The 57,671-nt window shown below is 35.2% G+C and carries 49 protein-coding genes and 2 pseudogenes (1 of these 51 running past the window's edge); 50 read left to right on the top strand and 1 reads right to left on the bottom strand.

Annotation, left to right across the window (positions count from 1 at the left end; translation table 11 throughout):
- The 22 genes from BCI01S_RS20985 to BCI01S_RS20880 all read left to right on the top strand — a co-directional run.
- On the top strand, positions 1 to 1,074 hold the 3' portion of the coding sequence (locus tag BCI01S_RS20985) for a flagellin N-terminal helical domain-containing protein (RefSeq protein ID WP_061800951.1). The gene continues 51 nt to the left of window position 1, outside the view; the window shows 1,074 of its 1,125 coding nt (coding positions 52-1,125); its start codon lies beyond the left edge, outside the window; its stop codon occupies positions 1,072 to 1,074.
- Between the two features lie 152 nt (positions 1,075 to 1,226).
- Positions 1,227 to 1,817 (top strand): DUF8042 domain-containing protein, encoded by a 591-nt coding sequence (locus BCI01S_RS20980; RefSeq protein WP_061800950.1) that lies wholly within the window; start codon positions 1,227 to 1,229, stop codon positions 1,815 to 1,817.
- Positions 1,818 to 1,832: 15 nt separating this feature from the next.
- Complete coding sequence (locus BCI01S_RS20975; RefSeq protein WP_061800949.1) at positions 1,833 to 2,843, top strand: SDR family NAD(P)-dependent oxidoreductase; 1,011 nt, start codon at positions 1,833 to 1,835, stop codon at positions 2,841 to 2,843.
- Positions 2,844 to 2,870: 27 nt separating this feature from the next.
- Entirely contained in the window at positions 2,871 to 5,699 is a 2,829-nt protein-coding gene (locus BCI01S_RS20970; RefSeq protein ID WP_061800948.1) for a motility associated factor glycosyltransferase family protein, read from the top strand.
- 271 nt (positions 5,700 to 5,970) lie between these two features.
- The gene (locus tag BCI01S_RS20965) at positions 5,971 to 7,248 is read left to right on the top strand and encodes a glycosyltransferase (protein WP_061800947.1); all 1,278 of its coding nucleotides are present in this window, start codon (positions 5,971 to 5,973) and stop codon (positions 7,246 to 7,248) included.
- Positions 7,249 to 7,318: 70 nt separating this feature from the next.
- Positions 7,319 to 8,623: a glycosyltransferase family 2 protein gene (locus BCI01S_RS20960; RefSeq protein ID WP_061800946.1), complete on the top strand. Its 1,305-nt coding sequence runs from the start codon at positions 7,319 to 7,321 to the stop codon at positions 8,621 to 8,623.
- A gap of 95 nt (positions 8,624 to 8,718) precedes the next feature.
- Complete coding sequence (locus tag BCI01S_RS20955; RefSeq protein ID WP_061800945.1) at positions 8,719 to 9,834, top strand: glycosyltransferase; 1,116 nt, start codon at positions 8,719 to 8,721, stop codon at positions 9,832 to 9,834.
- 7 nt (positions 9,835 to 9,841) lie between these two features.
- The gene (locus BCI01S_RS20950) at positions 9,842 to 10,519 is read left to right on the top strand and encodes a CDP-alcohol phosphatidyltransferase family protein (protein WP_061800944.1); all 678 of its coding nucleotides are present in this window, start codon (positions 9,842 to 9,844) and stop codon (positions 10,517 to 10,519) included.
- Between the two features lie 102 nt (positions 10,520 to 10,621).
- A complete protein-coding gene (locus BCI01S_RS20945) occupies positions 10,622 to 11,290 on the top strand; it encodes an HAD family hydrolase (protein ID WP_061800943.1) in 669 nt (222 codons plus the stop codon).
- A gap of 15 nt (positions 11,291 to 11,305) precedes the next feature.
- On the top strand, positions 11,306 to 12,031 hold the full coding sequence (locus BCI01S_RS20940; protein WP_061800942.1) for a cytidylyltransferase domain-containing protein: 726 nt from the start codon (positions 11,306 to 11,308) through the stop codon (positions 12,029 to 12,031).
- Between the two features lies 1 nt (position 12,032).
- Positions 12,033 to 12,929 carry an aldo/keto reductase gene (locus BCI01S_RS20935; RefSeq protein WP_061800941.1) on the top strand — a complete coding sequence of 299 codons (897 nt, stop codon included), beginning with the start codon at positions 12,033 to 12,035 and terminating at the stop codon, positions 12,927 to 12,929.
- Between the two features lie 2 nt (positions 12,930 to 12,931).
- Positions 12,932 to 13,726, top strand: a complete 795-nt coding sequence (locus tag BCI01S_RS20930; RefSeq protein ID WP_235844547.1) for an SDR family NAD(P)-dependent oxidoreductase — start codon at positions 12,932 to 12,934, stop codon at positions 13,724 to 13,726.
- Positions 13,720 to 14,301 carry a GNAT family N-acetyltransferase gene (locus BCI01S_RS20925; RefSeq protein ID WP_167555742.1) on the top strand — a complete coding sequence of 194 codons (582 nt, stop codon included), beginning with the start codon at positions 13,720 to 13,722 and terminating at the stop codon, positions 14,299 to 14,301. Before BCI01S_RS20930 ends, BCI01S_RS20925 begins: the two co-directional genes overlap by 7 nt.
- A gap of 2 nt (positions 14,302 to 14,303) precedes the next feature.
- Positions 14,304 to 16,208: an NAD-dependent epimerase/dehydratase family protein gene (locus BCI01S_RS24970; protein ID WP_082810111.1), complete on the top strand. Its 1,905-nt coding sequence runs from the start codon at positions 14,304 to 14,306 to the stop codon at positions 16,206 to 16,208.
- A 33-nt stretch (positions 16,209 to 16,241) separates the two neighbouring features.
- The gene (locus BCI01S_RS26305; RefSeq protein WP_061800939.1) at positions 16,242 to 17,177 is read left to right on the top strand and encodes a CatB-related O-acetyltransferase; all 936 of its coding nucleotides are present in this window, start codon (positions 16,242 to 16,244) and stop codon (positions 17,175 to 17,177) included.
- Between the two features lie 17 nt (positions 17,178 to 17,194).
- Positions 17,195 to 18,247, top strand: coding sequence for a pseudaminic acid synthase (pseI, locus tag BCI01S_RS20910; RefSeq protein WP_061800938.1), 1,053 nt, complete (start codon positions 17,195 to 17,197; stop codon positions 18,245 to 18,247).
- A 128-nt stretch (positions 18,248 to 18,375) separates the two neighbouring features.
- Positions 18,376 to 19,317 carry an SDR family NAD(P)-dependent oxidoreductase gene (locus BCI01S_RS20905; protein WP_047943887.1) on the top strand — a complete coding sequence of 314 codons (942 nt, stop codon included), beginning with the start codon at positions 18,376 to 18,378 and terminating at the stop codon, positions 19,315 to 19,317.
- A gap of 30 nt (positions 19,318 to 19,347) precedes the next feature.
- On the top strand, positions 19,348 to 20,535 hold the full coding sequence (gene pseC / locus BCI01S_RS20900; RefSeq protein WP_061800937.1) for a UDP-4-amino-4,6-dideoxy-N-acetyl-beta-L-altrosamine transaminase: 1,188 nt from the start codon (positions 19,348 to 19,350) through the stop codon (positions 20,533 to 20,535).
- A 122-nt stretch (positions 20,536 to 20,657) separates the two neighbouring features.
- A complete protein-coding gene (locus tag BCI01S_RS20895; protein ID WP_161798407.1) occupies positions 20,658 to 21,011 on the top strand; it encodes a flagellar protein FlaG in 354 nt (117 codons plus the stop codon).
- Positions 21,012 to 21,029: 18 nt separating this feature from the next.
- Positions 21,030 to 22,856 (top strand): flagellar filament capping protein FliD, encoded by a 1,827-nt coding sequence (fliD, locus tag BCI01S_RS20890; RefSeq protein WP_061800936.1) that lies wholly within the window; start codon positions 21,030 to 21,032, stop codon positions 22,854 to 22,856.
- A gap of 22 nt (positions 22,857 to 22,878) precedes the next feature.
- A complete protein-coding gene (fliS, locus tag BCI01S_RS20885; protein ID WP_047943890.1) occupies positions 22,879 to 23,280 on the top strand; it encodes a flagellar export chaperone FliS in 402 nt (133 codons plus the stop codon).
- Positions 23,280 to 23,633 (top strand): hypothetical protein, encoded by a 354-nt coding sequence (locus BCI01S_RS20880; RefSeq protein WP_061800935.1) that lies wholly within the window; start codon positions 23,280 to 23,282, stop codon positions 23,631 to 23,633. Before fliS ends, BCI01S_RS20880 begins: the two co-directional genes overlap by 1 nt.
- 48 nt (positions 23,634 to 23,681) lie before the next feature.
- On the opposite strand, the gene BCI01S_RS20875 is transcribed toward BCI01S_RS20880, so the two are convergent.
- On the bottom strand, positions 23,682 to 24,851 hold the full coding sequence (locus BCI01S_RS20875; protein ID WP_156485474.1) for a glucose-1-phosphate adenylyltransferase: 1,170 nt from the start codon (positions 24,849 to 24,851) through the stop codon (positions 23,682 to 23,684).
- Positions 24,852 to 25,715: 864 nt separating this feature from the next.
- On the opposite strand from BCI01S_RS20875, the gene hpf reads away from it, so the two are divergent.
- The 28 genes and pseudogenes from hpf to tnpA all read left to right on the top strand — a co-directional run bounded on the left by hpf (position 25,716) and on the right by tnpA (position 57,552).
- Entirely contained in the window at positions 25,716 to 26,264 is a 549-nt protein-coding gene (gene hpf / locus BCI01S_RS20870; RefSeq protein ID WP_047943892.1) for a ribosome hibernation-promoting factor, HPF/YfiA family, read from the top strand.
- 227 nt (positions 26,265 to 26,491) lie between these two features.
- A complete protein-coding gene (locus BCI01S_RS20865; RefSeq protein WP_061800934.1) occupies positions 26,492 to 26,941 on the top strand; it encodes an Lrp/AsnC family transcriptional regulator in 450 nt (149 codons plus the stop codon).
- A 159-nt stretch (positions 26,942 to 27,100) separates the two neighbouring features.
- Positions 27,101 to 27,412: a hypothetical protein gene (locus BCI01S_RS20860; protein WP_061800933.1), complete on the top strand. Its 312-nt coding sequence runs from the start codon at positions 27,101 to 27,103 to the stop codon at positions 27,410 to 27,412.
- A 669-nt stretch (positions 27,413 to 28,081) separates the two neighbouring features.
- A pseudogene (locus BCI01S_RS20855) lies at positions 28,082 to 28,450 on the top strand (oligopeptide/dipeptide ABC transporter ATP-binding protein); the annotation flags it as partial.
- A gap of 1 nt (position 28,451) precedes the next feature.
- Positions 28,452 to 30,062 carry a gamma-glutamyltransferase family protein gene (locus BCI01S_RS20850; protein ID WP_061800932.1) on the top strand — a complete coding sequence of 537 codons (1,611 nt, stop codon included), beginning with the start codon at positions 28,452 to 28,454 and terminating at the stop codon, positions 30,060 to 30,062.
- A gap of 24 nt (positions 30,063 to 30,086) precedes the next feature.
- Complete coding sequence (locus BCI01S_RS20845; RefSeq protein ID WP_061800931.1) at positions 30,087 to 30,650, top strand: chromate transporter; 564 nt, start codon at positions 30,087 to 30,089, stop codon at positions 30,648 to 30,650.
- Positions 30,647 to 31,177: a chromate transporter gene (locus tag BCI01S_RS20840; protein WP_047943897.1), complete on the top strand. Its 531-nt coding sequence runs from the start codon at positions 30,647 to 30,649 to the stop codon at positions 31,175 to 31,177. The genes BCI01S_RS20845 and BCI01S_RS20840 overlap by 4 nt, the downstream gene beginning before the upstream one ends.
- A 20-nt stretch (positions 31,178 to 31,197) precedes the next feature.
- Positions 31,198 to 32,034 carry a DUF1028 domain-containing protein gene (locus BCI01S_RS20835; protein ID WP_047943898.1) on the top strand — a complete coding sequence of 279 codons (837 nt, stop codon included), beginning with the start codon at positions 31,198 to 31,200 and terminating at the stop codon, positions 32,032 to 32,034.
- A 289-nt stretch (positions 32,035 to 32,323) separates the two neighbouring features.
- A complete protein-coding gene (locus tag BCI01S_RS20830; protein WP_235844546.1) occupies positions 32,324 to 33,010 on the top strand; it encodes a GntR family transcriptional regulator in 687 nt (228 codons plus the stop codon).
- A 77-nt stretch (positions 33,011 to 33,087) separates the two neighbouring features.
- Complete coding sequence (locus tag BCI01S_RS20825; protein ID WP_144546087.1) at positions 33,088 to 35,166, top strand: alpha-glucuronidase family glycosyl hydrolase; 2,079 nt, start codon at positions 33,088 to 33,090, stop codon at positions 35,164 to 35,166.
- Between the two features lie 563 nt (positions 35,167 to 35,729).
- On the top strand, positions 35,730 to 36,899 hold the full coding sequence (locus BCI01S_RS20820; protein ID WP_061800930.1) for an extracellular solute-binding protein: 1,170 nt from the start codon (positions 35,730 to 35,732) through the stop codon (positions 36,897 to 36,899).
- Between the two features lie 58 nt (positions 36,900 to 36,957).
- Positions 36,958 to 38,088 (top strand): ABC transporter ATP-binding protein, encoded by a 1,131-nt coding sequence (locus tag BCI01S_RS20815; protein WP_061800929.1) that lies wholly within the window; start codon positions 36,958 to 36,960, stop codon positions 38,086 to 38,088.
- Between the two features lie 4 nt (positions 38,089 to 38,092).
- Complete coding sequence (locus BCI01S_RS20810) at positions 38,093 to 38,956, top strand: ABC transporter permease (RefSeq protein ID WP_061800928.1); 864 nt, start codon at positions 38,093 to 38,095, stop codon at positions 38,954 to 38,956.
- A 17-nt stretch (positions 38,957 to 38,973) separates the two neighbouring features.
- Complete coding sequence (locus BCI01S_RS20805; protein ID WP_047943901.1) at positions 38,974 to 39,867, top strand: ABC transporter permease; 894 nt, start codon at positions 38,974 to 38,976, stop codon at positions 39,865 to 39,867.
- 186 nt (positions 39,868 to 40,053) lie between these two features.
- The gene (locus tag BCI01S_RS20800; RefSeq protein ID WP_061800927.1) at positions 40,054 to 41,208 is read left to right on the top strand and encodes a Gfo/Idh/MocA family protein; all 1,155 of its coding nucleotides are present in this window, start codon (positions 40,054 to 40,056) and stop codon (positions 41,206 to 41,208) included.
- Positions 41,209 to 41,227: 19 nt separating this feature from the next.
- Positions 41,228 to 41,395 (top strand): annotated as a pseudogene (locus BCI01S_RS20795) (Gfo/Idh/MocA family protein); the annotation flags it as partial.
- A 774-nt stretch (positions 41,396 to 42,169) separates the two neighbouring features.
- Entirely contained in the window at positions 42,170 to 43,102 is a 933-nt protein-coding gene (locus BCI01S_RS20790) for a Gfo/Idh/MocA family protein (protein ID WP_082138410.1), read from the top strand.
- Between the two features lie 410 nt (positions 43,103 to 43,512).
- A complete protein-coding gene (secA, locus tag BCI01S_RS20785) occupies positions 43,513 to 46,032 on the top strand; it encodes a preprotein translocase subunit SecA (protein WP_047943904.1) in 2,520 nt (839 codons plus the stop codon).
- Positions 46,033 to 46,361: 329 nt separating this feature from the next.
- Positions 46,362 to 47,466, top strand: a protein-coding gene (gene prfB / locus BCI01S_RS20780) for a peptide chain release factor 2 (RefSeq protein WP_123258225.1) whose coding sequence is annotated in 2 segments (ribosomal slippage) — positions 46,362 to 46,433 and positions 46,435 to 47,466 — 1,104 coding nt in all. Because the reading frame shifts where the segments join, the coding sequence is not laid out codon by codon here.
- Positions 47,467 to 47,709: 243 nt separating this feature from the next.
- Complete coding sequence (locus BCI01S_RS20775) at positions 47,710 to 48,693, top strand: glycosyltransferase family 2 protein (protein ID WP_047943905.1); 984 nt, start codon at positions 47,710 to 47,712, stop codon at positions 48,691 to 48,693.
- Positions 48,690 to 49,118 (top strand): GtrA family protein, encoded by a 429-nt coding sequence (locus BCI01S_RS20770; protein WP_061800926.1) that lies wholly within the window; start codon positions 48,690 to 48,692, stop codon positions 49,116 to 49,118. The genes BCI01S_RS20775 and BCI01S_RS20770 overlap by 4 nt, the downstream gene beginning before the upstream one ends.
- Positions 49,115 to 50,800 (top strand): DUF6044 family protein, encoded by a 1,686-nt coding sequence (locus BCI01S_RS20765; protein ID WP_061800925.1) that lies wholly within the window; start codon positions 49,115 to 49,117, stop codon positions 50,798 to 50,800. Before BCI01S_RS20770 ends, BCI01S_RS20765 begins: the two co-directional genes overlap by 4 nt.
- Before the next feature lie 142 nt (positions 50,801 to 50,942).
- Complete coding sequence (gene bacA / locus BCI01S_RS20760) at positions 50,943 to 51,743, top strand: undecaprenyl-diphosphate phosphatase (protein ID WP_061800924.1); 801 nt, start codon at positions 50,943 to 50,945, stop codon at positions 51,741 to 51,743.
- A 408-nt stretch (positions 51,744 to 52,151) separates the two neighbouring features.
- The gene (locus BCI01S_RS20755) at positions 52,152 to 52,970 is read left to right on the top strand and encodes a YitT family protein (RefSeq protein ID WP_047943909.1); all 819 of its coding nucleotides are present in this window, start codon (positions 52,152 to 52,154) and stop codon (positions 52,968 to 52,970) included.
- A gap of 675 nt (positions 52,971 to 53,645) precedes the next feature.
- Positions 53,646 to 54,332 carry a cell division ATP-binding protein FtsE gene (ftsE, locus tag BCI01S_RS20750; RefSeq protein ID WP_047943910.1) on the top strand — a complete coding sequence of 229 codons (687 nt, stop codon included), beginning with the start codon at positions 53,646 to 53,648 and terminating at the stop codon, positions 54,330 to 54,332.
- Entirely contained in the window at positions 54,322 to 55,215 is an 894-nt protein-coding gene (gene ftsX, locus BCI01S_RS20745) for a permease-like cell division protein FtsX (protein WP_047943911.1), read from the top strand. Before ftsE ends, ftsX begins: the two co-directional genes overlap by 11 nt.
- Before the next feature lie 207 nt (positions 55,216 to 55,422).
- A complete protein-coding gene (locus BCI01S_RS20740; RefSeq protein WP_047943912.1) occupies positions 55,423 to 56,823 on the top strand; it encodes a murein hydrolase activator EnvC family protein in 1,401 nt (466 codons plus the stop codon).
- A 243-nt stretch (positions 56,824 to 57,066) separates the two neighbouring features.
- Complete coding sequence (gene tnpA / locus BCI01S_RS20735; protein WP_061800923.1) at positions 57,067 to 57,552, top strand: IS200/IS605 family transposase; 486 nt, start codon at positions 57,067 to 57,069, stop codon at positions 57,550 to 57,552.
- The last annotated feature ends 119 nt before the right edge of the window (positions 57,553 to 57,671 follow it).

Genomic DNA, 57,671 nt, shown 5'->3' with positions numbered 1-57,671 from the left:
GCAAACCAAACAAATGCTTCTAAATCTATGGAGAAATTATCTTCTGGTTTACGTATTAACCGTGCAGGAGACGACGCAGCAGGTCTAGCAATTTCTGAGAAAATGCGTGGACAAATCAGCGGTTTAAATCAAGCACAACGTAATTCTCAAGATGGTATTTCTTTAATCCAAACAGCTGAAGGTGCTTTAAACGAAACGCATTCTATTCTACAACGTATGCGTGAACTTGCTACACAAGCAGCGAATGATACAAATACAGATCAAGACCGTCAAGAGCTACAAAAAGAATTAAACCAATTAACTTCTGAAATTAACCGTATTGGTAACAATACTGAGTTTAACCAAAAGAAATTATTGAATGGTTCACAAAGCTTAAGCAGTGGTAATAGAGTTGCAACTGCTGGTAATACAGAAAGCGGAAATGGTTTACACTTACAAGTTGGTGCAAACTCACAACAAAACTTTACTGTTGATATTTTTGATATGCGTGCAGAAGCACTTGGAATTGCTGGTACGGCAGGATCTACAGCACAAATTGGCCAATCTACTCAAGCTGGCCAAAAAAATGCATGGGTAACTGGCGGTACAGCTGGAACTGAAGACTACAATTCAGCTAGTGGTGCAACGGTTACAGGAGCAAATAAAGTATTGACAGAAAATGGAACTACTATTGGGGCTGAACTTGTTGCCAAATCAGCAGATTCTAAATTTGCTTCAGGTGCTGCAAATAAACTTACAGATGCTGGTAATGCTACTGGTGCTGAAGTATATGCTTTAGATATCAGCGATCATAAAAAAGCTACTTCTGCAATTTCAACTATTGATGCAGCTATTAACCAAGTTTCTGCTGAACGTTCTAAACTTGGAGCATTCCAAAACCGTTTAGAGCATACAATCAGTAACTTAGGTAACTCTTCTGAGAACTTACAATCTGCTGAATCTCGTGTACGTGACGTAGACATGGCAAAAGAAATGATGGAAATGACTAAGTCTAACATCCTTTCTCAAGCATCTCAATCTATGCTTGCTCAAGCTAACCAACGTCCACAAGCAGTATTACAATTATTAGGTTAATAATCTTAAATGACTACCGGATTTCGGTAGTCATTTTTTGCTTTTATAACGCCTCGATACCTTTCCTTCCATTATTTATCTTCTGTTTTGTTATTCAACTCTTAGAAATAATACCGATATAGTAAGTAGAATACATTGTTGGGGGTTACTAAATGGAATTACATCTATCCAGTGAAATGCTTATTTATGAAAATAGCGTGAAAAATATAGATATACTTATACAAAAAATTAATGAAGACTTAGAAAAAAACAAATTATACTTTAGTCACTTAATTATTAATGGAAAAGAAGTTTATAGTGATTTTGAAGAACAAATTATGGAGCAAATCAATACAATTGAAAAAATAGAATTAGTGACAAAAACAATTGATGAATTTATTAACGATTTAACGGTATCATTAAACGAATATAGTAATCGTGCTATCCCAAGTATTAAACAGCTTACAGAGCAATTTTATCAATCCCCAACAGAAGAATCATGGGGCATGCTTCAAGATTTATTGGAAGGATTAAATTGGATGTATAGTACGATAAAAAGTATGGGCAATACGGAGTTAAATGAGTATAAGGAAAAACTATTGAATGTCGCTAATCATTTCGAAGTTGAATTACCCAACCTGCTGGACGCAATAGAAAGTCATGATTACATCCTAATTGGAGATATTATTTCTTATGAAATTCTTCCACAATTTGAATCAATTGGATCAATCACTGAAGAGACATTTCAGGTTATAAATAAATAGAAAAGAGTTAATTAAATGGATAATAAGCTATACTATCGTAAAAAGATTTTGATTATTGGCGGAACAGGAACAATAGGTAAGCAGCTTTTAATAGAACTTTTAAAGTGTGAACCGGAAGTTGTTCGGATATTTAGCAGGGATGAATATAAACAATTTGAACTGCAGCAAGAGATGGGGAATGTATCTAATATTAGATACTTAATTGGTGATGTGAGAGATCAGCAGAGGCTGTTAATGGCAATGGAAGATATTGATTTTGTGTTTCATTTAGCAGCAATGAAACATGTACCTGCGTGCGAGTATAATCCTTTTGAAGCGGTGAAAACAAATGTCATCGGAACACAAAATGTCATTCAAGCTGCATTAGATGCTGGTGTAAAAAGAGTCTTGTTTACAAGTACAGATAAAGCGATTGCCCCTACTAATGCTTATGGAGCAACGAAATTGACGGCTGAAAGGCTTGTTTCTGCAGCCAACTATCAAAAGGGTCCTAAAAATACCATTTTTAGTTCTGTTCGATTCGGCAATGTAATGGGATCAAGGGGATCAGTTATCCCATTATTTAAAAAGCAAATTATAGAAAAAGGTTACGTGACTGTGACCAATAAGGAAATGCTTCGTTATATGATGACGCCTAAGCAGGCAATATCGTTAATGTTAAAGGCTAATGCAATAGCTTACGGCGGAGAGGTTTTTGTCTTGAAAATGCCGGTTATACGCTTGCAGGATTTAGTGGAAATCATTGTCGATGAAATGGAACAGCAGTACAGCTCCCATCGAGTTGATATTAAGGAAATCGGCTTACGCCCTGGTGAAAAGATGTATGAAGAATTAATGACCGAAGATGAAGGTCGAGTTGCATTAGAAACAGAGGATATGTATATAATCAGGCCACCATATGGTGCGACAGGCGAGAATTATCCAAATTTAATTACTCCGACGTTTCAAAAAGTACATCCTCATGAGGAGGCAGTAATATCAAAGGATATATTAAAAACATGGATTTTAGAAGAAAATCTACTTTGATAAATACATTGATTGGAGGGACTCAGGATGGGAGAGAACCAAAAACTTCTTATGAACATGTTTCCTTATTTACGTAGTTCCTTAAATACTTTAAATAATGAGACAGATGAAGAGAAATTAGAGATATTGCATACAAAAGTTGAAAATACACCAACGTTATCTGTCATGATTGAAAATAGAAACTATTATCTTCACAGTAAATATGATCCAAGAAAAGAAGCTGAAGTTCTAATAGAACGCTATAAGGATGAATTTGAAAAATATGACCATGTTCTCTTTTATGGTGTAGGACTTGGATATCATGTAGAGACATTATTAAAGAGATATCCTAATATGAATTATTCTTTATTTGAACCAGTACCTAGTGTGTTTTATCAATTTCTTGAATCCAATCGATTGGATAATTTAGATTTGAGTCGGTTGAAAAATGTATTTATTGATACGGTGGATACTGACCCAAAAGATTTCTTAATTAATTTAACTGGGAATATTCAAGAGAGGATTATGCTAATCGCTTTGCCAAGTTATGAGAGAATCTTTGAACGAAAGTTTCAACAGTTTACAGAAGATTTTAAAGAGGCAGTTGCTGCAAAGTATGAGAGTCATTATATAGATAATAAATATAGTGCACGTTGGACATTAAACAGTTTAATTAATTTGCCAACAACATTGAGTACACCTAATATTCTAAACGGTTTTGATCATATATTTAAGGATAAGCCTTTAATAATTGTATCAGCGGGTCCCTCTTTACAAGAAGAGTATGAGAATTTAAAAAAAATTAAGAGAGATAAAACAGCCTATATTTTTGCAGTCGGTTCCGCAAATAAGGCATTAATTGCTAATGGAATTATTCCGGATGCTGTTTGTACTTATGATCCTCAGGATATAAATTATACTGTTTTTACAAAAATGCTGGAGGAAGATGTAATTGATGTCCCCATGATTTATGGGACGAGCGTGGGATTTGAAACACTTAAGCACTATCCGGGACCTAAACTTCATATGATTACTTCTCAGGATACCATTACACCATATTATATTGGAGATTCTGCTCAATATGTTAAACGAATTAATGATGCACCAACTATCGCTGCAGTTACTTTGCAGCTTGCATGCGAATTAAAATCTAATCCAATCATTTTGGTCGGACAAAACCTGGCTCTAAAAGGAGAGCAACGCTATTCAAGTGAAATAGAAAATGAAAAGGAAAAGATTGAAGAGGATAAAGAAAATATTGTAATGGTAGAAGATGTACATGGCAATTTAATTAAGTCTACTAAAGGGTTTATTAATATGAAGACTTATTTAGAACATTATGTATCTTCCTATAAAAATATCGAAGTTATAAATACTACAAATGGCGGAGCTGCTATCATTGGAACTAAATATCAGCCATTAAGTCTTTTAATGGAAGAAAGATTAAAAATCGAAGTTGTCTCAAAGGATTGGCATAATAAACAATCAAGTTACATTGAAAACACTCTAAGTAACAAGATAGGTTTAGTAGAACAATCGATAGAGCAATATTTAAAATTGCATAAGCGAGTTCTAAAATACTTTATAGAGATAGAAGAGTTAGCTAAGAAAAAACAAGCAAAAAAACTCGACAAATCTATTAATCAGTTGAACAATGAAATGCAAAAACTAACTAATAATGACTTTTACAAAGTATATATTCTTCCAATAAATAGAAGCCAATATCAAGCATTGATTATAAGAGCCACAGAAATTAGAAAGACTGAGGAAATATATCAGAAGGCAAAATTAGTGCTCAATGCATTTCTTCCATATGTTAATCGATGCAAACAAACAATGGATCAAGTGATTGGAAGTGTATATAATGTGCATTTACTTCTTGAAACAACTGCAAAACAGCAGCACTACAAATTCTATGCAAGTGATTGTGGAGCTTTTAATTTTCAAGGAGAATGGAAAAAAGAAAACTATGCTCCTAGCAAAATGGTTAATTATCCTGTCAAAAAGATGGTTTCTAGCGGGAATTCTAAATTAGAGTTTAAATTTACAGGAACATCATTTAAGATTTTTGGCTCTACTAGTAAACTAAGTTCGAAAAATATGGAAATAACGATAGATGGTACTGTTAAAAGATTTACTACCCATATAAATAAAAAAGAGGAGCATTTTGCAAAAAGAATAAATCAAATGCTCTTTCAAGAATCAAATTTGGAGAATAAAGAACATCATGTTGTAATTAAAGGAGAAGGTAATTTTTATTTTACAGGAGTGGAGATAGAGAGAACAGGAAGATTATTTCACGTAAACGAAGTTACAGATATAAATACAATAAAAATCGGTGAGCGAATTCGCTGTCATTATGCTGCTAAATATAATCAGGTTGGACAGTTTAGTGGATTAGGCGAAGAAATAGGGCCATTCCTTCCGCCAGAAGCTTCTGCATATCCGGATGGGGATTTTTATTTTATTATGGTGGATCAAGAAGATGGTCAAAGAAAATTAATTGCTGATCGTAATGTGCAAAATGAAATTTCTTGGATTAATATTAAAAGTTGTTTAAATAATTTTAGATTAGAGGAAAACAGACTAAATAAGAAAATAAGTTTACCAACTGGAGGGAAAAATAAAAAAGATATTGATAGTGATTGGGCGAATTATATAGAAAGCCCTTTAATGGATGAAGTTGATTGGAATTTAATAGATGGAAGAACTTCTTGGTGCAACGATATTGTAGAAAATACAAATGATAAGATAGTAATAAGAGGAAAGTACTGTCGTCTAGATAAATGGTATGGTAAAGATGGGAATTACTGGAGTTATACAAAAGGTAGTAAAAGTTACAAAGTAAATGGCTTCAGGCCATTGTTAAAATTATAATTTCAGTTAGAGTAAATTCCTGTTATAAGAAGAATTGTGCGACTTTTTAAGAAAACAAAATAATAAGATTGTAATACTTTATAGATTTTGAATAATAAGAGAAGAGATCTATGTTTATAGTAGAGAAATAAGAGATAGACTCTCTTTAATGAATTGGAATGTTACCTAGCGATATAATAAATATTTAAAAAGACAGAAGAAATGCTAAAATATCTTGTTCGTTTTTTTGATATATGAATTATGTATTATTATCAATACTTAGGAGTAAAATATGTCAAGTTATACTTATTCTTTAAATGAAGAGCTAAACAAGAAAAAATGGGATTTTAAGAAAAAGGAGTACATCAAATGCTTCGAGAAAGCAGAAAGACAAACAATAATAAATAATCCTCGTATATCTATTGTAATAATATCATGGAGAAGACACCCAGATACTATTAAAAACATACAGATACTTCAAAAACAGCGATGTCATAACTTTGAATTAATATTTGTAAATAATGGTGGGAGTGATGAAGAGTTTATTGAAGTACTTCCTTTTGTCGATACTTATATTAAATTAAATAAAAATACTGGTGCCTATTTAGCAAGAAATGTTGGTGCAGTTTTTGCTAATGGGCCAATTTTGCTCTTTCTAGAGGATGATGGAATACCAGATATACAATTAGTTGAGTCTCATTTATTAACTTTTGAAGTTTATGATGTAATATGTGTGAGAGGAGTTTATTTGCCTAAGATAAATAATAATATTCTAAATACAAAACAGAACCATTATTATCATGGCAACAAATTTTTCCCTTCGTATATTGATTTGGAGGGAAATGCCTCAATCAATGCTGAGGCTTTTTATAGAGTTGGAGGCTGGGATGATAATATTACATTTGGTCATGGGGGACCAGATCTCTCTATTAGATTATTGGAGTATGAACCAGATATGAAAAAACAAATTTATTCTCCAATTTCTATAATATTGCATGATTATGCTAATAATGAAGAACATCTACACAAGAAATTAGAAAAACAACGAATATCAAAAGATAGATTAAAAGGGAAACATAAAAATTGGGAGAGTTTGTTATTTAATTGGCGTAATTTATATCAGTTGGAACAGAAAGTGTTACCAAAAATAACCAAACGAACAGGAGTTTGGGAAGAAGTTGAAATACTAAAAAAGAAAATATTTAATAGAAATGAAGAATTTTTAATGGATGATTTTAACGATTATTTTTTCTATTTAGAGGATACTGATATATCAGTTCTATTGAAGGGTATTTCTCATGGAAATATTTGCATTTTTGGTGCTGGAGAACTTGGAAAGTTAACTTATTCTTTTTTAAAGGGTCTTGGAATAAAAATAAAAAATTTTTATGACAATAACCCTAAACATTGGGATTCGTTTATAGAAAATGTTGTTATAAACGATCCTAGTCAAATTTCTTTTAATGAAGATTTTATTATTATTGCTTCGAGTTGGTATAGGGAAATTTCCTTTCAATTAGAAAGTAAAGGATACAAAAGAGGAGAAAACTTCTTGATTGTTAATAAGTAGCTGCAGACTATACTAAAAGCTATAAAATAAAAGCAAGTTAACTCCTTGACTATATTCAAAGGAGAATAGAATGAAAAAACCAAAAGTAAGTGTGATTATACCTAGTTTTAATAGGGAAAAATATATATGTGACAATATTGATAGTCTGCTAAATCAATCACTAGCAGATATCGAAATAATAATAGTTGATGATTGTTCTACAGATAATACAGTTAACTTAATTGGAAAATATAAAGATAAACGAATAAAGTTAATTAAGAATAAAGTTAATTTAGGAGTAGCAGCAAGTAGGAATATTGGCTTTAGACATGCAATTGGTGAATATATAGCAATATCAGACTCGGATGATATAAATCATAAAGATAGATTATTTAAACAGTCTGCCTTTCTAGATGAAAACTTAGATATTGATGTCGTAGTATGTAAGGTTCAAGAGATTAAAGATAATCGATATGGAGCTATACATTCATACGATTGTACTGATGAAGCAATTAGAGCTAATTGGTTATTTCAACCAGGAATACCTAGTTTTATGATGTTTCGTAAAGATAAGATTACGAAGGAAAAATTACTTTATCATGATGAAAGCTTTAAGGCAGCTGTTGATTATCAATGGTATACACAATTAAATAATAATATTAAAATTCATTGTATTCCGGAGGTACTTTATTATTATAGAAGACATAAGGAACAAATATCAACTGCTGGTTATAAAATACAACAACAATTTGCAGATAAAATAAGATTAGAGCAGTTGAAAAGATTAGATATCAATCCATTACCTGAAGAATTGATAATTCATACCAAACTAAGTAATGCCCAAATAAAAGAAATTTCACCTAAGGAATATATAAAATTTCTTGAATGGGGACATTTCTTACTAGATTCTAATAGAATGAAAAAAATTTATTCACAAACATATTTAGAATCAATTATAGCAAAAAAATTATTTCATATAACTGAGGCAGTAGGATACTATCAAAAAGCATTATTTGATTTATGGGATGAATCTGTATTTTCAAACTATATTAGATTACCTGAACAGGAGCTTAAACAAAACAAAGTAGAGCAGAAGGTACAAAGTATAAAGAATAATAGTGTTATTGTTGGATCTAAGAGAATGGCATATTATTTTAAGGAAACATTAAATAATTATGGTATAAGAGTGATCAGTTATATAGATAGCAATAGTTCGATTGTAGGAAAAGAAATTGAAGGTTGTCCCATAATAGGGATAGAAAACCTTAAAAATAAACAACAAATAACATACTTTATATCTGTTCTTTCAGAAGAAAGGTATGTAATTAAAGAAAACCTAATAAATAGATATGGAATTAATCCTCAACAAATTGTAATAATAGATGAACTAATCTAACTTAAGAGTTTTAATGAAACTACAAAATAATTATGAAGTTCTGTAAGTTATTATTTAAATCTGTTGACTAAATGATTATTATTGAAGGTGTTAATTTGATAAATATAGTGTGTGCTTGTGATGATAGATATGTGAAACATCTTGCAGTTTTAATTATATCCATTATTAATAATACTAAAACTAGAAACATAAATTTTTATATTATAAATGGTGGTATTCATCAGGAGAACATTGACAAATTAGAAGAGATATTCATTACAAATAAAGCTAAGTTTAGGTTTCTTATGACAAATGAAGAAGAGATTAAGAAATTGAAGGTAGATAAACATCTTTCAACAGCGACATATTATAGAATTTTAATACCTAACTTACTTAGTAATGATATAGATAAAGTTGTCTATCTGGATAGTGATATCGTAGTTAATGGAGATATCAGTGAATTGTGGAATATGGATATAAGTGAGTTTTCTATTGGGGCAAAAAAAGAAGCAGCTAATTATCAACGAAATGAATATTTGAATATGCCGAAGAAAGCACCATATTTTAATGCAGGTGTATTACTAATGAATTTAAATAAATGGAGGCAATGTAATCATTCCTCAAACGTTTTTACTTATCTAAATAAATTTGGGGATAATTTACTTTATCACGATCAAGATGGGATTAATGCATTATTGTATAATGATTCCCTTGAAATCCCATCAGAATGGAATATATTAAGTCAGGATGTTTATGGCAATAGTTCATTTAGAGGGCCAAAACTTGTCCATTTTACTGAAGCCTCTAAACCTTGGCAGCTCTTAAATAATCATCCATTTAAAAAAGAGTATGAAAAGTACTTAGCCATGACACCTTGGAAAGATGATACTCCGCCTGAAAATGCTATTATTCACAAGTTATTAATGGATAAGAGGATTATAATATTTGGTAGTGGTGGTAGTGGCTTAAGATTACTGGAAAGAGTAATGGAATTGAATGGTACTGTGTCTTATTTCTTAGATAACAATAAAGAGCTGTCTGGGAAGGAAGTTAATGGTAAGAAAATCCATACTCCTAATGTGTTAGCAGATGAAACTATAGATGAAATTTTTATCATTATTGCTAGTATGTATTATGTGGATATTGAAAAGCAATTAACAGAGTTGGGACTTAAAAGATTAAAGCATTTCGTTTCATTAGGATATGAAAATGAATTATTAAAAGAATGGTAGATAAGGTATGAATATAACAAAAGAGTATCAGGTATTTAAAAACAAATACATTGTTCAGCAAAGAAGAGAACACGAATATGCAATTAATCGCTATTATGCCCATGTAATTGATCCGTTCTTTACAAAAATAGTCTATGATTTGAAGCTAACACCAAATATGGTTACTATTATTGCTGGTTTTTTAGGAATAGTCGCATCGGTATTTTTTATTTTCGACTATTGGATTACAGGGGCAATCCTTCTTCAGCTTCATCATTTTATGGATGGAGCAGATGGGAATTTAGCGAGACTAACTAATAATTGCTCTGCTTTAGGAGCAAAATTAGATAAATTTTTTGATCAATTAGTTAGAATAGTTCTGTTTTTAACAGTAGCAATAATTATAGATGTACCATTATGGGCAAAAATATTATTTATTGTAACAATCTATTGGGATTTATTTATTGTTCATTATTATATACTTCCTTTTATGAGAAGAAATAAAATGAAGCGTGCCAAATGGAAGGAATGGTTTTTAAGTAAAGGAATTATACCAGGATTTGATCATTTTACAATCTTCTTTTTAATTTCTTTAGGAGCTATCGTTCAAAGATTAGATGTAGTTATTTATATTGTTATAATCTTTAAAAATATAGATTGGTTATATCGGGTATGGGAATGTTTAAAAACTCAGTATCTAAAATAATCAAAAAGGCTTGAATTCTCAAGTCTTTTTTTGTTTAATAAACGTTCAACTTTTCCGATAATAATAATGATGATAACAGAACGATAAAAAGGAAGTTTTAAAATGTTTAATTATAAAGCCTATATATTTGATTTGGATGACACCTTGTATTGTGAGCATGATTATGTGAAATCAGGATTTTACAGTGTTGCTTCCTTTCTTGCAAAAGCGAATCCTTTTCTCGATGAAGAAGAATTGGCCGAGCATTTTATAATGGAATGGAAACAAAACGGACGAGGAAAGGTATTTAATCATGTCTGTGACAGGTATGGTATTCAGGTAGATGTAAAGCAATTAGTAGATGTATATCGTAAGCATGAGCCTTCTATTCATTTATACGAGGATGCTGTTTTATGCCTAAAGAGATTAACGGAAAAGAAGATTCCCATTGGTATTATCACAGATGGGAATTCGACCATGCAATGGAATAAGTTAAGAGCGTTAGGCTTAGATAAGCAAATTCCCTCTATTATTGTTACAGATGATTTAGGTGGTTCTGAGTTTTGGAAGCCCCATCCCCTCGCTTTTCAGAGGATGAGCGAATTTTTAAAGGTGGATATGGAAGATTGTGTTTATATAGGGGATAATCCCAATAAGGATTTCATAACGGCGAAAAAATTAGGTCTCCATACAATCCGTATCATAAGAGAAATTGGAGATCATATGCAGACAAACCTTGATCAAGGATATGAAGCAGATAAAAAGATTTATTCCTTAATGGAAATAAGATAAGAAACAGGTGAAAGCATGAAAGTTATCGCTATACTACAAGCACGAATGGGTTCGACAAGGCTGCCTGGGAAGGTGTTGTTACCATTTGGACGTACGAATGTGTTAGATTATGCTGTTTCAAGATGTCAGGCAGCAAAAGGAATTGACCAAGTGATTGTGGCGACTTCTGAGAAAGAAGCTGATAATCAAATTGTAGAATGGTGTAATCAAAATGGTATAGAGGTATTTCAAGGCTCGGAAGAAGATGTATTATCTAGATATTTTGAATGTGCAAAACAATATAAAGCAGATTATGTGATCAGGGCACTTGGCGATTGTCCCTTCTTTCATTATGAACTAGCTGATGCAGTTATTGAAGAGACAACGAGAGTGCAAGGAGATATTGCAATATATAATGAGCTTATTCCATTGGGGTTAGGAGTTGAAATTATTTCTTCTTCAGCGTTGACTTATATCTATAACCATGGCAAGAAAGATTATCATCGAGAGCATGTAACTTACTATGCTTATGAAAATAGAGAATTGTTTAAACAAGTGGACATAGATATTCCCAAGTATGTTTTAGACAAAGAAGTAAGATTAACATTAGATACACAAGAGGATTATCAACTCTTATCTGTTATTGCGACGCATTTTGCAGATAATAAATTCATCTCTACAGAGGATATTCTAAATTATCTTGAGGGAAATAAAGAATTAACTATGATAAATCAACATATTGAACAAAAAAAGGTGAAATAAGATGAATCGCACGCAAAAGAAATTAGCCTTAGGAACGGTTCAATTAGGACAGGCATATGGTATAGCAAACAGAATTGGTCAACCTAATAAGCAAAAAGCAGCAGAAATCTTAAAATATGCTGTAAAGCACGGAATTTTGTCATTTGATACTGCACCTGGATATGGGCAAAGTGAAGAAATAATAGGCTCCTTTTTAAAAGAAGAAATGGGTGAATCGTTAAATATTATTACTAAAATTCCTTCTATGAGCGAAAATAATATAGATGGAATAGAAAAATCTATAAGAGCATCACAGAAAAAATTAGGGATAGAAAAGCTATATGGTGTGTTATTTCATGATGCAAATATTTTGGAAAAATTAACGAAAAAAGATCGTGAATGGATTGAAAACCTGAAAGAAAAGTATCACATTAATAAAATGGGAATTTCTATTTATTCACCTGAGCAGGTGAAAAGAGTAATAGAGTTAGGGATTTTTGACATCATTCAAGTGCCAATGAATGTTTTTGACCTTCGTTTAATAAATGAGGGGCTTCTACAAGAATTAAGTAATAATAAAATTGAAATCCATGTTAGAAGCGTTTATTTGCAGGGGCTATTATTTTTAGAAGAGCAGGAGCTGCCCAATTCTATAAAAGCTGCCTCTCCGTATTTACTAAAATTAAAAGAAATTGCGGCAAGGGAGAAATTGAAGATAAGTGAGCTCGCTTTTCTTTTTATAAGAGACAATTCTTATGTGGATAAAATGATTGTTGGATGTGAATCTTTGGAACAGTTGAGAGAAAACATACGTATTAGTGAATTGCCTACGCTCTCCTCTTCAATTATGGATGAAATTAATATATCCTTTAGAGATATTCCTGAAAATATAATAAATCCGTCAAAATGGAGGGATTAGTATTGAAATCGTTGAAGGAGTTATTCTCTTTAAAACATAAAACCGCTCTTATAACTGGTGCCAGCGGACATTTAGGCACCGCAATATCTGAAAGTCTTGCAGAGTCAGGTGCCAATGTAATATTAGCAGGCAGAAACCAAGAAAATAATAAACTGCTAGCGGAAAAATTAATGAATCAATATGGAGTTATTTGCCTACCTATCTATTTAGACGTTTCAAATAGAGACTCGATTACTAATTGTGTTGAAGTAGCTCTGAAAGAGTTTGAAAAGGTTGATATTCTGATTAATAATGCTTCATATGGATCAACAGGGAAGATTGAATCCATGACTGACAAGATGTGGGAAATGGGTATTGATGGAACAATTAATCAGACCTTTCGCTTGATAAATAGTATTTTGCCCTATATGGTTGCCCAAGGCTCTGGAAATATTATTAATATTTCCTCTATGTATGGAGTAGTATCGCCAAATCCAGAAATATACGGGGACAGTGGCCAAAATAATCCGCCCAATTATGGTGCTGGTAAAGCAGCTATTATCCAATTTACAAAATATATAGCAAGTCATTATGGAAAGGATGGAATTAGAGCTAATTCCATTTCGCCAGGCCCGTTTCCAAAACCTGAAGTACTGAAAAATGGAGAATTTGTAGAACAGCTAGCTAGGAAGAATCCATTGAACAGAGTAGGGAGACCGGAAGAATTAAAAGGGGCGGTTGCTTATCTCGCATCAGATGCTTCTTCTTTTGTAACAGGTCATAATCTATGTGTGGATGGTGGTTGGACAGCATGGTAAGTAAATCCTATCGTTATAAGTGCCTAAAGGCGAATATGCTAAAGGAGGATAACTATCATATAGAGCCGCTTAGACAAGAAGATATGGTGAAGATAAAGGAATATCGAAATAAACAAATGGATGTATTAAGACAAAAGCAGCCATTAACAGATGAAGGACAAGTTTTGTATTACCAAAAAGTAGTGATCCCGCTTTTTAGGGAAGAAGAACCTAAACAATTGCTTTTTAGTTATTTTTATAATAAAGAATTAATCGGATATGGAGGATTGACAAATATTGATTGGGAGGCTAAACGAGCAGAAGTATCCTTTTTAGTTGACCCTAACCGAGTAAAAATTAATCAACTGTACGAAAAAGATTTTCAGTATTTCTTAAACTTTTTAAAAAGAATAGCAAAACAGCAGCTGAAATTTAATCGTTTATTCACAGAAACGTATGATATACGACCATTTCATGTGGGGATTTTAGAAGCGAATGGGTTTGAATTTGAGGGAAGAATGAAGGAGCATGTTGTAATAAAAAATGAATTTGTCGATTCATTACTACATGGATGTTTATTAAGTAAGGAGTGTTAATCATGCTTAACGGCAAGCGTGTTTTTGTTAGCGGTGGTGCAGGAGTTATTGGAAGGGAATTAGTTTCTAAGCTTCACCAATTAGGTGCAGAAATTCTTGTAGGAGATTTAAAATCCAAACCAGCGGAATGGTCAACAGATATTAAATACTGGCAAGGAGATTTAAATTACATAACAAAAGAAGAACTGAATGCTTTTGATCCGGAATATTTTTTTCATTTAGCGGCAACGTTTGAAAGATCGGTGGAAACATATGAATTTTGGAGTGAGAATGACCAGCATAATGTAAAATTAGGCCATCATTTAATGGATTGTTTAAAAGATAATTCTAATCTAAAAAGAGTAGTTTTTGCTTCTAGTTACCTAATTTATAATCCTGATTTATATCAATTTAATCAGCCGGCTTCCGTGCCGACATTGTTAAAAGAAAGTGACCCTATCTATCCACGGAATCTGACAGGTGTGGCTAAATTAATGCATGAAATTGAACTGCGCTTTTTAGAAGGGTTTAACCAGGTTTCTTTTAGTTCGGTTAATGCTCGGATTTATCGCGTTTATGGAAAGAATTCTCGTGACATCATTTCAAGATGGATTAGAGCTCTATTAAATAAGGAGCCAATAAAAGTCTATCGAAAAGAAGGCATGTTTGACTATATTTATGCAGGAGAAGTGGCAGAAGGACTTTTAAGGCTTGCTGTTAGCGATGCAAGTGGTGTTGTGAATCTTGGTAATGGAAATGCACGAAAAGTGTCAGATGTAGTAGCAATTTTAAAACAGCATTTTCCTGATATGGATTATGCAGAAGAAGAAAGTGATATCCTTTATGAAGCCTCTCAAGCTGATGTAACAAAGTTAAAACAATATACTGGCTGGAGACCTGAAAAACAAGTAGAGGATATGATTCCAGAATTAATTGCTTTCGAAAAGAAACAAGTGGAGAAACAGAAGGAAGATACCGAAGCATTTGGAAATATTTTAATTACCAGTGCCTCTAAAAAAGTACCTTTAATAGAAGCAGTTAGAAAAGCTGTTCAAAAGTTAGGTTGGGATAGCAAAATAATAAGTGCAGATGGTAACGAGAATAGCATGGCAGCATACTTTACTGATGATTTTTGGCATATGCCCTTACTTTCTGATTTAACTGTTGATGAGCTGTTACGTTATTGTAAGGAAAATACAATTAAATATATTATTCCGACACGTGATGGCGAATTATTATGGTTTGCTCGTAATAAAGACCAATTAGCAGCAGCGGGTGTACACGTTATGGTATCAGATGAAAAGGGAATCGCTGCTTCTTTAGATAAATTAACTTTTGCTAAGGAGTTAGAGTCATTCAACCTACCTGTCATTCCCACTGCTTTGTCAATTGATCAAGTTAAAGCAAGTTCTTATGTGGTAAAAGAAAGATTTGGCGCAGGTTCGCAAAATATCGGAATAAATTTAAATGAAGAAAATGCCAAATTGCATGCAAAAAAATTAATGGAGCCAATCTATCAGCCCTATATAGATGGAAAAGAAATAAGCATAGATTTATATGTTGGCAAAAATGGAAAGTCCAAAGGAGTCGTATGTAGAACACGGGACTTAGTAGTAAATGGGGAATCTCAAATTACTACAACCTTTCAAGATCAACGCTTAGAAGAGTTAGCAAAAGTATTAGTAGAAAAATTAAATTTATATGGACATGTTGTTTTGCAGGTTATAAAAGACGAGAAAGATAATTATCACATAATAGAGTGTAATGCTAGATTTGGCGGAGCAAGTACATTAAGTATAAATGCAGGGTTAGACAGTTTCCGTTGGTTTTTATTAGAGTCAGAGGGAATGAATATTAATGATTATTCCTTTGTTCCCGCAAAATCTGGAGTAAAAATGGTTCGTTTTGTTAGTGATACATTTATTTAATAACCTCAATAGGACACGGAGTTGAAGAAATAAATGAACTATGATCAACTAATTTTGTTAAATGATTATATCGAGAAGAATGTACAAGATAGAAAAATAGTAATATTTGGTACAGGTTCTAGTGCGATTAAGTTATCAGCTAATTTAAAATTAATTAGTAGAGAGGTCTCTTATTATCTTGATAATAATTCAACAAGATGGGATATTACCTTTTTAAATAAACCTGTTCATTCACCCAAATATATATTAGAAGATACCTTTGATAATCTTTTTATTTTTATTGCAAGTGCTAGTTATAAGGTGATTTCTAAGCAATTAATAAGTATGGGACTAATTGAGGACAAACATTATAGTAGATATCCTATAAGTAAACAAAATCCAGAAATTAAGGATTATGAACAAGTTATTAACGGAATACAAATAGGCAAGTTTAGTTATGGATATTTAAAATACTGTAGTTTCGATATGGGAGTATTAAAAAAAATAGGTGCATTTTGTTCTATACATTCTTCAGCTATAATTGGTGTTAGAAATCATCCGATAGATTTGATCACAACCCATCCTATTCTATATGTAGAAGAATCAATAATAGGAAGAGAAGTAAGAGGACCTATAATGAATGGAAATGTTAATCCAATTGATATTCTATCAATAGAGAAAAATCAGCCGATTATCATTGGAAATGATGTATGGATTGGGGCTAATGCAGTGATATTGCCGGGCGTGAACATTGGCAATGGGGCAGTAATAGGGGCAGGAGCAGTTGTTACGAAAGATGTTCCAGACTATGCAGTAGTTGTAGGAGTACCTGCTAAGGTATTAAAATACAGATTTACTCATCAACAAATTGAGATTCTCAATAAAGTTAGATGGTGGGATTGGCCAAATGATAAAATTGAAGCAAATATGGATCTTCTTATGAATCCAACTGAATTCTTCGAAAAACACAGTAAAGAAATTAAAAAATAAATTAAAAGAGGGTACAAATGAAAGAGATACGTATTGGAAACCGATTAATTGGAGAAAGCCATCCTCCCTTTATTATCGCGGAGATGTCCGGAAATCATAATCAATCATTAGAAAGAGCATTACAAATTGTTGAAAAAGCTGCGGAAGCAGGTGTCGATGCGATAAAGTTACAAACCTATACAGCCGATACAATGACATTGGATATTGATGAAGGGGAGTTTTTTATTGAGAATGACAATAATTTATGGAAGGGAAGCTCACTCTATAAATTATATAAAGAAGCATATACTCCTTGGGAATGGCATGAACAAATTTTTAAGAGATGTGAGGAGTTAGGTATAATAGCTTTCAGTTCTCCTTTTGATGAAAGTGCGGTTGACTTTTTAGAAACATTAAATGTTCCTGCATATAAAATTGCGTCTTTTGAAAATGTCGACATTCCTCTTATCAAGAAAGTCGCTTCGACAGGCAAACCAGTTATTATTTCTACTGGAATGGCGAGTATCGCTGAAATTGATGAGGCCGTGCGTGCCGCGAGAGAAGCAGGGTGTGAGGATTTAATATTATTGAAGTGTACAAGTACTTATCCTTCTTCCCCGGAAAATACGAATATTAGAACAATTCCACATATAAAAGAGCTTTTTAAATGTGAGGTTGGTTTGTCAGATCATACGTTAGGTGTAGGTGTATCTGTTGCTAGCGTAGCATTAGGAGCAACCGTAATAGAAAAGCATTTTACTACATTACGGTCTGATGGTGGAGTAGACTCTACTTTTTCCATGGAACCGCAAGAAATGAAAGTACTAGTGGAAGATAGTAAGCGAGCATGGCAAAGTTTAGGGAAAGTTACTTATGGAACAACAAAAGATGAATCCGCCTCTTTAGAACATCGACGTTCTCTTTACATTGTTAAGGATGTAGAAGAAGGAGAGCTAGTTACTACTGAAAATGTTCGATCTATCCGTCCAGGTAAAGGATTGTCGCCTAAATATTTTGAACGGACATTAGGGATGAAATTTCAGAAGTCCTTTAAAAAAGGGACACCATTATCTTGGGATTGTTTCAAATAAAGGGCGAATTACTATCTTATAATCTATTTAAGAACAAGTTTATGATAAAAAATATTGGATCTTATTATAATGTGGTTCATGTTTTAAGCTTAAAAGGAAGGTAAAGCAATTCAGTAGGAGGATTAAAGTTGAAGAATATTCTATTAACAGGCGGAGCAGGCTTTATTGGCAGAGCTGTGGCAAAGAAGTTGCTGGCAGATGGACATAAAGTCTGGATTTTAGATGATTTATCTAATGGCAGTGAGAAAAATATTGAGGAATTTAAAGATCAACTAGAGGAATTCATTATTGGCGATATTAAGGATGAGGCATTGTTAGAGAAATTGTTTGCTAAAACATCCTTTGATATTTGCTATCATCTTGGAGCATCGATTAATGTCCAAGATTCGATTGATGATCCTCGAACAACTTTTAACAACGATACTATCGGGACTTTCTATGTATTGGAACAGTGTAGAAAAACCAACACAAAGGTTGTATTTATGAGTACATGTATGGTGTATGATCAATGTACCGATGAAACAGGGATTACAGAACAGCATGCAATTAAACCAGCTTCTCCTTATGCAGGAAGTAAAATTGCAGCGGAAAATATGGTATTGTCTTATTATCATGCTTACGGTTTGCCGACTGTTGTAATCCGTCCGTTTAATACATATGGACCTTTTCAGAAAACTGGAGGAGAAGGTGGCGTAGTAGCCATTTTTCTGAAGAAAAAAATAGCTGGAGAGCAGCTTCATATATATGGTGAGGGAACGCAAACAAGAGATTTATTATATGTGGAAGATTGTGCAGAGTTTGTTGTGAATGCTGGATATTCAGATGCTGTAAACGGAGAAATTGTAAATGCTGGCTTAGGAAGAGACGTTTCTATCAATGAACTGGCCCTTAAAATTGTTGGAGATTCGGACCGTATTAAACACATTGAACATATTCATCCGCAAAGTGAGATTCAAAAGCTTTTATGCAATTATGATAAGGCAAAACAATTATTAAATTGGAGCCCTAAGTATACGTTAGAAGCAGGATTAAGAGAAACGGAAGAATGGATTAAAAGTCACCTGATGTAAGGTGGCTTTTTTCCAAAGGAGGAAAATGAAATGGAATTAGCATTGTATGGAGGCCAACCAGTAAGACAGGAGTTTCTGTCATATGGCCAACAATGGATTACAGAAGAAGATGTACAGGCAGTTGTAGAAACATTACAAAGTCCTTATTTAACACAGGGTCCTAAAATTGATCAATTTGAACAAGCGATAGCCGAATATGTCGGCACAAAATATGCCGTTGCTTTTATAAATGGCACAGCTGCTCTGCATGGAGCTTGTTATGCAGCTGGCATAGATGATGGAGATGAAGTCATTACAACCCCAATGACATTTGCAGCGTCCGCCAACTGTGTTCTTTATATGGGAGGAAAACCAGTTTTTGCAGATATTGATAAACAAACTTATAACATTGACCCAATTAATATCGAAAAACTGATTACCTCTAAAACAAAGGCAGTTATTGCTGTAGATTATACAGGACAGCCGGCGGATTTAGATGGAATCAAAGCGTTATGTAAAAAGCATCGTTTAGTTTTTATAGAAGACGGTGCACATTCGATTGGTGCTTCCTATAAGGGAGAAAAGGTTGGTTCTCAAGCTGATATGACGATGTTCAGCTTTCATCCTGTCAAGCATATAACGACAGGTGAAGGTGGCATTATTGTCACTAATTCAGAAGAATATGCAAAAAAACTTCGATTATTTCGATCACATGGCATCACGAAGGATACTTTAAAAGGGGATGAGGGACCATGGAGCTATGAAATGGTTGATTTAGGTATGAACTACCGAATGACAGATATACAAGCTAGTTTAGGATGTTCTCAATTAAAAAGACTTGATAGTTTTGTGAAAAGACGCAGAGAGATTGCTAATCAATATACAGCTGCTTTTCATAACATTCCGAATGTAGTGGTACCTTTTCAAGAGGCAGCTGGTGAATCAAGTTGGCATTTATACATGCTTCGATTGCGATTAGACAGTTTAAGTGTAGATAGAAAGACTATATTTGAAGCTTTACGTGCTGAAAATATAGGTGTGCATGTTCATTATATCCCAGTCCATACTTTAGCTTATTACCAAAACTTAGGATATAAGAAGGGGATTTGTCCTAACGCTGAACTCTACTATGAAGAAGCGATTACACTTCCTTTATTTCCGAAAATGACAGAGGTAGATGTGCGATCTGTAATAAAAGCTGTGCAGAAAGTAATAGGCCATTTTTCGAAAGCAAGGTAATTTTCCTTATTTATCCCATTTTATTTACAATTGAAATAACTTTTTGTTAATAAATGTTTAGAGTATCCGATATAAAAATTAAAGGATCTGATAGAGGAGCTGTTATATGGATGAAATTGGAGATGAATCAACAACAATCGACTATATCTAACTTAGTGAACTCAACCAGAAATGATAATGAAATTAGCTTAAATAATAGGGACTACACCAAATTGGTGGATACTCTTTCAGAAGAATCGACTAACATTCTGAAAAAAGAGAAAGCGGAAGAAATAGTAACGAGTATCAATGAATTTTTAAAGCCACATTATACTTCTATAAATTTTAAGGTCCATGATGAAACAGAACGCTATTATATAGAAGTCGTTGATAAAGCTACAGAGAAGGTTATAAGAGAAATTCCATCTAAAGAACTTTTAGACATCTATGCAAAAATGACAGAGTTTATCGGAATATTTATCGATAAAAAGCTTTAAATTATAGGAGGATTTATAATGAGTGTAAATTCAATAAAATTCACCGGTCTTGCCAGTGGACTTGACACACAATCGATTGTCGATTCATTAATGAAAGTGCAGCGTATGCCCCTAGACAAACTAAAACAACAAAAGCAAATTTTAGAATGGCAACGTGATAATTACCGAACAATGAATGCAAAATTAAAAGAGTTCGATACTTTCATATTTGAAGGTATTTCCAAACAATCAAATATGATGAAAAGAACTGCTGTTTCTTCAAACAAGGATATAGTATCAGTAAGTGCAAAAGCGAATGCAGGGAATGTTTCATATAATATCTCCGATGTTGTAATGGCAAAGTCAGCTAAAGTACAAAGTGCAGATAAAATTAGTAATAGTACGCTAGATCCTACCAAGAGTTTACTTTCCCAGCAAAGCAAACTCACTGATGACTCTGGAATTCAATGGAAGGGAGAAAGTTTTTCACAGACTTTAACAGGACAAGGTGATGAAATATATCTAAGCGGTACTTCCTTATCTGGATTTCCTGATTCAATAACTGTAACAGGAGGAACCGATAAAACGTTTAAAGTTCAGCTGATAGAAGGAGATGCTCCAGAGAAAGGTACTAGAGCAGCTGATACTGTATATGTTAATCCAGCCACTGGAAAAATGACATTTGGTGAAATTCTTCCAGAAAATAGCACGGTAACAGTGAGTGGGGACAATCTTAAGAAGAACAGCTACATTGAGTTTGATATTCAAACAACAAATGAAGATGGTACAAAAAATAAGCAAAGTTTTAAAATTGATGGTTCCACTTCATTAAATAGTATGTTTAGTAAAATTAATAGTTCTAATGTCGGGATCAGTATGTTTTATGACACTGGTACTGATAAAGTGGTCGCACAACGCACAGATACTGGCATACTAAATAATGGGGCAGAAGAAATTGAGTTTTTGGGAAAGGATGCCGAATTTTTTACTAAAACTCTAAATTTAACTGAAAAAACTGCTGGGTCTGATGCTGAATTCACCATTAATGGATTAAAAACATCTAGAAAATCCAATACCTTTACCATGAACGATGTTACCTTTAATTTAAATAAAAATACTGCTGCTGGTGAAAGTGTGAATGTAAATATTCAAACTGATACAGATAGTATTTTTGATACGATAAAATCTTTTGTCGATAAATATAATGAAACAATCGGTGCTGTTAATACAGAACTTACTGCTCAGCGTTATTCAGCTTTTCAGCCTCTTACAGAAGAACAGAAGGCGGCAATGGGTGAAAAGGAGATTGAGCAATGGGAGGAAAAGGCGAAAAGTGGCTTACTGAAGAGAGATCCCCTTTTAACCTCTGGTTTAAATAAAATGAGAAACTCCTTATATGCGTCTGTAACAGTTAATGATAAAACAAAAACAATTGAAAAATATAATCAGTTGGCTGAAATTGGGATCACTACTTCGAAGGACTATTTAGAACGTGGTAAGCTAGAGATTAATGAAGATAAATTAAAAGCAGCAATCGAAGATAATCCAGAAGCGGTATACCAGTTATTTATGGCGGATGGCCCAACAACTGATCAACAAGGATTAGCGAGAAGGCTAAGAACGGATATATCAGATACTATGAAACAAATTGAAGAAAAAGCTGGTAATACGTTTAAAACGGAATATAATTATACCATTGGTAAAGATATGCTGCGAATTGATGATAATATTGAATCAATGGAATATCGATTAAAGCAAATAGAAGATCGTTATTGGTCACAGTATAATGCAATGGAAAAGGCTATACAGAAATTAAATAATCAATCTTCGCAATTAGCAGGCTTTTTTGCACAAAATGGATCATAATAACTTAGGGGTGAGTAAGTAGATGGCAATTAATCAACCATACCAAACCTATAAGCAGAATGCAGTCAATACTTCGTCTCCCGGTGATTTGACTCTTATGCTGTATAATGGTTGTTTGAAATTTATTACATTAGCCAAAAGAGCTATTGAGGATAAAAATATTGAAAAACGAAATGAAAATCTTGGTAAAGCCCAAAATATCATTAATGAGTTGATGATTACATTAAATTTAGAGATTGATATTTCTAAAAATATGCTCCAAATGTACGATTATATTTACAGAAGATTAGTGGAAGCTAATACTAAGAATGATATTAATATATTAAATGAAGTCGAAGGTTATGTTATCGAATTTCGTGATACTTGGAAGGAAGTAATAAAAATAGCGAAAAAAGATATTGGACCTTCCAATGGATTAGCATAATGAATCCATTAACTGACTATAAAGAGTGTACGAAAAAGCTGCTTGGACTTCTTACGATAGAGGAAGGAACGATAGAGGAAAGAGAAGCTGTTATAAAGGAAATAAATGATTTATTAGAGAAGAGGGAAGAACTATTAAATCAGCTTCCTTTATGGCCGAAGATTAATGAAGCAGATAAAAAGGAAATGATATCTTCAGAGAAACTTCTGCAGGACAAGATGGTTTCTTTGCAAGGGAAAATAAAAACAGATTTAAAGCAGCAGCAAGTGAGAAAGAAAAGGATTAATCAATATAATGATCCGTATGGTGGAAATATCTCCATAGATGGCATGTTTTATGATAAGAAAAAATAAAAATGTTGTTGCCAATTAAGGCAACAACATTTTTATTTGATATTATATTCAAATCACTCTCGACAACCCAACACGGGTCTGTTTATTCTCCATACTTTCACCGATCAAAATAATTTCTGAATCAGCGTCCTTTGGTGCAATAATGCTGTGATCTCCCACTGTTACATTGCATGCTGTTACGCTTTTTTCAATGACAGCATTTTCGCCGATAACGGTTCCAGGTAGGAGTACGGAATCTTTGACGATTGATCCTTTTCCGATAATGACATCATTGAAGATAACAGAGTTTTCAACAGTTCCATAAATTTCGCAGCCTTCACTGATAATGGAGCGATTTACGGTAGCGGAAGATTCGATATAGGACGGGGCGTAGCACTGTTCGTGGGTAAATACGGTCCAGTCTTTGTCATTTAGAAAGATATTGCTTTCCTTTGATAATAAGTCCATATTTGCTTCCCAGAAGCTGTCGATTGTCCCAACGTCCTTCCAATAACCTTTAAATGTGTAAGCGTGTAGTTTGCGGTTATCTGTCAGCATGGCAGGAATAATATCTTTTCCAAAGTCCTTAGAAGATAATTCGTTCTTTTCTTCTTTTTGTAGATAGGATTTAAGCGTTTTCCATTTGAAAATATATACACCCATGGAAGCTAGATTTGATTTAGGATTAGATGGCTTTTCTTCAAAGTCGACGATTCGATTATTGGTGCCATCTGTGTTCATAATACCGAAACGATTTGCTTCCTCCCAAGGAACCTCCGTAACAGAAATTGTTGCATCTGCCCCTGTTTTGATATGCTGCTGCAGCATTAAATTATAATCCATTTTGTAAATATGGTCACCAGAAATAACGAGAACATAATCCGGGTTATACTGGTCAATATAGGATATATTTTGATAGATAGCATGGGCTGTACCATCATACCAGCGTTCTTCTGTACCACATTGGTATGGAGGGAGGATGCTTAGTCCGCCATCTCTGCTGTCCAAATCCCAATCTTTTCCGTCTTTAATGTAATTTTGCAGTACATGCGGCTGATATTGTGTTAATACACCAACAGTATCTATTCCTGAATTACGGCAATTACTTAATGTAAAATCAACAATACGGTATTTTCCCCCAAAGGGTACTGCCGGTTTTGCTAATTCTTCTGTTAGTTTTTTTAGTCTTGTCCCTCTTCCGCCAGCCAATAGCATTGCAATACATTTTTTATTCAAAATAGATCCCTCCAGTATGCGTTATCAAAGTTCATTTGTTAGAAATTCAAAAGAAAGTAATTTATTACTTATTTTACCAGGAAGATTTCAAATTTTAAGAACACTTCTTAAAAAAGCAAATGTTCTTCCTTTTCGTATCAAGTAGATCTATTTCGGCCTATAAACGATCGTCTTCCCACAACTTGTAATAGTACTCTTCCTCTTCCATTTCTTTTAATTCTAATTCAGGCTGATTTTGTAATATTGCTTCACTCATTCTTTTACCTCCAGGTTAAATTCTTAATGTGTTCATTGTAGCAAATATAAAACATTGAATTGTAAAAATATTTTGATTAATTTCGCTAAAACTCGACACCGACCGAATAAGTAATACTCATAATTCCATCTATTGTTAGGAATATAGGCTTCTTCTCTTACATTATGTCGAAATGTTTTTCAAAAGGGAGAATCTTTGTATAGATATATAACTTCAATAGCCTCTACTTTTGAAATAGAAAATAATGGTTATACTAACACTTGCCTATCTTCTTTTTTCAAAGAACTAGTTCTTTTACTAAGTAATCAGTCACTTTATTATCGTACGAGCTATACGTTTTGATTATGGTGTATATATAACCGCTGTTAATCGTTTTGAAACATTTTCTAACATAAAAATTTGCTGAAAATAATTTTCGATAGAATAATAGTAAGCGTTTGTATTTAAAAAGTTCACAATTTTGTCGAAATTTCTTATCGTTTTAGCAGGATTTTGCCAGGGTATGATAGAAATAGATAGTATAGTCAAAATGATTCCTTATATGGTATATTTTCATTTACTATAAGGAAAAAATAAGACTTGCACTGGAAACTATAAAGGAGGAGTAACTTATGAATTTCAACATTAGAGGAGAAAACATTGAGGTAACTCCAGCAATTAGAGAGTATGTCGAAAAGAAAATCTCTAAATTAGAAAGATATTTTTCTGAATCACCAGATGCACAAGTAAATGTAAATTTAAAAACGTACAATGATAAAACTTCCAAGGTAGAGGTTACAATTCCAATGTCCCAGTTGCTGTTACGTGCAGAAGAAGATCATATGGATATGTATGCAGCTATTGATTTAATCTCTGATAAATTAGAAAGACAAATAAGAAAACATAAAACAAAAGTAAATCGTAAGCATAGAGAAAAAGGAAATCTGAATGAACTATTTGGTTCTTACGAAAGCACACCAAATGTGGAGGAAGAAGAACAGGAGCTAGAAATTGTCCGCCAAAAACGCTTCAATCTAAAACCAATGGATAGTGAAGAAGCAATCCTGCAAATGGATTTACTAGGCCATAACTTTTTCGTTTATACAGACGCAGAAACAAATAACACCAATATCGTCTATAAACGAAAAGATGGAAAATACGGTCTAATTGAAGCTCAATAATAAAGATAAAGCCTGCAGTGAAACATTGCAGGCTTTATTTTATTGTTTATATAATACACGAGAATAATCCGTTAAAACCCCATAAGTCAATAGACATTTCAACCAAATATTTCATCCGATTTTGTCATCCCCTTTAAAGGTTAGAAAATTCTAAAAAGAACTTCCTTATTTCCAATCTACAAGCTATAATGAAGCATATTTTAAAACAGAAGATGCGTGGTGATTAAATGAAATTAGATGCAATAGACAAAAAAATATTAGAATTACTTACAGAAAATGGCAGGCTTTCCTATGTGGAAATTGGCAAAGAGCTGCAATTATCCCGCGTGGCTATAAGAGAGCGAGTCAGCCAACTAATCGAAAATGGAGTGATTGAAAAATTCAGTGCTGTTATCAATTCGGAAAAAGTAGGCAAAACAGTTTCTGCCTTTTTTGAAGTAGACTGCGAACCAGCTTCCCTCATTCAAGTAGCCCAAACACTAGCAGAAAATCCTGTTGTGGCCAGCTGCTATCAAATGACGGGTCCAAGCACCTTACATATGCATGTTCTCGTTGAAGACTTCGAAGCACTAGAAAGCTTTACAAACAACGAATTATATTCCTTAGAAGGCATCACAAGAGTAGAAAGTCATATTCTTTTAAGAAGGTTTAAAAGTAGAAATGGTTTAAAAATTTGATGTAAATACCAAACAAAGATCAAATTTATTATGTTAATCTTTTGTTTGGTATTTTATTGTCCTCTTTTTTTCCAACGTCTCTCCGAATTAATTTCCATAATTAAGGAAAATAATGATAAAATACATGTATATTATAAAAATTAGAAAGGTTGTTTATATTTGGAAAATAAAATTAACACACCAAAAAAGTACAGTATAATTAGTTATATTGCTCTTGCCATTGGTATTATTTGCGTCTTTATTGTTTTTGTCACACCGACAAGAATAGCTAATAACGGAAATTTGGCTGGCGACTATATCACATTTTTTCTTACGGGTGCAGGAATCCTATTATCGATAATTGCCTTGTTGAAGAAGACAGAGAAAAAGATACTCCCTGTTATATCTTTAATACTTTCCTCCTCTTTGTTTATATTTTGGATAATCATTTTTATCCTATTGTTTACTGGGCAAATTGACTTTGCACCATAATAAGAAAAGAAATATGGTGGGCATTGGCTTTCTTCTGCTTGTCTAGTGTCCTCCGCTCCCCGACGAAAACAGAGTATAACGGATAATTACCATAAACCCTCCTTCAAACCAATTCACATAAATGAACTACATGTAAAAACACTTGCTTGCCACTATAGAAGCTTTCTAGCCAATCAACCTTTTTATATAGCTTAATTGTATAATAATAGAAAGCTCAACCAATTCTCTCCAAGAAAATTTACAAATTCTTTTAAAAAAATCCCCAACAAAAAATATAAACGTATTTACTTTCTTGAAATAGTATTAATCTTTTTATATCTCTACTAAATTAAGAAGAATTCAAGCAATTAAATTACTATAAGAAAATAATGGAAGTATAAAAATACTAAAAAACGAATGATTATTAAATTAATTCACCTCTCATGCTTATAGTAATTTCCCTCCACTACTTTGTGAAAAACATATTATTATTTCGATAAAATAAATTTTAGAGGTACGAAAAGGTTTTCTTGTTTTCTGTAAATATTGAATATATAAAATTATTAAATTTTTTAGAAAAATAACTAGAATTCTGTTTGTAACTGTCTTATAATCATGAATATTAATCATTTGCTTTCGTTTGTTAATCAAATAAAGTGATTTGATTTCCTTGTGAAAGATGAAAGTGGATATCAATTAACCTATCTATTTATCTCACATGACTTAGGGGTTGTTCGCTATTTCTGTGATCGGGTTTTAGTTATGTATTTAGGAAATACAGTGGAGCTTGCTTCTTCGGAAAAATTATACGAAAATCCGCTTCATCCTTATACTAAAGCGTTGTTATCCTCGATTCCACGTCCTAAAATGGGAGCAAAAGGGCAAAGAATTCGCTTAACAGGAGAAATTCCTAATCCGGCTCATCCTCCTTCTGGCTGCCCATTTCATACACGCTGTCCGATAGCAACAGATCTATGTAAACAAGTAAAGCCAAAGTGGCAAGAAGCAGAAGCGGATCATTTTGTTGCCTGTCATTATGTCGGAAAGGAATTGAATTAAGATGAAACTAGATTACTTGTATCACCCTTATCCTTCCCAGCGAAATACTGTTTTTGCAAAAAAGGGAATGGTTGCTACATCGCAGCCTCTTGCTGCTCAAGCTGGTTTAGAGATTTTACAAAAGGGCGGAAATGCGATTGACGCAGCAATTGCAGCCGCCGCAGCATTAACAGTAGTGGAACCAACTTCTAATGGAATCGGGGGAGATGCATTTGCGCTTGTATGGGTCAAGGATAAGCTGCATGGATTAAATGCAAGTGGACCTGCACCAAGTTCCATTTCCATTGATGCGTTAAAAGCAAAGGGGCTAGAAAAGATACCAACCCATGGTGTTATTCCGGTAACAGTGCCAGGTGCTCCATCTGCCTGGTCATCACTTTCAGAAAAGTTTGGAAAATTACCTTTGAAAGAAACATTGGCACCAGCTATTCGTCTGGCCGAAGAAGGCTATCCAGTCAGCCCGACTCTCGGAAAGTATTGGGATCTTTCCTATAATCGCTTTAAAGAAAGTTTTCAAGGTGATGAATATAAGCCTTGGTTTGATACGTTTACTCCTAATGGAAAAGCACCGCAAATCGGGGAGATTTGGTCATCACCAGGTCATGCTTCTACATTGCGCTCTATTGCAGAAACAAATGCAGAAAGCTTTTATCGTGGAGAATTAGCTGATAAAATAGCACAGTTTATGAAAGAGCATAATGGCTATCTTCAAAAAGAAGATTTAGAGCGCTATTATCCTGAATGGGTGGAGCCAATTTCTGTTTCTTATAAAGGCTATGATGTTTGGGAAATTCCGCCGAATGGGCAAGGTTTGGTTGCATTAATGGCACTTAATATTGCTAAAGGCTTCAAGTTAACAGAGAAGGATTCCGTTGATACATACCATAAACATATAGAAGCAATGAAGCTTGCATTTACAGATGGGAAAGCATTTATTACCGATGAAAAGGAAATGCCTCATACAGTAAAGGAATTATTAAGCGAAGAATATGCTGCTTTAAGAAGAGAAAAAATTGGCGATCAAGCTATTACTCCTGAACCACTATCACCTCCAAAGGGAGGAACGGTTTACTTAGCCGCAGCAGATGAAGAAGGAAATATGATTTCCTATATTCAAAGTAATTACATGGGCTTCGGCTCAGGAATTGTCATTCCCGGAACAGGGATTAGCATGCAAAACAGGGGGCATGATTTTTCCCTTGATCCAGCCCATCCCAATGCATTAAAACCGGGGAAAAGAACCTATCATACAATTATTCCTGGATTCCTTACGAAAGATAATAAGCCAATCGGACCTTTTGGGGTGATGGGCGGTTATATGCAGCCACAAGGTCATTTTCAAATTGTCACCAATACAATCGACTTTCATTTGAATCCACAAGCGGCTTTAGATGCACCGCGCTGGCAGTGGACGGAAGGGAAGAAGATACTAGTAGAGCCGCATTTTCCTAACTATTTAGCTCAAGCACTTGCAAGGAGGGGACATGAGATTCAAACGGCTACAGAGTTTGGACATTTCGGCAGAGGACAGATTATCTGGAGAGATGAAGAAACAGGTGTATTAATTGGAGGAACAGAATCAAGAACAGATGGAACGATTGCCTCCTGGTAAAGCTGCAGAAAGGTTGTTGAGTTTATGACACATTGGCATCTATTTCTTGCTTTTTTTCGGGTAGGGATTTTAGGATATGGCGGTGGTCCTTCTTCAATTCCTCTTGTGAAAAAGGAAGTAGTGGATAAATATAAATGGATGACAGATGATGAGTTTTCTGATGTTTTGGCATTAGGAAATGCGTTGCCAGGCCCAATTGCCACCAAAATGGCTGGTTATATTGGCTGGCAAGTAAAGGGTGTATTCGGGATGATAAACGCTATTATTGCATCGGTTGTTCCGACGATACTATTAATGATTGTATTATTAACTTTTTTAAATTCCTTTAAAGATAAGCCTTGGGTATTAGGAATGACAAAGGCTGTTGTTCCTGTGGTTGGTGTAATGCTAGGAGTATTGACAGTAGACTTTCTAAAGAAAGTAAATAGTCATTTTCGGCAGAAGCTGACGATTGGGTTGATGGCCGCAAGTCTTATTCTTTTAGTCCTTCTCCAAATCCATCCTGCGATTGTCATAGGAATTGTCATTGTCGTTTCTTTACTTAGCAAGAAGCAGAAAGAGGAAGTTAAAGAGGTGAAGGCATCATGATCTATTGGCATATTTTTTGGGCATTCTTTCTTCCAGGTATTCTCGGCTATGGAGGTGGACCAGCATCGATCCCCTTAGTGGAAAACGAAGTGGTCGATCGGTATGGCTGGGTAACCGAAAATGAATTTAGTGAAATACTGGCAATGGGAAATGCATTGCCAGGTCCGATTGCGACTAAAATGGCAGGCTATATTGGATTTCAAGAAGGTGGAATAATTGGTGCGAGTATTGGGGTCTTTGCAACGGTTGCCCCGTCCTTATTATTAATGATTGCCTTATTACGGCTGTTAATGAATTTTAAAGATTCACCTAAAGTGAGTTTGCTGACAAACTTAGTGAGACCTGTGATTGCTGTCTTACTTGCCATGATGACGATTAGCTTTTTTCAGAATTCCTATCATGGAATAGGAATCTTGCAAACTGTATTTATAGGTGCTATCAGCTTGATTTTATTGGAAAAGGTAAAGATTCATCCAGCATATGTAATAGCGGGTTCCCTAGTGTATGGAGCAATATTCTTGGCTTAAATGAAGGAGGAGGTTGTATAATGACATTTTCGATTGTTGGCTTTGATCCAGAGGAGAAGGAATGGGGGATTGCAGTCCAATCTAAGTTTCTTGGTGTTGGAGCCGTTGTTCCATGGGCAAAAGCAGGCGCGGGAGCAGTAGCAACGCAATCTTATGCAAACACATCCTTTGGTCCAGAAGGCTTGCGTTTAATGGAGGAAGGAAGGTCGGCAGAGGAGGCATTGCATGAGTTATTAGCACAAGATCCTGGAAGAGAACAAAGACAGGTTGGTTTTATTGATGCAAATGGCAATGCGGCAACCTTCACTGGAAGCGAATGTTATGACTGGGCAGGAGGAGTAACGGGTCCTCATTTTGCAGCCCAAGGAAATATTCTCGTGGATGAAAATACAGTAAAGGACATGGGGGCTATTTTTCAACAAACGGAAGGAAGCTTGGCAGTGCGACTACTTGCAGCATTGCAAGCAGGTCAGGATGCAGGCGGCGACAGCAGGGGACAGCAATCAGCAGCACTTCTTGTGGTAAAGGAAAAAGGAGGCTATGGCGGCTTCAATGATCGTTATATTGACTTGCGGGTAGAAGATCACGAAGAGCCAATTAAAGAACTTACACGTATCTACCAATTACAACAGCTCTATTTCGCCCCATCTAAACCAGAAAATATTGTATCGATAGAAGGAAAGACCAAAGAAGAACTTACGATTCACTTACAAAGATTAGGCTATCTAAACGAAACGACCACAAAAATATTAGACGCACTAAAAAGCTATATTCATACGGAGAATTTTGAAGAAAGAGAACAAAAGATAGGTCTAATTGATAAAGAAGTATTGGAGTATATGAAAAAGCAAAAATAAGATGGTAGAGAACTCCCTATTAATATGGGAGTTGTTTTAATGCTACCGATCATAGTTTAAAGCAACTGAAAAAAGCCATTAATGAGCAAAATAGAATATAAATTATGATTTTAAAAAATTTTAATTCTTGATTCAAAATGGCAACCGCCTATTTTCCCTTTATCCATAAAAGTTAAAATAGTCAGAAATGAAAAATTAATCTAATAAAGGGGATTGAAATTCCAGTGGAGACCTTCTATAATGAAAATACGAACTACCATACTAGTATAATTAGGATACCGAGGAAAAGGTGAGTATAATCGTTACGATTCGGAAAAAGGAAAATATCTCTACGAGGGATTTTGTGTATGAATCATTAAAAAATAGAATTACAGAATTAGAGTTAAAACCAGGGCTAAAGATTTCTGAACAAGAAATCGCAAGTGAGTTAAATGTAAGTCGCACTCCGGTAAGAGAAGCTTTCTTAAAGCTCTCACAAGAAGATTTGCTGGGGATATATCCGCAAATTGGTACGATTGTTTCCTTGATTGATTTAGAGCTTGTGGAAGAAGCAAGGTTTGTCCGGGAAAATATGGAGAAAGCAGTTGTGAAAGAAGCTTGTCAGGTTTTTAAACAAGAGCAGTTATTTAAATTGGAATCTAATATTGCCATGCAGGAATTATGCTTAAAAAATCAATCCTGCCATCAATTATTGGAATTGGATGATCAGTTCCATCGTTTATTATTTGAAGGATGCAACAAGCTGAGAACTTGGAAGATGATTAGAAAAATGAATAGTCACTTTGACCGCTTGCGTGTTCTTCGATTGGAATCCAATCTGGAATGGGATATGCTTGTTTCTCAGCATAAAGATATCTTTCATTTTATAAAGGAAAAGAAAACAAACGAAGCAGAAAAACTAATAGGGATACATTTAAACTTAGTTAACTTTGAAAAAGAGGAACTAAAGAAGACATATCCTGATTATTTTCGTTAAAATTAACAGGATTTAATCTAGCCTTTTCACAGAATTTTAATCAAGCTGTATTGGTTAATTATAGGAGGGTTATGTAAATGGAAAAAATGGTGGATAAAGAAAATCAACAATTCGTAACCAATAGTTATCATTGTTGGCTGCAGTATCGTAAAATAGAAAACGCTCATCAATACAGTAATATCACCTCTACGATTGGAATAGCAGGAGATACAGCCATGATTAATTCTGCTGCAAGGGAACTCCAGAATGGATTTAAATCCATGCTAGACGTTAATCCAACTCTTCAACCATATAATTCAATGAAAAGCTCTATTATTTTAGGTACATATGAAAGCGTTAACTTAAATGATTATGGCATCTCATCCACGTTATTTGATGACTTAAATGATGAAGGCTATGTATTAAAAACCACTGATGATAATAAACAGATGCTACTAATCGGAAAAACAGATAGAGGCGCATTATATGCAGCTTTTCATTTCTTAAGGATTTTACAGCAAGAAGAACCGCTAATTGGCTTAGAAATAAAGGAAGCACCGAAAAATCAGTTGAGGATGATGAATCAATGGGATAACATGAACGGATCCATTGAACGTGGTTATTCTGGAAAATCGATCTTTTTTAATGATAATGACTTCAATGAGGACTTAACAAGGGTAAAGGATTATGCTCGCCTTTTGTCATCTGTAGGTGTCAATGCTATTTCCATTAATAATGTCAATGTGTGGAAGGTAGAAACGAAACTGCTTACAAAAGAGTTTTTACCTAAAGTAAAAGAAGTAGCAAATATTTTAAGGTCTTATGGAATCACTACCTATTTGAGTATAAACTTTGCTAGTCCAATAGAGTTAGGAAACTTGACGACTGCTGATCCACTTGATCAAGAGGTAGAAAAGTGGTGGGCGAGAAAGGCAGAAGAAATTTATCGCTATATCCCTGATTTCGGCGGTTTTGTGGTAAAGGCGGATTCAGAGGGCAGACCGGGACCATTCAGTTATGGCAGAGGCCATGTCGAGGGGGCAAATGTTTTAGCACGAGCATTACAGCCTTTTAATGGAAAAGTAGTATGGCGTTGTTTTGTCTATAATTGCGTACAGGATTGGCGTGACAGAAAAACAGATCGTGCCAGAGCTGCGTACGATCATTTTAAGCCGCTTGATGGGCAGTTCCTTGATAATGTCATTTTACAAATTAAAAATGGACCCATGGATTTTCAAGTACGGGAACCAATCTCTCCATTAATAGGCGCCATGAAGGAAACGAATCAAGTAGTAGAATTTCAAATTGCGCAGGAATATACCGGTCAACAGAAGGATGTTTGCTATTTAGTACCACAATGGAAAGAGGTGCTAGAGTTCGATACCTATTCGGATGGAGAAGGATCGACCGTAAAATCAATCGTAGCTGGCAGACTTTATAACTATAGCCATAGTGGTATTGCTGCTGTCTCCAATATTGGTAATGATATAAATTGGACTGGGAATACTTTAGCACAGGCCAATCTTTATGGCTTTGGCAGATTAACCTGGAATCCTGACTTAACGACAGAAACAATCACAAATGAATGGATTCAATTAACATTTGGGAATAATCCAGTAGTTGCAAGTGTTGTTAAAGATATTTTACTTTCATCCTGGAAAACATATGAGCATTATACGGCACCCCTTGGTGTTGGCTGGATGGTTAATCCAGATCATCATTATGGTCCAAATGTTGACGGATACGAATATTCCAAATGGGGTACCTATCACTTTGCAGATCGTGATGGAATTGGGGTAGATCGTACAATGGAAACGGGAACTGGCTACACTGGGCAATATTTTGGACCAAATGCACAACGATACAACTCATTAGATGATTGTCCAGATGAGCTTCTGCTATTTTTCCACCATGTCCCATACTTACATAAACTTCATTCTGGAGAGACAGTCATTCAGCATATTTATAACACCCATTTTCAAGGGGTAGAAGAAGTGGAGATGTTTATTAAGAAATGGAATGAATTAGAAGGAAAAGTAGAAGATTGGGTTTTTGAAAATGTACAAGAACGTTTACAGCTGCAGTTAGAAAATGCGAAAGAATGGCGTGACCGCATTAATACGTATTTTTATAGAAAATCAGGAATTGTCGATGAAAAAAATAGAACGATCTATTAATTAGTACCTCTCTTCCCCGCATTATACAGTAAAATCGACTTTTTACATTTAAAGAAAACCAGGGTGGAGGAACAGCTGCGCTTAAAAGACCAATTCGGTCACCCTTCAATAAGTGGGGGGTTGGAACAACCCCTCTGATTGATCATGATTAATAGTAGAAGTTAAATCGTGAAAGCAAAATCATCCAAAGAACCTACTCCTTTTGAATAAAATAGATTCATTTAACAGTAGTTTTAAAACGAATCATTTCTCCCATTGTTCACACCAGTGCATCGATCTTTCAAAATAGAATAGTAAACTTTAAGCATAAATCGTACGATAAGTAACAATTAAACTTCTAACTACCATACTAGTATATTCTTGTTGAATGAAAGAAGGATATAGAACGAATATCTTGAATTTGTATAATTGTAATCGCTTGCAATTATTTAAGCACTATACGGTGCCGTTGCTACTTAAAGGAGGTGGTTTTTAGAAGCAAAACAAAATACATCTTAGTCCAGTAACAATTCTGCATTTTTATTTGCGAGTATTAATAATACAGGAGAATTGGGGGGAATATTTTGAAAAAGCATAGATGGCTTTTTTTAACAATAATCATGACAATTAGTTTATTACTATCTGCATGCGGAGGAGCTGAAAAAAGTTCTGGAGGTAAAAACGGTAAAATAACGCTTACGATTTATTCGGCCGCTGGTGGAGATGAATACTATAAGGATATTGTTATACCGATGTTTGAAGAAGCAACAGATGGAAAATACAACGTGGAATATGGTCGAGGTACACCCCAAGAAGTAATCAACAAAATAAAAACGCAAGGTAAAAATGGAACCATTGATCTAGTGGTGACTGGTTTAGATGGTCTTCCACTTGGCATTAAAGAAGGCTTATGGGAAAAGATATTACCCGAATACTCAGAAGAGACTCATTCTGCAGAATGGAATGAAATTGGTCAGGAGTATATTGATAAATTCGAAGGCTATGGTGCACCAGTTACAACTGGTTCTGGTGGTCCTATCTTGATGTATAACACAAAAACAGTTAAAAACCCACCGAAAACATATGAAGAATTAAGAGAGTGGATTAAAGAAAATCCAGGAAAATTTACATACCCTGCAGTTCCATCTAGTGGTCCAGCACGAGGATTCTTCTTTGGTCTTATTCAAGCAATGGGAGAAGATTTAAATAACCCAAGCTCATTAGATAAAACGTGGAGTTATTTAGAAGAAATTGGAGAAACGATTGAATCCTACCCAGCAAAAACATCTGACTCGTTTGATCTTCTCTATGAGGGAGCAGTAGATATTGTACCGCACATCCCATTCTGGTATGCGGATAATAAAGCAATTAAAACTATCCCGCCGCATATTGAAGCTGTGAAATTGGAGGATGCCAAACAAGTTATCGATTCTCAATTTTATGTAATGGTAAAAGATTTACCAGAAGATCGCAAAAATGCTGCGCTCGAGTTTCTAAAGTTTGCTACATCGAAGGAAATACAGGCACAAGGATATGTTCGAGGCTTCCTTCCAGCAAATAGTCTAGCAACACCTGATATGCTAGAACCTAAATATCAAAAATCATATGAAACTCTCGTGGAAGCCGTAATGCCTGAGTTTAAAGAAGGCGACAAAATGAAAGTTCCAGACGGAGAATGGATACTATTCCCAGACTTAGAAGAGACCAATGAATTATACGGTCTTTGGGAAGAAAAAATTCAAGCACTCAAATAGGAAGTATTTTCCCTAGTCTCTTGTTTACTAGAGACTAGGGAGATAAGGAGGAATTAGTATGGAACAATCAGTATTGGCAAATACGGAGTCGGCAGTATCTAAAGCAGTCAAGAACACGACAAGTACAAAGGTTGAAATCAAGAATTTAACGAAACAATTTGGTGAATCAACAGCTGTGAATAATGCAAATTTGACAATTGAGAGCGGCGAATTTATGACATTCCTTGGTCCAAGCGGCTGTGGGAAAACAACTATTTTATCGATGGTATTAGGAACCCTTGAGCCGACTTCAGGAGATATTCTATTTAATGGCTCTCCGATTAATCATATTGCTATGAATAGGCGAGATATTGGCATGGTTTTTCAGAACTACGCATTATTTCCCCATATGACCGTTTCTCAAAACATCGCATTTGGTTTAGATATGCGCAAAGTAGAAAAAAAAGAAAAAAGGCGCAGAGTGCAAGAGGCGGTGGAGATGGTTCAGCTAAATGGGCTGGAAAATAGATTTATTAAAGAGTTAAGTGGAGGACAGCAGCAGCGTGTTGCCCTTGCAAGAGCACTAGTTATTCGTCCAAAGGTTCTATTATTAGATGAACCATTAAGTAATTTGGATGCAAAGCTTCGTAAAGATATGCGAATTCAAATAAAAAAAATTCATGATGAACTAGCGATCACCACTATTTATGTAACACATGATCAAGAAGAAGCATTGTCGCTTTCCACTAAAATAGCAGTAATGTCTAAAGGAGAAATTCAACAGCTAGGCACTCCTAAGGAAATTTTCGGAAAGCCTAAAAATCACTTTGTTGCCAATTTCTTAGGCTACGCTAACTTTATTAAAGGAATGATTGTCAGTAAAAATAATGATTACCTTATTTTTGAGTCAGATTCCAAGCTTCGTTTAGAGATAAAAGGAAATGGTCGCCACCAGGTAGGCGATAGTGTACTTCTAACAATTAAGCCAGAAATGATTGAAATTGTCTCAAATGATCGAATTGGAGCCAATGTAATAGAAGGGGAGATATTGGTTGGGGATTATGTTGGAAGCACTACTGGCTATGAAATTAAAATCAAAGATGGTTCTGTTTTGAAGACTAGTGTTTTAGGGCTGGATCCTTATACGGCACACCAAAAAGTAAAGCTTTATTTGAATCCCGATAAGATTATTATTTTGGATGAGGGGTGAAAACATGAATCAACAGGCAAAACCGAAAAAAAATGATTATTTAATGCTTCTCCCGAGTCTGCTCCCAGTACTTTTGATATTTGTTTATCCATTAATAAGAGGGATTATGATGACATTCCAAGAAAATGGAACCTCTAATTTCACGATGGGTAACTATATTGAGTTTTTTACAAACCCAGATTATTATCAAACCATTTTTCGAACACTTGCTTTAATTATTCCAGCAGCATTTCTGGAGTTATTTATTGCCTTCGCGATTACCTATTATATAAGAGGAAAGATGAGGGGCAAAGGAATAATAGCCGGATTAATTATTTTCCCCCTTACATTAGGCTCCTTAATTATTGATATGGCGATTATTTCATTTTTCAAGCCAACAGGCTGGTTCAACACGATTCTTTTACAAATTGGCCTGATTGATGAGCCAATCAGACTTGTCTATAACTATACTGGTGCATTTATTGCTTGTGTTATTTTGGGTGTGGCATTCCTTGCTACTAATTTCATTGGGATGATGGATTCCATTGATCCAAATTTAGAAAAAGCTTCCAGATCGCTTGGAGCCAGCGAATGGGTTACATTTAGACGAGTATTTTATCCACTTATTCGTGGTGGGGTTTTAAGAGTATTTGCTTTAAATATTATTATGCAGATTGGTGTGTATACTTCTGCTGTGATTGTAGGTAATCCTGCATCGGCAACCAGGACATTTGCTGTAGTTGCTTTCGAGGAAGCAATGCGAAACTTTAACTACAGTATGGCTAATACAGTTGCTGTAGTAATGGCAATTACGCAATTAGTAATTCTGGCAATTGTGTTTGCTTTACGTAAAAGAGGATTCGTCGGTTCAGCAAGTACATTTAAATAACAAAGAGGTGAAATGTAGTGAGAATTGTGGAGAATACCATTAAGGGTGGTATAAACAATCCTACGGAAGCAAGTGTACCTAAGAATAGTAAAGTGGCAGGATTACTAAAACTGCTCTATAAATTTCTAACATGGCTTTTAATAATAGTATGTATCACCTCCATTATTGGTATGACGATCGCTGTATTACTAACTGCCTTCGGAACAGAATGGTATGGTACTTTCCTTCCAGCAGGGTACACAGTGGACTGGTTTGTTCAGGCTTGGCAGGTTTATGAAATAGGTCACTTTTATAAAATAACTTTACAAATTGTTGTAACTGCGACCATTATATCATTGTTGCTAAGTATTCCAACTGCATATGTATTGGGGCGTAAGTCCTTTCCTTTTAAAGAAGGCTTGATTAGTTTCTTTCAGATGCCTTTTACCTTACCAGAACTTGTTTATGCCATACCTGTTGCTTCCATTTTTTATTCAACAGGTCTAGCGGAAACAATTCCTGGCTTAATATTAGTTAACTTAATTGTCGGTATTCCGTTTTCTGTTTTCATTTTGCTGCCATTTATGGAATCGCTGGATCCAAGATTGGAATGGGCTGCTGAATCCTTAGGTGCAACTAAATTTAAATTATTTAGTAGAATTGTTATCCCGCAATTAGTCCCTGGGTTAACGGCTTCTGCCATTAATATTTTCATTCGTATGTTTAGCACATTTACCATTATCCTATTAATCTCTGGACCGAAGACACAGACGCTAAGTGTTATGGTATTCAGTGTCCTTCAAGGAGCAGGTTCCCAGCCGCAGCCTATGCTTAATTCACTAGCATTAACATTAATGTTTCCATTATTGTTATTTGCTTTTATTAGTTTATGGATTTCCAGCTTTACCCAAAGACGGCTTGGTAAAAAATAAAATGATAATTCGCTGATGTCGAAAAAAATATTTATGTGAAATAGTCGCATAGAATTACTTAGAAGCATTTCAAACAAAGAAGACTGCTAGACTTATATGAAACGTAAAGAAGGTATTTCTAGGAGATTAACGATTCTAAATCTCTTTTAACAAGAATAAATAGATTAAGGAAAAGGAGAGGGTTTTGTGCTAAACGTAGCTATTATCGGTTCAGGAGCCATTTCATCTGCTCATATTGAAGCATATCAACAATTTCCTGAGCGCTGTAGGATTGTTGCCTTATGTGATTTGTATCCTGAAAAGGCAAAAAAACAGGCCGAGGAATTCCATTTGAATGCAACCGTGTACGAAGACTATCAAATGATGCTGGAGCGAACAGACATTGATTTAGTTTCGGTGTGTACGCCGCCTTATACTCATGCAAAAATTGCCATTGATTTTCTTGATGCTGGAAAAAATGTATTGGTGGAAAAACCAATGGCTTCTTCTTTAGAAGAGTGTGATGCCATGAATGCAGCGGCAGAAAGAAATAACAAGTTATTGTCCGTTATTTCGCAAAATCGTTTTCTAAGTCCAATGATGAAGTTAAAGAGCGTACTAGATACGAAAATGATGGGACCGATTGTCCATACACAGATTGATTCCTTCTGGTGGCGCGGGCATAGTTATTATGATTTATGGTGGCGAGGTACTTGGGAAAAAGAAGGCGGTGGTTGTACCTTAAATCATGCAGTCCATCATATTGATATTTTTAAATGGATGAATGGAATGCCAACAGAGGTAACTGCTGTGATGAGTAATGCCTCCCACGATAATGCAGAAGTTGAGGATATTTCTATTGCTATTTGCCGTTATGATGATGGCAGCCTTGCACAAATAACAAGCTCTGTTATCCATCATGGAGAAGAACAGCAGTTAATTTTTCAAGGGGAAAATGCTAGAGTCTCCGTACCATGGAAAGTAAAAGCGTCTAAATCAAAGGGAAATGGATTTCCAGAAGCGGATATAGAACTGGAAGAAAAAATTCAGCGCTATTATGAGCAGCTAGATGATATTCCATATGAAGGGCACCCTGGGCAAATCGATGATGTGTTAACAGCGTTGGAACAAGGAACAGCAGTGCTAGTAGATGGAGAACAAGGCAGACAAACACTTGAGCTTATTTCAGCAATCTATGAATCTGCGAGTACAGGGAAAACCATTAAGCTGCCATTAACAAAAGATAATTTATTCTACACAAGAGAAGGTACACAGACAAATGCAATTCATTTTTACGAAAAGAAAACAGCCATTGAAAATTTTGAAGATAATGATATTACGGTAGGCGGTAAATATGAGTAATATGAAGGAGGAGAAAAATGTGAATAAAAATGATGGAATGAATTATGCGCCGAAAGGTCAAGTAAATAAGGTAGTCGCAGAAGGGGAATTTCTGTTTGCTGCGATTGGCTTAGACCATGGGCATATCTATGGGATGTGTAATGGATTAATAGAAGCAGGCGGCACGTTAGTAGCTGTTTATGATCCAGGTGCGACACGTTTCTAACGGAAAAGGTTAGACACTAAGGTACTTTAATCACCTTAGGAGAACTAATTTCTCGATAGGTGGAATGAAGAGGTAACGCTCTGAAACGCCTACTCTAATACTCCGACATGCCATTTCTATGGTTAAATAGATTGGTATGAAGCTCGGTGAAGTCGGCAGAGAGATACCGTAAGTTGATAAGGGGCATTCCTTGTCAATCACGAAAGCTGTCTAGCGGTAGATGGTGTATCCTATATGCCGGGAGTCCATAAAGTATCTATGGTTAGAATGAATAGGGATATACTGACAAATCTCCGAATGTACGGTTCTAGACATAAATGCTGTAGAAATGCAGCAGGTGGCAAAATTGCGATCGTATGGGTGGGTAAGTAAGAATCTGGATTATGAAAGCCCATAGCTTGTTACAGGCAAGTTATACATACAGGACCATAGGAGAGACCTAAGGATATATGGGAAGGATAGAGAAATTGGAACGTGGAAAGCGGAAGGATGTGGAGGCATTAACCTGCTTATGAAGCAGTTCTGTATATAAAGGGGAATAACATAACCTATTAAAACAGATTAACCTTTCGTGAGAGTGGAGTCACAGTACCTATGAAACCATGATAATAAATGGGGGAGGGATAGGCTCTAGTTGGAAATTTCCAAGAATGCTAGATACATAATAAATAACACACGATTCTTTTGGAATTTTCAATGGAACGCCGTGTGAGGTGAAAGTCTCATGCACGGTGTGAAGTGGGGGAAAAGCTGGAGATGGCCTCAAAGGTTTACCTATCACTATATGATGAAAAAGTGCAAAAATTTATCCAAACCTATCCACAAGCAAGGGCAGCAGCGTCAGAAGAGGAAATCCTCCAAGATAAAACGATTCAGCTTGTAGCAAGTGCGAATATTCCAGTCCAGCGTGGTCCACTAGGGTTAAGAGTATTAGATGCTGGGAAACACTATTTTGTGGATAAACCTGCTTTTACTACAATGGCTCAAGTCGAGCAAGCAAAGCAAAAAGTAGCAGAGACTGGTCTAAGATGGGGAATTTATTATAGTGAACGATTACATGTAGAAAGTGCCGTATTTGCTGGTCAATTAATAGAAGAAGGAGCGATTGGCCGGGTTATTTCTGTAATGGGCACAGGGCCACATCGTGCTAATGTCAATAGCCGACCTGACTGGTTCTTTGATCCAGAGCAATATGGCGGAATTTTAACGGATATTGGCAGTCATCAAATCGAGCAATTTTTACATTATGCAAATGCGAAAAGTGCAAAAGTTCTCCATAGTACGGTTGCTAACTATCACTATAAGCAATACCCAGAATTTCAGGATTATGGGGATGCAACCTTGGTGGCAGATAATGGCGCTACCTTTTATTTCCGTGTCGATTGGTTTACTCCGGATGGGCTGGGCACTTGGGGAGATGGCCGTGTGACAATTATTGGGACAGAAGGCTATATTGAAGTCCGAAAGTATATTGATATAGCACGCAGCAAGGAGGGGAACCATTTATTTTTGGTAAATGGAGAAGGAGAAAAATACTATCAATTAAGCGGTAAAGTAGGCTATCCATTTTTCGGTCAATTTATTTTAGATTGCATAAATGGCACAGAAAATGCGATGACGCAGGAACATGCCTTTACTGCTGCGGCATTATGTATTGAAGCACAGGAAAAAGCGATAAAAATCGAATAGGTCTATTAAAAGATTGTTAGTGAATTGGCGATAGCCAAAACAAATAAAACGAGAGTGCAGAATAATATTCATGCCTCTCGTTTTATTTGTTTTGTGTCCGTCTGCTTGATAGAATGCTTTGTTTTACTAGGTATAAGTTGTCACGCTATTGTGGAAATGGTAAGATGTATAGATGATACTAGTTTCATTTTAAAGAAAAATGGGTATTTAGCGATCATTTTTCTTCTATAATATATAGTATTACGTCAATCTTATAGATAAATAATCAAAAAATGGATTTTAAAGGATGAAATCACAGGATAAGTTAACAAAGAAGACAAATATTTTTCATCTGTTTTTAATGAAAAAAAGATAGTCTTCCCTTTAACTAGTGCGATTTCTCATTATAATAGAAAAAGGAGCGTTTTTTAATGCTTGGAATTTTAAATAAAGTATTTGATCAAAACAAACGCGATATTAAAAAATTAACTAAAATTGCGGATAAGATTGAATTGCTTGCAGATGAAACGGCAGCATTATCGGATGAGCAATTAAAGGGAAAAACAGAAGAATTCAAGGCACGATTCCAAAAAGGGGAAACATTAGACGACTTATTGGTAGAAGCATTTGCAGTTGTTCGAGAAGCAGCAAAGCGTGTGCTTGGACTTTATCCATATCCTGTCCAGTTAATGGGGGGAGCCTCCCTTCATGACGGTAATATTTCAGAGATGAAAACAGGGGAAGGTAAAACGTTAACTGCGACAATGCCTGTATATTTAAATGCTCTCTCTGGCAAAGGGGTCCATGTTGTTACAGTCAACGAATATCTTGCTACTCGTGATGCGGCAGAAATGGGACAATTATATAATTTTCTTGGTTTAACCGTGGGCCTTAACTTAAATGGCCTTTCAAGAGAAGATAAGCAAGCTGCGTATAATGCAGATATTACTTATGGAACAAATAATGAGTTTGGTTTTGACTATTTGCGTGATAACATGGTTCTTTATAATGAGCAGAAGGTACAAAGACCATTGTATTATGCCGTAATCGATGAAGTCGATTCTATTTTAATTGATGAAGCACGTACACCGCTTATCATTTCCGGTTCTGCGCAAAAATCAACACAGCTGTACGTTCGTGCCAACATTTTTGTCAGCAGCTTAAAACCAGAAAAAGATTATACGTATGATGAAAAAACAAAGGGTGTTCAATTAACAGAAGAAGGAATGTCCAAAGCAGAGCGTGTATTCCAAATTGAAAACCTCTTTGATGTTTCCAATGTTGCGATTAATCATCATATTACCCAAGCGTTAAAAGCCCATGCAAGTATGCATAAGGATGTAGACTATGTGGTTCAAGATGGTGAAATTGTCATTGTTGACCAATTTACAGGTCGTCTGATGAAAGGTCGCCGCTACAGCGATGGTTTGCATCAAGCAATTGAAGCAAAGGAAAACTTAGAGATTCAAAATGAAAGTATGACCCTTGCAACCATCACATTCCAAAACTATTTCCGTATGTACGAAAAGCTTGCAGGGATGACTGGTACAGCGAAAACAGAAGAAGAAGAATTCCGCAACATTTATAATATGAATGTTGTTGTTATTCCAACAAACCGTGAGATCGTTCGTGATGACCGCGCAGATTTAATCTATGCTTCTATGGATGGGAAATTTAGAGCAGTAGTGGAGGACATTGCAGAGCGCCACAAAAAAGGCCAACCGGTACTTGTCGGTACAGTTGCGATTGAAACGTCTGAAATTATTTCTAAATATTTGACGAAAAAGGGCATTCCACATAATGTCTTGAACGCGAAAAACCATGAAAGAGAAGCGGAAATCATTGCAACTGCCGGAGAACAAGGTTCCGTGACAATCGCAACGAATATGGCAGGTCGTGGTACGGATATTAAACTTGGTGAAGGTGTAAAAGAATTAGGCGGATTAGCCGTTATCGGTACAGAGCGTCATGAAAGTAGACGTATTGATAATCAGCTTCGTGGTCGTTCTGGTCGTCAAGGAGATCCAGGGGTTACACAATTCTATCTTTCGATGGAAGATGAATTGATGCGCCGTTTTGGCTCCGATAATATGAAAAATATGATGACAAGACTAGGCATGGATGATTCTCAGCCAATTCAAAGTAAAATGGTCTCTCGTGCTGTAGAATCTGCCCAAAAACGTGTTGAAGGAAATAACTTTGACTCACGTAAGCAATTGCTGCAATACGATGATGTTCTTCGTCAACAACGTGAGATTATCTACTCACAACGTAACGAAGTATTAACTTCGGAAAATCTGCGCTCTATTGTAGAAAATATGATTAAATCATCATTAGAGAGAAATATCCAAGCGCATACTCCAGATAATGCTGATAGAGAAAGCTGGGATTTACAGGCGATCGTGGATTATGTAAATGGAAATCTTCTTAACGAAGGCGAAGTAGAAGTAAGTGATCTTCGCGGAAAAGAAGGCGATGAAATTGTTGAATTTATTTTCGCGAAAGTACTACAAAGCTATGATGAGAAAGAAGAGAAGCTTTCTCCTGAGCAAATGCGCGAATTTGAAAAAGTTATCGTGCTCCGTGCAGTAGACAGCAAGTGGATTGACCATATCGACCAAATGGATCAGTTACGCCAAGGTATTCACCTTCGTGCCTATGGACAAATCGATCCGCTTCGTGAATATCAATCAGAAGGTTTTGCTATGTTTGAAGCAATGGTTATTGCCATTGAAGAAGATGTCGCTAAATATATCATGAAAGCAGAAATCCGCAATAATCTGGAAAGGGAAGAAGTGGCAAAAGGCCAAGCAGTAAACCCGAAAGAAGAAGGCGGCGACAAGAAACCAAAGAAAAAGCCAGCAGTAAAACAACTAGATATCGGACGTAACGCACCATGCTTCTGTGGAAGCGGCAAGAAATATAAAAATTGCCATGGAGCAAATTTATAATAGAATTTCGTGAGCAGCCTATCTTTCCTTTTAAGGAAGGATAGGTTTTTTTAATTGGCTTTGGTTTGCGGAGCAAGTTTGTAGGGGGAAAAGGAGAGTCATAAAAGTTTGGGGAGTCGCAAATAAAGTGAGAAGAGTCGCAAGTAATGCAGAAGAATCCGCAAGCATATTGAATAAAAACCGCAACTAATCCTCTCTCACCGCCGGTAAAATCATTATCCACCATGAAATTAACAGGAAAACATGCATTTTTTTTCAAAAAGCCATATAATACATAAAGGAAGTAGTAAACTACCTAGAACTATAATTTATATAAAAGGGTGACATGAATGGAATTAGCAGATATTCGCAATGAGTTAGAAAAGATAAATGTAACACTAGAAAACTTTAGGGGGTCTCTTTGACTTAGAAAACAAAGAGGCGCGTATTGCTATGTTAGAAGATGATATGCTTCATCCTGATTTCTGGAATGATCAGCAGGCTGCTCAGACCGTGATTTCAGAAAGCAATGCATTAAAAGATCAAGTTCATGAGTTTTATAAATTAGTGGAGACTTTTGAAAACCTTGAGTTAACATATGAATTGGTGAAAGAGGAAGACGATGCTGAACTTCGTGCGGAGTTGGAAGAGGAGCTTACAGAATTAGTCGGTCGTTTAAGTCAGTTCGAGTTAAATTTATTATTAAGTGGACCATATGATAAAAACAATGCCATCTTGGAACTTCATCCAGGAGCTGGTGGAACAGAGTCTCAAGACTGGGGCAGTATGCTTTTACGTATGTATACAAGATATGCAGAGAAAAAAGGCTTCAAGGTGGAAACTTTGGACTATTTGCCAGGGGATGAAGCTGGGATTAAAAGTGTAACATTGGCGATTAAAGGCCATAACGCTTATGGATACTTAAAAGCAGAAAAAGGGGTACACCGTTTAGTTCGTATTTCCCCGTTTGATTCATCGGGGCGCAGACATACAAGCTTTGTATCTTGTGATGTAATGCCTGAGTTTAATGATGAAATTGAAATCGAAGTTCGTACAGAAGATTTAAAAATTGATACGTACCGTGCAAGTGGAGCGGGTGGTCAGCATATTAACACCACGGACTCTGCTGTACGTATTACACATATCCCAACAGGGGTTGTTGTTTCCTGTCAAACAGAACGTTCCCAAATTAAAAACAGAGAAACAGCCATGAAGATGTTAAAAGCGAAATTATATCAACGCAAAATTGAAGAGCAGGAAGAGAAGCTTGCAGAAATCCGCGGTGAACAAAAAGAAATTGGGTGGGGAAGCCAAATCCGATCTTATGTTTTCCATCCATATTCTATGGTGAAAGATCACCGCACCAATACAGAGGTCGGGAATACACAATCTGTTATGGATGGTGATCTTGATATCTTTATTAATGCTTATCTTCGTTCAAAAATTAATGCCTAATAAATGGAGTCAAATTCGGAATAGATTAGTGTGTGCTAATCTATCCTAGAATTTGGCTTTTTTATTGGAATTTCAGGAAAATGTATCCGTTATCACTAGCATTTCACTATTTTTTACATATTTTTCATATAATTTTTTCCAATTTATGAAACTATTCTACAGTTTTATCGTCTTACTTAAGTGGGATAATTTAAAAGGGATATTTGGTTTGAGCAATAAACGGAAAGAAAAGAGGTAGTACAAATGCAAAAAACAATATTAACCATTGCAGTACCATGTTTCAATGAGGAAGAGGTATTTGAGCAGACAATGGGGAATTTACGTACTGTTTTGCGCGATTTAATGGAAGAAAATTTAATCAGTGAACAAAGCCAATTATTGTTTATTGATGATGGCAGTAAAGATGCGACATGGGAGAAAATAGAAAATGCTACTTTGTTTGACCCGTTAGTTAGTGGAATTAAGCTATCTAGAAATTTTGGTCATCAGCGGGCATTATTAGCTGGTTTAGAGGAGGCTGTGAAGTTTTCAGATTGTGTAATAAGCATCGATGCTGACCTTCAAGATGACACGAGTGTAATCAGAGATTTCATAATAGAGTATTTAAAAGGCAATGAGATAGTTTATGGGGTAAGAAGTAAGAGAGAAACAGATACTTTTTTCAAAAGAAATACTGCCCAGGGCTTTTATCGTTTAATGGAGAAAATGGGATTATCCCTTGTTTATAACCATGCTGACTACCGATTGTTAAGTAAAAGAGCGATTGAGGAAATGCTGCGCTTTAAAGAGTCTAACTTATTTTTAAGAGGGATTGTCCCTTTACTAGGCTTTAAATCAACAAAGGTTTATTATGAGCGAAAGGAACGAGCGGCAGGAGAATCCAAATATCCGTTCCGTAAGATGATTGCTTTTGCTTTAGATGGAATCACTTCTTTTAGTGTCAAGCCAATCCGTCTTATTACCATACTAGGTTTCTTATTTTCTGTTATTAGCGTATTTGCTGGTGTATATGCCATCGTCCAAAAATTTATGGGGCATACAGAATCGGGATGGACTTCTATAATGATTTCTGTTTGGCTGCTTGGTGGATTAATGCTTATGAGTATCGGTTTAATCGGTGAGTACATAGGAAAAATTTATGAAGAAGTGAAGCAGCGGCCACGTTATATTATTGAAAGCAACCTATGCAAAAAAATAGAAAATAGATCAAAGGTACAATCTAGATGAAGGATAAATCATTTCTTATATTTTTAGTAGTTGGTCTTATGAATACTTTTATTGGTTTAACGATGATTTATTTATGCTTAAACGCCTTTCATTTCGACTATTGGGCCGCAACTTTTATCGGTAATGCTGTAGGAGCATGTGTGAGCTACTTTTTAAATAAGCGATTTACATTCAAAAGCAATGCCGCTCTAGGAAGCAGTGGACTTCGCTTTATTGCCGTAATTTTAGCCTCTTATCTGCTGGCATATAAAGCTGGGTTAGTGCTGGTTGAAGTGCTGCTTGGTGAATGGAACATTTTCGCTTCCTATACAGATGAAATCGCCGTTCTGTTTGGAAGTGGCTTCTATACCTTGTTAAATTATGCTGGACAAAAATATTTTGTTTTTCCAAAAAGATATCAACAAAATGCTAGGAGCGTCAAATGAATTATCTAAAAAGAGAAAGAACGTTTTTTTATATAGCAATTGCCATTATTTTCGTATGGGTACTTCCTTATTTTGTGTTAAATGAAGATGCACATATGCGTGTGCATGATAATCTAGATTCTAATTTGGGCTGGTATGAGGTGATGAAAGATAACGGAATTGCCTTCTCGCCATTACATACACCAGTGGAACAAATTATGAATGGGGAATTTTTGAGAGACACCTATTATTCAGAGTATTATGCAATGGTGTTTCTATTTCAATTCTTGCCACCTGTTATTGCCTATGGCCTTTGCCAAGCAATAACACATTTTGTTGCTTTTATTGGCATGTATCTATTATTGAAAAAATATGTGATGAAAGAAGAGCATAATAAAGCTTATATCCTAACTATTGGGGTGGCGCTTGCCTTTAGCTTAACACCTTATTGGCCATCAGGAATGCTTAGTATTCTTGGAATGCCTCTTGCTTTATGGAGTATGCTGAATATTTATAAGGGGGAAAGAAGCTGGAAAGATCTAGCTGTTTTAACGCTGCTTCCTTTCTTTTCCACCTTTGTGATCGGCTTTTTCTATTTCCTAGCTGCTCTGGGGTTGTTCTGGCTATATGACTTCGTGCGGAATAAAAAAAGCAACTGGCCATTATTTTTCGCCATTTTGTATATGACAATGGTTTATTTGGCAATCGATTATCGTCTTGTTGTTTCGATGATTGCCCCGATATCCGATGAATTAACGAACAGAGATGTATTTTACCAGTCAAAGTTGAATTTTGTACAAACCTTAAAGCTTGTAGGTAAAAATTATGTATACAGTCATAATCAAGATAGAACTATTCACCAATTTATTATTTTACCGGTGACTTTAATTGGATTACTCTTTGTTCTTTTGAAAAAACAGTGGCGAGAAAATAAACTATACATCGGTCTTCACCTATTGAATATTGTCTTATCCACATGGTATGCTTTTTGGTTTTTTGAAGGCTGGCAGCCATTAAAAGAGAAGTTTGGTATTTTAACAAGCTTCAATTTTGCGCGCTTCCATTATCTGCGCCCAATGATTATTTATGTTTTATTTGCTCTTACCTTAAAAATGTTATGGAAGTACCGTAACATGGGCCGAAAGTTAGTCTATGTGCTGATTATTGGTCAATTACTTGTTTTAGTACCGACAAATGAACAAATCATGTACAAAAATCAACCAAGCTATAAAGCATACTTTGCTACAGAACAGTTTACTGACATAAAGAAATATATTGGAAAACCGCTCGACCAATATAGAGTAGTGAGCATCGGCATCCATCCGAATATTGCACAATACAATGGCTTGTATACTCTTGATTCTTATAGCAATATTTATCCACTAGATTACAAGCTTCAATTCAGGAAAATAATAGAGCCAGAGCTTAATAAAAATAAAGCATTGAGAACCTACTATGATGACTGGGGTGGAAGATGTTATATTTTCGTCGATGAATTGGGTAAGAATTATCAATACTCGAAGCGGTCCAATAAAGAAATCAATCATTTACAACTAAATGTTGAGGCGTTGAAAGAGATGGGTGGCCAATATATTCTCTCAGCCGTTCCGATAAATAATGCAGCAGAAACTAATCTCACTTTTATGAAGGACTTCGAATCCAAAAATAGCAATTGGCATATTTATTTATATAAAGTGATGTAAAAGAATGTCTGACTTCTCGTTATCAAGAAGAAGTCAGGCATTTTTTTATTTTTGATTCTAGATAGGAATTTAAAAAAATATATTAAAATGGACAGGCGTTAATAAGCATTTTTACACATACCTTTCTTATAGGAGGAGCTTCATGGAGATTATGATTGCTATTATATTAGGAATAGTGGAAGGATTAACCGAGTTTGCACCTGTTTCATCAACGGGACATCTTATATTGGTAGCACATTTACTGGAATTCACAGGGGAAAAAGCAAAAACATTTGAGATTATTATTCAACTAGGAAGCATTCTTGCTGTTGTATTTGTATTTTGGAGACGAATTTTAAGTATTCTTGGAATAAAAAAATGGCAGGCAGAAGAGGATGTTGGGACATTAAGTATTTTTCATATCGCAATTGGCATTATCCCGTTTGGGGTAGGTGGCATCCTGTTCTATGATTTTATTAAGGAAGTGCTTTTTCGGTCAGGAACGGTCGTGATCACCCTTATAATTGGCGGCTTACTGATGCTTGTAGCCGAGAAATGGAAGCCCCGTAGCCCTACAGCAGAAACACTCGATCAGGTTACGTATCAGCAAGCCTTTACAGTTGGAATGTTTCAGTGTTTTGCGTTAGTACCAGGATTTTCTCGTTCTGGAGCGACTTTATCTGGCGGAATTCTTGCTGGTATGAGCCATAAAGCAGCATCTGAATTTACATTTATTATGGCCATTCCTATTATGGCAGCAGCAACAGGAAAAGACTTATTCGAAAGCTGGAACTATTTATCCCCACAGGATCTTCCTCTTTTCTTGACTGGATTTATCACTGCTTTTGTTGTTGCATTATTAGCAATCAAATTCTTTTTGAAACTGATCAATAAAATTAAACTTGCACCCTTTGCCTATTATCGTTTTGTACTTGCCTTCCTCTTTTGGATTTTTATTTTATAAGCTTGGAAGAAAGGCCTCGCAGTACTTTTGTTGTGAGGTCCCATTTTTCTATCCAAACTGTTCGTAAAGGTCTGTTTAGTTTCATACAGAAATACGGCAAATAACAAAACCCCTCTGAAGAAGATTTTCATTATTTCATCGCTTTACCACGCTAATTTGCCACCATTTACACTTCAAATAATAGATGATATACTCTCTGCTTGGAAGAATCATTTTGTTTTTTAGAAGCAGAAAACTGGGGAAATGCACATCGCTTCCTCTTTTTTATGTGGATTTTTTCTATAGAATAAGCTGAATAGTAAAACCATGTCATATTCTTGATTATACTTTTTAACATAAAAAAGATTGTCGAATACGAACACCAAGTAAATATGACATAAACTGACAAGAAAATAGAGGTGTAAAAAAATGAAATGGCGCGAATATATTTATGTGCTAATAGGGTCGGCTATTGTCGCTTTATCCTTTAATTTATTTTTATTACCTAATAATATTGCATCTGGCGGTGTAAGTGGAATAAGCACTATTACGAAGGCGGTATTCAAGTGGGAGCCAGCCTATGTACAGTGGGCCTTTAATATTCCATTATTTGTGTTAGGGGTTATATTATTAGGAAGAAACTTTGGAGTGAAAACATTAATAGGTACCGTATTTTTGCCATTTGTTGTGTATCTCTCTAGAGGATTGGAGCCATGGACCAATGAACCTTTATTAGCTGCGATATATGGCGGAATCGGTATTGGCCTGGGGATTGGTATTGTTTTTAGAGGCAAAGCATCTACTGGCGGCACAGATTTAGCCGCACAAATTATCAACAAATATACAGGCATTTCGTTAGGAAAGTGTGTAGCTCTGATCGATGGCGTAATCGTCATCACCGCTTCTATCGTCTTCAGTATTGAACAAGGTTTATATGCTTTAATTGCCCTATTTGTAACGAGCAAAACCATTGATTTGGTTCAAGTGGGCTTTGGCAGTTCCAAAATGACTTTAATCATTACAGATAAGCAAGAAGAAGTAAGAGAAGGGATTTTAAATAAGATTGATCGTGGCGTAACAAGATTAACAGCGCATGGTGGTTATACAGATTCAGAAAGACCTGTTTTAATGTGTGTCGTAGACCAATCTCAATTTATCAAGCTCAAGCAATTAGTACAATCAATCGATGAAACAGCTTTTGTTGTTGTAACAGACGCTTCAGAGGTTCTCGGGAGAGGGTTTAAATAAATAGTAAATGAGAGTATCTTTTTTAGATTTGATTCGTGAAATAGGAATTGGAGTAAAAAAGATATTTTTTTATGTTGATTTTAACAGAGAAAGGGAAAAAAGCTGACCTGTTTTTGTCGAATTTTTCTTTTTGCTCCTATAAAAGCAGACAAAATTAATTTTATGAACTTTTTTGCCGCCTAAAAGCATCCCTTCATTATGTAAATACTGGATATATTAATGTGTATTTTTAGGTATATAATACTATTTATCAAGGAGAATTACAAAAATAAAGGGGAAATAGGTCGATTTGTAGTACTATATTAATAGGAAATGCTGGTATGTGCTGAAATCAATAGTACTTTATGTTATGTTTGAAAAGAAAATGTAATAATTTTTTACATTAATTTGTCGTATTATGATGATATAATAATTTAAGTAAGAAAAGGAACAACCTGCAGAGATTGCAGATTGTCACTTTTAGTCGGTTGAAACTTGTCGAATTTTGGTTTTTGAATCATATGGAAAAGTGGAAGGAATAAGTGAAAGAAATAAAACTTATTGCTAGGGGATAAATTCATAAACCAAATCACTCCTATCATAACTCTTCAGTGATTCGTTTATGTTTTCAAACTTATATATACCTTCTTCGCTTTTCAATAATCCATACAAAAAATAATTCAGGTGTGATAATAGATGATAGAAATGAAAAATGTAATGAAGAAGTATGCGAACGGTGTAATAGCCGCTAATGGAATAAATGTTAGGATTAATCAAGGTGAATTTGTTTATGTAGTAGGACCAAGTGGTGCAGGGAAGTCTACGTTCATTAAAATGATGTATCGTGAGGAAAAGCCCACACAAGGAAGTATTCGAATAAATGGTATTAATTTAGAAAAATTAAAAGATAAGAAAGTTCCGTTATTAAGAAGAAACATGGGAGTTGTCTTTCAAGATTTTAAACTTCTTCCCACGTTAACTGTTTTTGAAAATGTGGCTTTTGCATTAGAAGTTATTGAAGAAAACCCAAAAAATATAAAGAAAAAAGTCATGGATACTTTAGAGCTAGTTGGATTAAAGCATAAGGCAAGAATGCTGCCAACAGAATTATCTGGAGGAGAGCAGCAGCGTGTTTCGCTTGCACGCTCGATCGTTAATTCTCCTAAACTGGTAATTGCAGATGAACCTACAGGTAATCTGGATCCCGAAACGTCATGGGATATTATGAATATTTTTGAAACGATAAATAATAGAGGAACAACCATTGTAATGGCAACACATAATCGTGAAATTGTTAACACGATTAAGCATCGTGTTATTGCTATTGAGGGCGGCAGAATTGTAAGGGACGAAACGAGAGGTGAATACGGCTATGAAGGCTAGAACAGTAGCGAGACATACAAGAGAAAGTTTTAAAAGCCTTCTTCGTAATGGTTGGATGACATTTGCCTCTGTCAGTGCGGTAACGATCACATTAATTCTTGTTGGTGTTTTTTTCGTTATTATGATGAATTTAAATCATGTAGCGACTTCCATTGAAGAAAATGTAGAGATCAGAGTGCATATTGATGTGGCAGCAACGAAAGAAGAGAAAAGCGCTCTAGAAGAAGAAATTAAGGGGATTCCTGAAGTTGGTAGTGTTATCTTCTCACCTAAAGGAGAAGAACTGGACAACTTAATCACTAGTCTAGGAGAAGATGGGGATGCCTTTAAACTTTTTGAACAGGATAACCCGTTGAATGACGTATTTGTGGTGAAAACAAAAGATCCGGAGGATACATTAGCTGTAGTAAAGAAGATTGAGAAATTTGAACATGTTGCAAAAGTAAGGTATGGACAAGGCACGGTTGAAAAGTTGTTTAGCGCAATTAATTTGAGTAGAAACGTAGGAATTGTCCTGATTATTGGATTGCTATTTACAGCGATGTTCCTAATCTCTAATACAATTAAGATTACAATTGTAGCAAGAAGAAAAGAAATTGAAATTATGCGTTTAGTAGGAGCGACTAACTGGTTCATCCGCTGGCCATTTTTCTTAGAAGGTATGTGGCTGGGCCTATTAGGGTCGATTATCCCGATAGCTGCAGTTAGCGCAATATATTACTATGCATATCAGTTCTTAATTGCAAAATTAGCAGGAAGCTATATTAAAATTCTGGATTATACTCCATTTGTATTCCAAGTATCCGGATTACTTCTAGTAATGGGAGCGGTGATTGGAATATGGGGTTCCGTAATGAGTATCCGCAAGTTTTTAAGAGTGTAAAGTAGTTGTCGTTAAATAAATTAGTCTTATGGTCAATAGCTTGAAGAGCGAGAACTACAGTGCTTCAAGCTATTATATTGGAAAAAATGCTGTTTTCTAAAGATTTGTTGGCTATTGTTTAGACTTGGGGATTAAGTAATAAAAAAGAGAGAAAGCATCAGGTTTACCAACTTTACGATTGGTATACGGGGGAGGAGCTTGTACTAAATGAAAAAGAAACTAGCAAAATTAACACTTGTATCTACACTAAGTGTAAGTAGTATGATCGCTTATACATCTATTACGGCATCACCAGTATCTGCCCAAGGTTCACTCAGTGAATTGAATAAGGAAAAAAGTAATATTGAAAATAAACATAGTAACGTAAAGAAAAAACTAGATGATTCATCCAATAAATTAGATGATATCCATTCTAAACAAGATTCAGTAGAAACAGAGATTAAAAGAATAAATACTTCTATCTCTAGTACACAAGTCAAAATTACAGAGAAAAAAGAACAAATTTCCACTACGAAAGAAGAAGTAAAAAAATTAGAGAAGCAAATTGAAGAAGTAACAGCAAGAATTGAAAAAAGAAATGAATTATTGAAGGAACGTGCAAGATCTTATCAACAAACGGGTGGTATGGTTAATTACCTAGATGTGTTAATGGGTTCGCAAAGCATCAGTGATTTTATTGATAGAGTTGGTGCAGTAGCAACAATCGTAGAAGCTGATCAAACAATCATTAAAGAACAAGAAGCAGATAAAAAGTTATTGGAACAATCCAAAGCTGAGCTAAAGTCAAAATTAAATGCACTTGAAACCATGCTTGCTGATCTTGAATCACTGAGTTCCCAATTGAACGCAGAGAAAAAAGAAAAAGATAAATTAATGGCTCAATTGGAAAAAGAAGAAAATCATGTTCATGCAGAAATGCTCTCTTTAGAAGAGGAAGAACAGCTATTGAAGGATCAACAAGTGGCGATGGAAAAAGCAATCAAGTTAGAGAAGGAAAGACAAGCTGAATTAGCAAGACAAGCAGCAGAAGCAGAAAAACAACGAAAAGCAGCAGAAGCAAAGGCAGCGGCTGAAAGAGCTGCAGCGCAAAAGCAAGCGGCTAATAATACAAAAGCTACTTCTCAAGCAGCTTCAAAAACAACTGCTTCATCTAATAGCGGAAGCAATTCTCCTGCATCCAAGCCAAAAACTTCTGTATCATCTGGCAGCTTTACCCGTCCAGCAGGTGGAGGATATTTATCTTCAGGGCTAGGTCATCGCTGGGGGACTTTCCATGCAGGTGTTGATATTGCAGCGACTGGAACAGTTCCAATATACGCAGCTGCTGATGGAGTAGTTATTAGATCATATCCTTCAAGCAGTTATGGACAAGTTATTTTTATTAGTCATTATATTAATGGTCAACAATACACAACAGTGTATGCACATATGAGAGAAGGCAGCCGTTTAGTAAATGCAGGTGATGTCGTTTCTAAAGGACAACAAATCGGTACAATGGGTAATACAGGTGATTCTACTGGTCAGCATTTACATTTCGAATTGCATAAAGGACCTTGGAATCAAGCGAAATCCAATGCTATTAACCCAGTTGGAATTGTTCCATTGTAATAGAATAGTATAGTATTAGTTTATCCGAAATAAGGAGAGTTAAACCTAATCTCTTTGTTCTCCTAAACCTGACTTTATGGCGTTCATTTTAAATGAACGCCATTGTTTTTTATAGAAAAGAAAACCCTGGGCTATGCCTAGGGTTCCAAAAAGCTTACAGCGTGGTATTAAAAAAACTTCCTCGTGGTGCTAAAATATTTTTTGGTTCGCCAACCGAAAATAAATAGCCAGGAGGAAGTCCTTATGTCAAAAGACAATAATAGTTTAGCACACACAACTTGGAATTGTAAGTATCACATAGTATTTGCACCAAAATATAGAAGACAAATAATTTACGGGAAAATAAAGAAAGATATTGGGCAAATCTTACGTACCTTGTGTGAGAGGAAAGGTGTGGAGATAATAGAAGCAACTGCGTGTAAGGATCACGTACATATGTTAGTGAGTATTCCGCCAAAATTAAGTGTATCAGCATTCGTAGGATATCTAAAAGGAAAAAGTAGCTTGATGATATTTGATAGACATGCACAACTGAAATATAAGTATGGAAATCGAAAATTTTGGTGTACAGGATATTATGTAGATACGGTAGGAAGAAACAAGAAGGTAATTGAAGAATATATCCGTAATCAAATACAAGATGATCTAGTCGCAGAACAATTAACGATTATGGAATATATTGATCCATTTACAGGGGAAGAAGTGAAGAAAAAGAAACGAAAAAATTAGGAGAGAAGGCCTTTGAGGTCTGGCCAGTAGAAGTAGTACAATTGGCGAACCTTTCAGTAGCCCTTTAGGGTTGGTCAGTAACAAAGGCTTTCAGCCGCAGAGAAAACCACCCGTTCTCA

The organism is Niallia circulans NBRC 13626, assembly GCF_001591585.1.
In the GTDB taxonomy this organism is placed as follows: Bacteria; Bacillota; Bacilli; order Bacillales; family Cytobacillaceae; genus Niallia; species Niallia circulans.
Note: the sequence above shows the minus strand (reverse complement) of the source record. Positions and strands in the feature narration are given on the sequence as shown.

Excerpts from the sequence above, each read along its gene's own strand:
- pseC (WP_061800937.1), top strand. The coding sequence starts at position 19,348 with ATGGAATTAGCATTGTATGGAGGCCAACCAGTAAGACAGGAGTTTCTG.
- BCI01S_RS20940 (WP_061800942.1), top strand. The coding sequence starts at position 11,306 with ATGAAAGTTATCGCTATACTACAAGCACGAATGGGTTCGACAAGGCTG.
- fliD (WP_061800936.1), top strand. The coding sequence starts at position 21,030 with ATGAGTGTAAATTCAATAAAATTCACCGGTCTTGCCAGTGGACTTGAC.
- BCI01S_RS20935 (WP_061800941.1), top strand. The coding sequence starts at position 12,033 with ATGAATCGCACGCAAAAGAAATTAGCCTTAGGAACGGTTCAATTAGGA.
- BCI01S_RS20740 (WP_047943912.1), top strand. The coding sequence starts at position 55,423 with ATGAAAAAGAAACTAGCAAAATTAACACTTGTATCTACACTAAGTGTA.
- ftsE (WP_047943910.1), top strand. The coding sequence starts at position 53,646 with ATGATAGAAATGAAAAATGTAATGAAGAAGTATGCGAACGGTGTAATA.
- ftsX (WP_047943911.1), top strand. The coding sequence starts at position 54,322 with ATGAAGGCTAGAACAGTAGCGAGACATACAAGAGAAAGTTTTAAAAGC.
- BCI01S_RS20945 (WP_061800943.1), top strand. The coding sequence starts at position 10,622 with ATGTTTAATTATAAAGCCTATATATTTGATTTGGATGACACCTTGTAT.
- BCI01S_RS20840 (WP_047943897.1), top strand. The coding sequence starts at position 30,647 with ATGATCTATTGGCATATTTTTTGGGCATTCTTTCTTCCAGGTATTCTC.
- BCI01S_RS20925 (WP_167555742.1), top strand. The coding sequence starts at position 13,720 with ATGGTAAGTAAATCCTATCGTTATAAGTGCCTAAAGGCGAATATGCTA.
- BCI01S_RS20755 (WP_047943909.1), top strand. The coding sequence starts at position 52,152 with ATGAAATGGCGCGAATATATTTATGTGCTAATAGGGTCGGCTATTGTC.
- BCI01S_RS20865 (WP_061800934.1), top strand. The coding sequence starts at position 26,492 with ATGAAATTAGATGCAATAGACAAAAAAATATTAGAATTACTTACAGAA.
- BCI01S_RS26305 (WP_061800939.1), top strand. The coding sequence starts at position 16,242 with ATGAACTATGATCAACTAATTTTGTTAAATGATTATATCGAGAAGAAT.
- fliS (WP_047943890.1), top strand. The coding sequence starts at position 22,879 with ATGGCAATTAATCAACCATACCAAACCTATAAGCAGAATGCAGTCAAT.
- BCI01S_RS20835 (WP_047943898.1), top strand. The coding sequence starts at position 31,198 with ATGACATTTTCGATTGTTGGCTTTGATCCAGAGGAGAAGGAATGGGGG.
- BCI01S_RS20950 (WP_061800944.1), top strand. The coding sequence starts at position 9,842 with ATGAATATAACAAAAGAGTATCAGGTATTTAAAAACAAATACATTGTT.
- BCI01S_RS20775 (WP_047943905.1), top strand. The coding sequence starts at position 47,710 with ATGCAAAAAACAATATTAACCATTGCAGTACCATGTTTCAATGAGGAA.
- BCI01S_RS20790 (WP_082138410.1), top strand. The coding sequence starts at position 42,170 with ATGGCCTCAAAGGTTTACCTATCACTATATGATGAAAAAGTGCAAAAA.
- BCI01S_RS20815 (WP_061800929.1), top strand. The coding sequence starts at position 36,958 with ATGGAACAATCAGTATTGGCAAATACGGAGTCGGCAGTATCTAAAGCA.
- BCI01S_RS20770 (WP_061800926.1), top strand. The coding sequence starts at position 48,690 with ATGAAGGATAAATCATTTCTTATATTTTTAGTAGTTGGTCTTATGAAT.
- secA (WP_047943904.1), top strand. The coding sequence starts at position 43,513 with ATGCTTGGAATTTTAAATAAAGTATTTGATCAAAACAAACGCGATATT.
- BCI01S_RS20845 (WP_061800931.1), top strand. The coding sequence starts at position 30,087 with ATGACACATTGGCATCTATTTCTTGCTTTTTTTCGGGTAGGGATTTTA.
- BCI01S_RS20850 (WP_061800932.1), top strand. The coding sequence starts at position 28,452 with ATGAAACTAGATTACTTGTATCACCCTTATCCTTCCCAGCGAAATACT.
- BCI01S_RS20810 (WP_061800928.1), top strand. The coding sequence starts at position 38,093 with ATGAATCAACAGGCAAAACCGAAAAAAAATGATTATTTAATGCTTCTC.
- BCI01S_RS20895 (WP_161798407.1), top strand. The coding sequence starts at position 20,658 with ATGAATCAACAACAATCGACTATATCTAACTTAGTGAACTCAACCAGA.
- BCI01S_RS24970 (WP_082810111.1), top strand. The coding sequence starts at position 14,304 with ATGCTTAACGGCAAGCGTGTTTTTGTTAGCGGTGGTGCAGGAGTTATT.
- BCI01S_RS20765 (WP_061800925.1), top strand. The coding sequence starts at position 49,115 with ATGAATTATCTAAAAAGAGAAAGAACGTTTTTTTATATAGCAATTGCC.
- BCI01S_RS20965 (WP_061800947.1), top strand. The coding sequence starts at position 5,971 with ATGTCAAGTTATACTTATTCTTTAAATGAAGAGCTAAACAAGAAAAAA.
- pseI (WP_061800938.1), top strand. The coding sequence starts at position 17,195 with ATGAAAGAGATACGTATTGGAAACCGATTAATTGGAGAAAGCCATCCT.
- BCI01S_RS20970 (WP_061800948.1), top strand. The coding sequence starts at position 2,871 with ATGGGAGAGAACCAAAAACTTCTTATGAACATGTTTCCTTATTTACGT.
- bacA (WP_061800924.1), top strand. The coding sequence starts at position 50,943 with ATGGAGATTATGATTGCTATTATATTAGGAATAGTGGAAGGATTAACC.
- tnpA (WP_061800923.1), top strand. The coding sequence starts at position 57,067 with ATGTCAAAAGACAATAATAGTTTAGCACACACAACTTGGAATTGTAAG.
- BCI01S_RS20975 (WP_061800949.1), top strand. The coding sequence starts at position 1,833 with ATGGATAATAAGCTATACTATCGTAAAAAGATTTTGATTATTGGCGGA.
- hpf (WP_047943892.1), top strand. The coding sequence starts at position 25,716 with ATGAATTTCAACATTAGAGGAGAAAACATTGAGGTAACTCCAGCAATT.
- BCI01S_RS20825 (WP_144546087.1), top strand. The coding sequence starts at position 33,088 with ATGGAAAAAATGGTGGATAAAGAAAATCAACAATTCGTAACCAATAGT.
- BCI01S_RS20960 (WP_061800946.1), top strand. The coding sequence starts at position 7,319 with ATGAAAAAACCAAAAGTAAGTGTGATTATACCTAGTTTTAATAGGGAA.
- BCI01S_RS20980 (WP_061800950.1), top strand. The coding sequence starts at position 1,227 with ATGGAATTACATCTATCCAGTGAAATGCTTATTTATGAAAATAGCGTG.
- BCI01S_RS20880 (WP_061800935.1), top strand. The coding sequence starts at position 23,280 with ATGAATCCATTAACTGACTATAAAGAGTGTACGAAAAAGCTGCTTGGA.